Source organism: Hymenobacter ginkgonis (assembly GCF_009755225.1).
GTDB lineage: Bacteria > Bacteroidota > Bacteroidia > Cytophagales > Hymenobacteraceae > Hymenobacter > Hymenobacter ginkgonis.
In genome coordinates this window covers 400,463-457,217 of the sequence record NZ_WQKZ01000003.1, presented here as the reverse complement: position 1 = coordinate 457,217, position 56,755 = coordinate 400,463, and the positions used below count along the sequence as shown (strand labels likewise).

At 60.4% G+C, this 56,755-nt stretch carries 52 protein-coding genes and 1 pseudogene (2 of these 53 cut by a window edge); 25 read left to right on the top strand and 28 right to left on the bottom strand.

Annotation, left to right across the window (positions count from 1 at the left end):
* The 5 genes from GO988_RS13400 to GO988_RS13380 form a co-directional block, all read left to right on the top strand.
* On the top strand, positions 1–841 hold the 3' portion of the coding sequence (locus tag GO988_RS13400) for a bifunctional UDP-3-O-[3-hydroxymyristoyl] N-acetylglucosamine deacetylase/3-hydroxyacyl-ACP dehydratase (protein WP_157566254.1). Its footprint begins 557 nt before the window's first position; only the last 841 of its 1,398 coding nucleotides appear in the window; its start codon lies off the left edge, out of view; the stop codon is at positions 839–841.
* A gap of 116 nt (positions 842–957) precedes the next feature.
* A complete protein-coding gene (lpxA, locus tag GO988_RS13395) occupies positions 958–1,761 on the top strand; it encodes an acyl-ACP--UDP-N-acetylglucosamine O-acyltransferase (RefSeq protein WP_157566252.1) in 804 nt (267 codons plus the stop codon).
* Positions 1,751–2,374, top strand: coding sequence for an ABC transporter ATP-binding protein (locus tag GO988_RS13390; protein ID WP_317164866.1), 624 nt, complete (start codon positions 1,751–1,753; stop codon positions 2,372–2,374). Before lpxA ends, GO988_RS13390 begins: the two co-directional genes overlap by 11 nt.
* A gap of 66 nt (positions 2,375–2,440) precedes the next feature.
* Positions 2,441–3,010 carry a Uma2 family endonuclease gene (locus tag GO988_RS13385; RefSeq protein WP_157566248.1) on the top strand — a complete coding sequence of 190 codons (570 nt, stop codon included), beginning with the start codon at positions 2,441–2,443 and terminating at the stop codon, positions 3,008–3,010.
* Positions 3,011–3,131: 121 nt separating this feature from the next.
* Positions 3,132–3,488, top strand: a complete 357-nt coding sequence (locus GO988_RS13380; RefSeq protein ID WP_157566246.1) for a hypothetical protein — start codon at positions 3,132–3,134, stop codon at positions 3,486–3,488.
* Between the two features lie 86 nt (positions 3,489–3,574).
* On the opposite strand, the gene GO988_RS13375 is transcribed toward GO988_RS13380, so the two are convergent.
* The gene (locus GO988_RS13375) at positions 3,575–4,390 is read right to left on the bottom strand and encodes a DUF4197 domain-containing protein (RefSeq protein WP_157566244.1); all 816 of its coding nucleotides are present in this window, start codon (positions 4,388–4,390) and stop codon (positions 3,575–3,577) included.
* A 118-nt stretch (positions 4,391–4,508) separates the two neighbouring features.
* Between GO988_RS13375 and GO988_RS13370 the strand changes: the two genes are divergently transcribed.
* Positions 4,509–5,774, top strand: a complete 1,266-nt coding sequence (locus GO988_RS13370; RefSeq protein WP_157566242.1) for a competence/damage-inducible protein A — start codon at positions 4,509–4,511, stop codon at positions 5,772–5,774.
* Positions 5,775–5,899: 125 nt separating this feature from the next.
* Here the strand turns inward: GO988_RS13370 and pckA are convergent, their stop codons facing one another.
* The 3 genes from pckA to GO988_RS13355 form a co-directional block, all read right to left on the bottom strand.
* The gene (pckA, locus tag GO988_RS13365) at positions 5,900–7,528 is read right to left on the bottom strand and encodes a phosphoenolpyruvate carboxykinase (ATP) (RefSeq protein WP_157566240.1); all 1,629 of its coding nucleotides are present in this window, start codon (positions 7,526–7,528) and stop codon (positions 5,900–5,902) included.
* A 419-nt stretch (positions 7,529–7,947) separates the two neighbouring features.
* Entirely contained in the window at positions 7,948–8,229 is a 282-nt protein-coding gene (locus GO988_RS13360) for a barstar family protein (protein ID WP_157566238.1), read from the bottom strand.
* Between the two features lie 57 nt (positions 8,230–8,286).
* Entirely contained in the window at positions 8,287–10,098 is a 1,812-nt protein-coding gene (locus tag GO988_RS13355) for an ABC transporter ATP-binding protein (RefSeq protein WP_157566236.1), read from the bottom strand.
* Between the two features lie 256 nt (positions 10,099–10,354).
* On the opposite strand from GO988_RS13355, the gene GO988_RS13350 reads away from it, so the two are divergent.
* On the top strand, positions 10,355–10,639 hold the full coding sequence (locus tag GO988_RS13350; RefSeq protein WP_157566233.1) for a hypothetical protein: 285 nt from the start codon (positions 10,355–10,357) through the stop codon (positions 10,637–10,639).
* Positions 10,640–10,720: 81 nt separating this feature from the next.
* On the opposite strand, the gene GO988_RS13345 is transcribed toward GO988_RS13350, so the two are convergent.
* From GO988_RS13345 to GO988_RS13330, 4 genes are all read right to left on the bottom strand, one after another.
* Entirely contained in the window at positions 10,721–11,173 is a 453-nt protein-coding gene (locus tag GO988_RS13345; RefSeq protein ID WP_157566231.1) for a hypothetical protein, read from the bottom strand.
* 81 nt (positions 11,174–11,254) lie between these two features.
* Positions 11,255–11,617, bottom strand: coding sequence for a hypothetical protein (locus GO988_RS13340; protein WP_157566229.1), 363 nt, complete (start codon positions 11,615–11,617; stop codon positions 11,255–11,257).
* Positions 11,618–11,820: 203 nt separating this feature from the next.
* Complete coding sequence (locus GO988_RS13335) at positions 11,821–13,326, bottom strand: hypothetical protein (protein ID WP_157566227.1); 1,506 nt, start codon at positions 13,324–13,326, stop codon at positions 11,821–11,823.
* Positions 13,327–13,619: 293 nt separating this feature from the next.
* A complete protein-coding gene (locus GO988_RS13330; protein ID WP_157566225.1) occupies positions 13,620–13,943 on the bottom strand; it encodes a hypothetical protein in 324 nt (107 codons plus the stop codon).
* A 332-nt stretch (positions 13,944–14,275) separates the two neighbouring features.
* Between GO988_RS13330 and GO988_RS13325 the strand changes: the two genes are divergently transcribed.
* A complete protein-coding gene (locus GO988_RS13325) occupies positions 14,276–15,778 on the top strand; it encodes a dihydrolipoamide acetyltransferase family protein (protein WP_157566223.1) in 1,503 nt (500 codons plus the stop codon).
* 107 nt (positions 15,779–15,885) lie between these two features.
* Entirely contained in the window at positions 15,886–16,101 is a 216-nt protein-coding gene (locus tag GO988_RS13320; RefSeq protein ID WP_157566221.1) for a hypothetical protein, read from the top strand.
* Between the two features lie 19 nt (positions 16,102–16,120).
* Here GO988_RS13320 and GO988_RS13315 read toward each other — a convergent pair whose 3' ends face one another.
* Both GO988_RS13315 and GO988_RS13310 read right to left on the bottom strand, forming a co-directional pair.
* Positions 16,121–18,187: a S9 family peptidase gene (locus GO988_RS13315; protein ID WP_232341512.1), complete on the bottom strand. Its 2,067-nt coding sequence runs from the start codon at positions 18,185–18,187 to the stop codon at positions 16,121–16,123.
* A 280-nt stretch (positions 18,188–18,467) separates the two neighbouring features.
* Positions 18,468–21,098: a valine--tRNA ligase gene (locus GO988_RS13310; protein WP_157566217.1), complete on the bottom strand. Its 2,631-nt coding sequence runs from the start codon at positions 21,096–21,098 to the stop codon at positions 18,468–18,470.
* Between the two features lie 151 nt (positions 21,099–21,249).
* Between GO988_RS13310 and GO988_RS24210 the strand changes: the two are divergent.
* Both GO988_RS24210 and aat read left to right on the top strand, forming a co-directional pair.
* Positions 21,250–22,113: pseudogene (locus tag GO988_RS24210) on the top strand (NmrA family NAD(P)-binding protein).
* A gap of 87 nt (positions 22,114–22,200) precedes the next feature.
* On the top strand, positions 22,201–22,854 hold the full coding sequence (aat, locus tag GO988_RS13300) for a leucyl/phenylalanyl-tRNA--protein transferase (protein ID WP_157566208.1): 654 nt from the start codon (positions 22,201–22,203) through the stop codon (positions 22,852–22,854).
* Positions 22,855–22,953: 99 nt separating this feature from the next.
* Here the strand turns inward: aat and GO988_RS13295 are convergent, their stop codons facing one another.
* On the bottom strand, positions 22,954–23,307 hold the full coding sequence (locus GO988_RS13295; protein WP_157566206.1) for a 4Fe-4S binding protein: 354 nt from the start codon (positions 23,305–23,307) through the stop codon (positions 22,954–22,956).
* Between the two features lie 133 nt (positions 23,308–23,440).
* Here GO988_RS13295 and GO988_RS13290 point away from each other — a divergent pair, with 133 nt between their 5' ends.
* Both GO988_RS13290 and GO988_RS13285 read left to right on the top strand, forming a co-directional pair.
* Positions 23,441–24,457 (top strand): acyl-CoA reductase, encoded by a 1,017-nt coding sequence (locus GO988_RS13290; RefSeq protein ID WP_157566204.1) that lies wholly within the window; start codon positions 23,441–23,443, stop codon positions 24,455–24,457.
* Between the two features lie 92 nt (positions 24,458–24,549).
* Complete coding sequence (locus GO988_RS13285) at positions 24,550–24,858, top strand: hypothetical protein (protein ID WP_157566195.1); 309 nt, start codon at positions 24,550–24,552, stop codon at positions 24,856–24,858.
* A 188-nt stretch (positions 24,859–25,046) separates the two neighbouring features.
* On the opposite strand, the gene GO988_RS13280 is transcribed toward GO988_RS13285, so the two are convergent.
* From GO988_RS13280 to GO988_RS13255, 6 genes are all read right to left on the bottom strand, one after another.
* Complete coding sequence (locus GO988_RS13280) at positions 25,047–25,916, bottom strand: nucleoside phosphorylase (RefSeq protein WP_157566193.1); 870 nt, start codon at positions 25,914–25,916, stop codon at positions 25,047–25,049.
* 87 nt (positions 25,917–26,003) lie between these two features.
* Positions 26,004–26,945 (bottom strand): oxygen-dependent tRNA uridine(34) hydroxylase TrhO, encoded by a 942-nt coding sequence (gene trhO, locus GO988_RS13275; RefSeq protein ID WP_157566180.1) that lies wholly within the window; start codon positions 26,943–26,945, stop codon positions 26,004–26,006.
* Positions 26,946–27,040: 95 nt separating this feature from the next.
* The gene (locus GO988_RS13270) at positions 27,041–27,673 is read right to left on the bottom strand and encodes an LbetaH domain-containing protein (protein ID WP_157566178.1); all 633 of its coding nucleotides are present in this window, start codon (positions 27,671–27,673) and stop codon (positions 27,041–27,043) included.
* Between the two features lie 65 nt (positions 27,674–27,738).
* On the bottom strand, positions 27,739–29,055 hold the full coding sequence (locus GO988_RS13265) for a hypothetical protein (RefSeq protein WP_157566176.1): 1,317 nt from the start codon (positions 29,053–29,055) through the stop codon (positions 27,739–27,741).
* A complete protein-coding gene (locus GO988_RS13260; RefSeq protein WP_157566174.1) occupies positions 29,052–30,359 on the bottom strand; it encodes a DUF2851 family protein in 1,308 nt (435 codons plus the stop codon). The genes GO988_RS13265 and GO988_RS13260 overlap by 4 nt, the downstream gene beginning before the upstream one ends.
* A 133-nt stretch (positions 30,360–30,492) precedes the next feature.
* The gene (locus tag GO988_RS13255; protein WP_157566172.1) at positions 30,493–31,137 is read right to left on the bottom strand and encodes a LolA family protein; all 645 of its coding nucleotides are present in this window, start codon (positions 31,135–31,137) and stop codon (positions 30,493–30,495) included.
* A 440-nt stretch (positions 31,138–31,577) separates the two neighbouring features.
* On the opposite strand from GO988_RS13255, the gene GO988_RS13250 reads away from it, so the two are divergent.
* Entirely contained in the window at positions 31,578–32,537 is a 960-nt protein-coding gene (locus GO988_RS13250; RefSeq protein WP_157566170.1) for a glycosyltransferase family 8 protein, read from the top strand.
* Between the two features lie 120 nt (positions 32,538–32,657).
* Here GO988_RS13250 and GO988_RS13245 read toward each other — a convergent pair whose 3' ends face one another.
* From GO988_RS13245 to xerD, 4 genes are all read right to left on the bottom strand, one after another.
* Complete coding sequence (locus GO988_RS13245; protein WP_157566168.1) at positions 32,658–35,597, bottom strand: FtsK/SpoIIIE family DNA translocase; 2,940 nt, start codon at positions 35,595–35,597, stop codon at positions 32,658–32,660.
* Positions 35,598–35,822: 225 nt separating this feature from the next.
* A complete protein-coding gene (locus GO988_RS13240; RefSeq protein ID WP_157566167.1) occupies positions 35,823–37,547 on the bottom strand; it encodes a DUF6044 family protein in 1,725 nt (574 codons plus the stop codon).
* A 110-nt stretch (positions 37,548–37,657) separates the two neighbouring features.
* Positions 37,658–38,935: a tetratricopeptide repeat protein gene (locus GO988_RS13235; protein ID WP_157566165.1), complete on the bottom strand. Its 1,278-nt coding sequence runs from the start codon at positions 38,933–38,935 to the stop codon at positions 37,658–37,660.
* Positions 38,936–38,977: 42 nt separating this feature from the next.
* On the bottom strand, positions 38,978–39,877 hold the full coding sequence (xerD, locus tag GO988_RS13230; RefSeq protein ID WP_317164865.1) for a site-specific tyrosine recombinase XerD: 900 nt from the start codon (positions 39,875–39,877) through the stop codon (positions 38,978–38,980).
* Between the two features lie 92 nt (positions 39,878–39,969).
* On the opposite strand from xerD, the gene GO988_RS13225 reads away from it, so the two are divergent.
* The 6 genes from GO988_RS13225 to GO988_RS13200 all read left to right on the top strand — a co-directional run bounded on the left by GO988_RS13225 (position 39,970) and on the right by GO988_RS13200 (position 46,228).
* Positions 39,970–40,449 carry a type II 3-dehydroquinate dehydratase gene (locus GO988_RS13225; protein ID WP_157566163.1) on the top strand — a complete coding sequence of 160 codons (480 nt, stop codon included), beginning with the start codon at positions 39,970–39,972 and terminating at the stop codon, positions 40,447–40,449.
* 103 nt (positions 40,450–40,552) lie between these two features.
* Positions 40,553–42,733, top strand: a complete 2,181-nt coding sequence (locus tag GO988_RS13220; protein WP_157566162.1) for a T9SS type A sorting domain-containing protein — start codon at positions 40,553–40,555, stop codon at positions 42,731–42,733.
* Between the two features lie 59 nt (positions 42,734–42,792).
* Positions 42,793–43,881 (top strand): aminotransferase class V-fold PLP-dependent enzyme, encoded by a 1,089-nt coding sequence (locus GO988_RS13215; protein WP_157566161.1) that lies wholly within the window; start codon positions 42,793–42,795, stop codon positions 43,879–43,881.
* A complete protein-coding gene (locus GO988_RS13210) occupies positions 43,878–44,333 on the top strand; it encodes a ribonuclease H family protein (protein ID WP_157566160.1) in 456 nt (151 codons plus the stop codon). Before GO988_RS13215 ends, GO988_RS13210 begins: the two co-directional genes overlap by 4 nt.
* Positions 44,334–44,349: 16 nt before the next feature.
* Positions 44,350–45,492 (top strand): acyltransferase family protein, encoded by a 1,143-nt coding sequence (locus GO988_RS13205; RefSeq protein WP_157566159.1) that lies wholly within the window; start codon positions 44,350–44,352, stop codon positions 45,490–45,492.
* Positions 45,485–46,228 (top strand): tRNA1(Val) (adenine(37)-N6)-methyltransferase, encoded by a 744-nt coding sequence (locus GO988_RS13200; RefSeq protein ID WP_198172716.1) that lies wholly within the window; start codon positions 45,485–45,487, stop codon positions 46,226–46,228. Before GO988_RS13205 ends, GO988_RS13200 begins: the two co-directional genes overlap by 8 nt.
* Before the next feature lie 197 nt (positions 46,229–46,425).
* Here the strand turns inward: GO988_RS13200 and GO988_RS13195 are convergent, their stop codons facing one another.
* The 4 genes from GO988_RS13195 to GO988_RS13180 form a co-directional block, all read right to left on the bottom strand.
* Positions 46,426–48,072 (bottom strand): AMP-binding protein, encoded by a 1,647-nt coding sequence (locus GO988_RS13195; protein ID WP_157566157.1) that lies wholly within the window; start codon positions 48,070–48,072, stop codon positions 46,426–46,428.
* Positions 48,073–48,150: 78 nt separating this feature from the next.
* Positions 48,151–48,846: an ABC transporter ATP-binding protein gene (locus GO988_RS13190; protein ID WP_157566156.1), complete on the bottom strand. Its 696-nt coding sequence runs from the start codon at positions 48,844–48,846 to the stop codon at positions 48,151–48,153.
* Between the two features lie 47 nt (positions 48,847–48,893).
* Positions 48,894–49,865, bottom strand: a complete 972-nt coding sequence (locus tag GO988_RS13185) for a hypothetical protein (RefSeq protein ID WP_157566155.1) — start codon at positions 49,863–49,865, stop codon at positions 48,894–48,896.
* A gap of 18 nt (positions 49,866–49,883) precedes the next feature.
* Complete coding sequence (locus GO988_RS13180; RefSeq protein WP_157566154.1) at positions 49,884–51,242, bottom strand: saccharopine dehydrogenase C-terminal domain-containing protein; 1,359 nt, start codon at positions 51,240–51,242, stop codon at positions 49,884–49,886.
* 142 nt (positions 51,243–51,384) lie between these two features.
* Between GO988_RS13180 and GO988_RS13175 the strand changes: the two genes are divergently transcribed.
* On the top strand, positions 51,385–51,903 hold the full coding sequence (locus GO988_RS13175; RefSeq protein ID WP_157566153.1) for a cytidine deaminase: 519 nt from the start codon (positions 51,385–51,387) through the stop codon (positions 51,901–51,903).
* A gap of 97 nt (positions 51,904–52,000) precedes the next feature.
* Entirely contained in the window at positions 52,001–52,381 is a 381-nt protein-coding gene (locus GO988_RS13170) for a DUF423 domain-containing protein (RefSeq protein WP_157566152.1), read from the top strand.
* An 89-nt stretch (positions 52,382–52,470) separates the two neighbouring features.
* Here GO988_RS13170 and GO988_RS13165 read toward each other — a convergent pair whose 3' ends face one another.
* The 3 genes from GO988_RS13165 to GO988_RS13155 form a co-directional block, all read right to left on the bottom strand.
* Positions 52,471–52,899, bottom strand: a complete 429-nt coding sequence (locus tag GO988_RS13165) for a DUF1573 domain-containing protein (protein ID WP_157566151.1) — start codon at positions 52,897–52,899, stop codon at positions 52,471–52,473.
* A gap of 182 nt (positions 52,900–53,081) precedes the next feature.
* A complete protein-coding gene (locus tag GO988_RS13160; protein WP_317164864.1) occupies positions 53,082–54,515 on the bottom strand; it encodes an ATP-dependent DNA helicase in 1,434 nt (477 codons plus the stop codon).
* 149 nt (positions 54,516–54,664) lie between these two features.
* On the bottom strand, positions 54,665–55,114 hold the full coding sequence (locus tag GO988_RS13155) for a PaaI family thioesterase (RefSeq protein ID WP_157566150.1): 450 nt from the start codon (positions 55,112–55,114) through the stop codon (positions 54,665–54,667).
* A gap of 45 nt (positions 55,115–55,159) precedes the next feature.
* Here GO988_RS13155 and GO988_RS13150 point away from each other — a divergent pair, with 45 nt between their 5' ends.
* The 3 genes from GO988_RS13150 to coaD all read left to right on the top strand — a co-directional run.
* The gene (locus GO988_RS13150; RefSeq protein ID WP_198172714.1) at positions 55,160–55,651 is read left to right on the top strand and encodes an NUDIX domain-containing protein; all 492 of its coding nucleotides are present in this window, start codon (positions 55,160–55,162) and stop codon (positions 55,649–55,651) included.
* Between the two features lie 88 nt (positions 55,652–55,739).
* Positions 55,740–56,621, top strand: coding sequence for a DUF3822 family protein (locus GO988_RS13145; protein ID WP_198172712.1), 882 nt, complete (start codon positions 55,740–55,742; stop codon positions 56,619–56,621).
* 37 nt (positions 56,622–56,658) lie between these two features.
* Positions 56,659–56,755, top strand: the 5' portion of a protein-coding gene (gene coaD / locus GO988_RS13140; protein ID WP_317164863.1) for a pantetheine-phosphate adenylyltransferase. The gene runs 374 nt beyond the window's last position; the window shows 97 of its 471 coding nt (coding positions 1–97); its start codon is at positions 56,659–56,661; the stop codon falls past the right edge of the window.

Genomic DNA, 56,755 nt, shown 5'->3' with positions numbered 1-56,755 from the left:
TTCGTCGCGCACTTTCTGCTTCTTGCACGAGTTAGAATACCTCTACAAGTCAAACCTCATCAAGGGGGGCGATTTGAGCAACGCCATCGTGGTCGTTGACCGCGCCGTGAGCGAAGACGAGCTCGACGAACTCGCCGCCATGCTGGGCAAGCCCAAGGTGTCGGTAAAAAAGGAAGGCATCCTCAACAACGTGGACCTGCGCCACAAAAACGAGCCCGCCCGTCACAAGCTGCTCGACCTCGTGGGCGACCTCGCCCTGGTAGGCCGCCCGCTGAAAGGCCAGATTCTGGCCGCTCGCCCCGGCCACGCGGCCAACGTAGCCTTCGCCAAGCGCATCAAAAAGCGCATGCTCGAAGACCGCACCAGCGCGGTGCCAGTGTACGACCCCGCCCGCGAGCCGGTGATGGACATTAACCGCATTATGCAGGTGCTGCCGCATCGCTACCCCTTCCTGCTGCTCGACAAGGTCATTCACCTTGACTCGCAGATGGTGACGGCGGTGAAAAATATCACCATGAACGAGCCCTTTTTCCAGGGTCATTTTCCGGGTAATCCTGTGATGCCCGGCGTGTTGCAGATTGAGGCCATGGCCCAGACTGGCGGCATTTTGGTGATGAATACCGTACCCGACCCCGAGAACTATTGGCAGTATTTTTTGGGTATTGAGAATGCGCGCTTCCGCAAAAAGGTACTGCCCGGCGACACCGTTATTTTTCATTGCCAGCTCACGGCCCCTATCAAGCGCGGCATTGCCAAAATGAAAGGCCAGGCCTTTGTGAATGGCAAAGTGGTGTGCGACGCCGAGATGAGCGCCGCCATCGTGCGCAAGGATAACGTTTAGTTTAATTATGAAGCTATTGAATTATGGGCTATAAGCTGGCGTTTACCCTCCCAAATTGCTTGGCTTATACCCACTTAATTCTTAACTCATAATTTATAATCCATCAATTCCCAAAAATGATTTCTCCGCTCGCCTATATCCACCCCGCTGCCCGGCTTGCGCCGGGGGTTACCGTCGAACCGTTCACTACCATTGCCGGCGACGTGGAGATTGGCGAAAATACTTGGATTGGTCCCAACGTGACCATTATGGATGGGGCGCGCATTGGCGCGCACTGCCAGATATTTCCGGGCGCCGTGGTATCGGCTATTCCGCAAGATTTGAAGTTTGCTGGTGAAGTAACCACGGCCCACGTGGGCGACTACACTGTGCTGCGCGAGTGCGTGACCGTGAATCGCGGCACCATCGACCGCGGGCGCACCGTGGTGGGCAGCCACTGCCTGCTACAGGCCTATGTACACATCGCCCACGATTGCCTAGTGGGCGACCACTGCGTTATCTCCAATGCTACCCAAATGGCGGGCCACGTGCAAGTGGGCGAATGGGCAATTATCGGCGGCACCACGGCCATTCACCAGTTTACTAAGATTGGCGCGCACTCCTTTATTGCGGGGGGCTCGCTGGTGCGCTCCGATGTGCCGCCTTTTGTGAAAGCCGCTCGCGAGCCGCTTACCTACGCTGGGGTTAACTCGGTGGGCATGAGCCGCCGCGGTTTTTCCGAAGCGCGCATCCACGAAATTCATGAGTTGTACCGGCTGCTTTATTTGAGCGGTATGGGCATGCAAGATGCCCTCACGCGCATCGAGGCCGAAGTGCCTTTTTCGGTGGAGCGTGATACGGTAGTGGAGTTTGTGCGCGGCGCCGAGCGCGGCATTATTAAAGGCCCCGGCCGCCGCAAAAGCGAAGAAAGTGCAGATTAAAGCCCACGGGCTGGGCCGTCGCTACGGTCGCCAATGGATTTTTAAAGGCCTGAGCCACGATTTTCGGCCCGGCACGGCCACGGCGGTGCTGGGCCCCAACGGCGCGGGCAAGAGCACCCTGCTCAGCATTTTAGCAGGCCAGCTCCTACCCACCGCTGGCGAGCTGACCTATACGCTGGGCGGCCAGCCGCTGCCCGTGGCCGAGGTGCCGCGCCAGCTCGCTTACTGCGCCCCCTATCTTGAACTGCCCGAAGACTTTACGCTGCTAGAACTGCTAGCCTTTCACACGCGCCTCAAACCGCTGCGGCCGGGCCTTACCCCCGCCGCGTTGGTTGAGCTCATGTACTTGCAAAAGGCGCGGCACCAGCCGGTGCGCGAGTTTTCGTCGGGCATGAAGCAGCGCCTCAAGCTAGGGCTGGCGCTGTACGCGGCAGCCCCGCTGCTGCTGCTCGACGAGCCCACCACCAACCTAGATGCCACCGGTGCGGCCTGGTATCTGGAGCACGTGGCGCGAGTGCGCGACGCGGGCCGGCTGGTTATCGTTTCCTCCAACGTGCCGGCCGAATATGCCTTTTGCGAGGCGCAAGTGCGGATTACGGACTTCCAGTCGTAGCCCGGGGGTAGGGAATGGAGTGGCGGGCAGCCGTATGTTTAACGAAATTATTCCACCTTTTACCCCATGCCTACCCCCCCTTCTAGCCCCGAAGAGGCCTACCTAGCTGCCGAGCGACGGGCGTCTCAACCCAGCGAATACGTGAATGGGGAAGTGCTGCCAATGCCGGCCATGAGCGAGGCGCACGCCATGCTGGCGGGCAATATCTGCACCAGCCTGGCCCAGCAGCTAAACGGCCGCCCCTGGAAAGTGCAGGGTAGCCACCGGCGCCTATACGTGCCCGACGGCCCGCTCTATACCTACCCCGACGCGGCGCTGGTGTGCGGCGAAGCGGAGTTTTGGCCCGATGGCCACCACGATAACCTGCTCAACCCCAGCCTACTAGTTAAGGTATTGCCCCACGCAATGCCCGCGCATTTTGCCCAGGTATTTGAGTCGTACTACCGCATTCCAACGGTGCAGCACGTGCTGCTGGTAACGGAGTACGCGGCCCGCGTGTCGCTAGGTTCGCGCAATGAAAACGGGCTGCTGAACGTGTATGGCTTTACCGGGCTGGACGACGTGATTTTGCTACCCGATTTGGGCATGGAACTGCCGCTGGCCGAAATTTACCAAAACGTAGCCCTGCGCGCCTGAGCCTGCGGCAGCTGGCCAATCAGAAAAAATGAAGGTCGAATAAAACCCATTTCGGCTCCGGCCGTATCTTCGCAGCTCCGTTAGAAACCTTATTTATTCACTTCCTGCTGCCCTTTTTGCCATGCGACAGTACGATAACCTGGACGACGACGCCCTCGAAGACGACGATAACCTAGACACTTTTGCACGCACCGGCGGGGCCAAAACCCGCGGCTCGGGCGAAGACCAGCTGTCGGCCAAATACGCCGACTACCTGATGTGGCGCGATACCGGCTCTTCGCACGATGAGGCACTGGACCTCGCTTCGATGACCGAAGACGAGTTTTCGACCGCCGAAGCGGCTGAAGACCCCGATGGCAGCATCGGCCTGAGCCCCTTGGAAGATGACGACCTCGACGCCGATGATGACGATGACGACTCCTTCGGCAGTGGTGGCTCGCGCGGCCGCAGCCGCGGCGACGACTACGACGATTTCTAAGCTAGCCTAGCTAGAGAAGCTTAAAAACAGGAACGTCCGGCTACCCTTAGGGTTGGCCGGACGTTCCTGTTTTAGTGCCCTACCCCTTACTTGCTGCCGAACACACGCTTCAGAATAGCGGTTGACTGGGCGGCCGGGTTCTGGCGAATTTTGGCTTCCTGCTGGGCCAGCAGCACAAACAGGCCATCTACGGTTTGGGCCGTTACGTAGTCGGTGAGGTTGGTTTTGGCGGGCGTCATGAGCGGAATTTTATTGTAGCGCTCGATGAGCTTGCTGTAGGCTGCATTGGCGCCTACTTGGTCGAGGCTCTGCACGATGCTCGGGCGCAGGGCCGCATTGAGGGCCGCCTCCGAATTCTTGCGCAGCAGCACGGTAGCGGCATCTTTGCTACCGCTCGTTACGAGCGTGAGGGCATCGGTGAGGGTAAGCTGCTGCACGGCATTGAGAAAAATATCCTTGGCGGCGGGCGCGGCGGCTTCGGCGGCGCGGTTGAGCAAGTTGGTTACTTGCTCTACGGCCTGCTTGCCCAGCGGCAGCGAGCCAAGGGTAGTAGCCACGAGCTGCGCATCGGGCGGAAACGGGATGCGGATATCGTCGTTGAGGTTAAACCCATCGGGTTCCGAAGCAAAGGCAACGGCTTTGGTAACGCCGGTGGTGAGGGCTTCGCGCAGGCCCGTACTCGCCTCGGCCTCGGTGAGGGGCGCTACGGGCGCAGCAACCGGCGCGGGGGTAGTTGCCGCCGCTTTGGTAGTGGTGGTAGCTTTTTTAGCGGGGGTAGCCTTGGCGGGGGTAGCCGCTTTTTTTACCACGGTAGTCTTTTTAGTAGTCGTGGCTTTTTTGGTAGTTTGGGCCAGGGCTGGCACAGCACCGAGCAACGCCAGCGCTAGTAATACATTTTTCATAAACTAAATAAGAGGAAATAGGTGGGGCCCAAAAACCAGACGGCTCGTATAGCTGTCCTGCAAGCACCCGTTGCAAAGGTCCTTCTTAAAACCCTGCCAAACTATCCCTACCCCCTCGATGGACGTTGAAATCATGACAATCGGCGACGAGCTGCTCTACGGGCAGGTCGTGGATACCAATTCGGCTTTTATGGGCCAGCAGCTGGGCCGCCTGGGCCTGCGTGTGCGCCAGATTACGAGCGTGAGCGACCGCGCCGACGAGATAGTGGCGGCCCTGGACCTGGCTCGCCAGCGCGCTAAAGTTATCTTGATGACTGGCGGCCTCGGCCCCACCAAAGACGACCTCACCAAGCACGTGCTGGCCCGCTATTTTGGCCGCGAACTGGTGCTACACGAGCCCACGCTGCGCCACGTAGAGCAGATTTTCCAGCGCTTCAACCGGCCCATGCTCGACGTAAACCGCCAGCAGGCGCTGGTGCCGGCTGGCTGCGAAGTACTATTCAATGCCGTAGGCACCGCGCCCGGCATGTGGCTAGAGGACCAGGGCACGGTGTTCATCAGTATGCCCGGTGTGCCCTTCGAAATGAAAAAGCTGATGACCGATGAGGTGCTGCCCAAGCTGCAAAGCAAGTTTCAGCTCGCCCCCATCGAGCACGTGGTGGTGATGACGGCTGGGCTGGGCGAGTCGTTTTTGGCCGAAAAAATTAAGGACTGGGAAAACGCCCTACCCCCTACTATTAAGCTGGCCTACCTGCCTAGCTTGGGCAGCGTGCGCCTGCGCCTCACTGGCACCGCCGACGGCCAGCCCGACCTGCGCGCCCGCATGCTGGCCCTCCTACCCCCCCTGCGCGAGCGCATCGGCGACTACATTTTTGCCGAAGAAGACTCGCCGCTTGAAGTGGTAATCGGCCAGCTGCTTAAAGCCAAAAACTGGCAGCTCGGCACCGCCGAGAGCTGCACTGGCGGCGCGGTGGCGGCCCGCATCACCAGCGTACCCGGCAGCTCGGCTTATTTTCGGGGCAGCGTGGTAGCCTACGATAACGACCTTAAGGAGAGCCTATTGGGCGTAAACGCCGAAACCCTGGCCCAGCACGGCGCCGTGAGCGAAGCCACCGTGCGCGAAATGGCCGAAGGCGCCCGTGCGCGCCTGGGCTGCGATGTAGCGCTGGCCACCAGCGGCATTGCCGGCCCCGGCGGCGGCACCCCGCTTAAGCCAGTGGGCACCATTTGCATTGCCTGCGCTACCCCCAGCGGCACCGTGAGCCGCCAGATTAACATCGACCGCGGCCGCCAAACCAACATCGAGTACACGACCCAGGCCGTGCTTATCCTGCTGTGGCAGCAATTGGCCGGCCACCGCGAGGCAGCGCTACTGAAGGTATAAAACTGATTATCAGACGAAAAGGGGACGTCCTGCTGACGACCGAAAGCATCTCTACCCCATCGTTATATGAAGCGGTGGAGATGCTTTCGGTCGTCAGCAGGACGTCCCCTTTTCGTCAAAGATTTCTAGGCAACTACTGGTTCGGAAACAGCCATGGGAGCACCGGCGAGTATCTCGGGGCTGGCAGCGGCCGCGTACTTCTCGAAGTTGGCGACAAATTTATTAGCCAGCGCATTAGCGGCTTGGTCGTAGGCGGTTTTGACGGCCCAAGTGCGGCGCGGGTCCAGCAAATCGGTGGGCACACCGGGCACGGCACCGGGTACTTCCACCCCAAATACTGGGTGCGGGCGAAACTTTACCCCGTCGAGTTGGCCCGTGAGCGCGGCCGTAATTAAAGTGCGGGTATGGCTGAGGCGCATGCGGCGGCCGGTGCCGTAGCCGCCGCCCGTCCAGCCGGTGTTCACGAGCCACACGTTCACCGCGTGCTCGTCCATTTTTTGGCCTAGCATTTCGGCGTAGCGTGTAGGATGCAGGGGTAGGAACACCGCCCCGAAGCAAGCCGAAAACGTAGCCTGCGGCTCCACAATGCCCATTTCGGTGCCTGCTACCTTAGCCGTGTAGCCCGACAGGAAGTGGTACATGGCGTGGCTTTTGTCGAGGCGGCTAATGGGGGGTAGCACGCCCGTGGCATCAGCCGTGAGGAAGAAAATGTGCGTCGGCACCGGCCCCACGCTCGGCACCGCGATGTTGGGGATGTACGTGATGGGATAGGCGGTGCGCGTGTTTTCAGTCACCGATTTATTGGCGTAGTCCACGGTGCGCGTGCCCGGCACAAAGCGCGTATTCTCTACGATGGCGCCGAAGCGGATAGCCTGCCAGATTTCGGGCTCCTTCTCCTCCAAAAGGTCGATTACCTTGGCGTAGCAGCCGCCCTCGAAGTTGAAAATGCCGCCCTGACCCGGTAGCCAGCCGTGCTCATCGTCGCCCACCAGGTGGCGGTTAGGGTCGGTCGAGAGGGTTGTTTTGCCCGTACCCGAGAGGCCGAAAAAGATGGCCGCATCGCCATGCGAGCCAATGTTGGCCGAGCAATGCATGGGCAGCGTATCCTGCGCGTGGGGCAACAGGAAGTTGAGTACACCAAAAATACCCTTTTTCATCTCGCCCGCGTAGGCCGTGCCGCCAATTAGCAGCAGCTTTTTGCTGAAGTTGATAACGGCGAAATTTGATTGGCGGGTGCCATCTACGGCTGGGTCAGCCTCGAAGCCAGGAGCGCAAATGATGCTAAAGTCAGCTAGCCAACTCGTATCAACGCCGGCTTCCGGCCGCAGAAAGAGATTGTGGCAGAATAAGTTATGCCAAGCCAGCTCGTTTACCACGCGCAGCTTGAGTTGCGAAGCCGGGTGGGCACCGGCGTAGGCTTCGCGCACGTACAGCTCCTTGTCTTCGAGGTAAGCCACCATTTTCTGGTGCAATTGGTCGAACTGGTCGGCCGCGAAAGGAATATTAATGTCGCCCCACCACACGCTGTCTTGGGTAATGACATCGCGCACGATAAATCGGTCTTTGGGCGAGCGGCCCGTGAAGCGGCCGGTATCGGCCATCAGCGCGCCCGTGTCGGTGAGCGTACCCTCGCCGCGGCACACGGCTGCCTCTACCAATTCGGCAGGGGTAGGGTTTAGGTGCGCGTGGGCCACGCGGGCAAATCCTAGCGGTTGCAGACGATTTAGAACAGCAGTGTTAGCGGTTACGGACATAGAGGTGGGGTAGGGTGGAAAATGCCAAGCGCCTGCGTAGCACTTCGCACCAGTATTACAACACGCCACAAAACTACGCTTGCGAATTTTATTATTTAGCGAATTTTCGCTAAAAGCTTTGTTTTCACTTCAGCCAAGCAACTAGGGCCAAGTCAGAATGCTTCTTTACGCGCTCCAAACGCCATTTTATTATGCAAAAAAATTTGTCGGTAAGGGCATAAGGCAGCTTAGGCCATACTACTTCCACACAATAGCTAGCGCTGGATTGGCGCTAGTTTCGCTTGATGGCCATATGGCAACTGGAGGGCCCCTAACAAGTGGTTGAGTATTCCATCTTGGCAATTCGGTATAAAGCCAAAACCCCGGCCGCTAAGGCAACCAGGGTTTTGAGGGGGCTAGCAGCCAAAGTCCGGCCTTCGTTAGGCAGCGAGGTGAATTTGCTTAGTAGGAATTTGCTCGTGATAATCCTGAATAATCTGCTGTAAAATCTGCATATCCTTTGGGCAAGCGCGTGCGAAGCCTTGCCAGTGCACTAAGATTACTTCATCGGGCATCTCTACAACTGCGATGATAGCATCCCAAAAAGCGTCCCAACTGACTCCATACCAAGTTGGAAAGCCAAGGTGTTGCTTAAATGCTTCATGAATTGCAACCTTACTCTCGACCCCAGCCAAATCAATTAATACGCTACGTTTCAGCATTTTGCGTGTTGAACTACGCTGACTTAATAAGCATAGGTGTTTAACCCCAAAAAGTAGCTAGAGCGCCGTATCCAGCACCTCATCGCCGTCATCGGCCATTGCTTTGGCCAGTTTCTCAATGTTCAAGCTGCGGGCCGAGGCGTCAAAAATCTCGCGGTAGGTGCCGCGCTTTTCGTACAATTCTAGGTGAGTGCCGCTTTCCACCATTTCGCCTTTTTTCATCACGTAGATGCAGTCGGAATCCACGATTTGGGCGAGGCTGTGGGAAATGATGACCACCGTGCGGCCCTGCTTGATGGCATCGAGGCTGTTTTTGATTTGCTCAGTGGCGATGGCGTCGAGGCTAGCGGTGGGCTCGTCGAGGAAGATGATGGGTGGATTTTTAAGGAAAAGCCGGGCAATGGCAATACGCTGCTGCTGGCCGCCCGAGAGCTGCTGTGCATCGCTTTGGTAGCCCTTGGGCAGGTCCAGAATCTGGTCGTGGAGGTAGGCTTGGCGGGCAGCGGCTTCAATCTCAGCCTGGGTAGCGTTGAAATTGCCGTAGCGGATATTCTCCTCAATCGTGCCCTTAAAAATGTGGTTTTTCTGGAGCACCAGGCCAATTTGCTGGCGCAGGGCGGGCGTATCGTACTCGCTGAGTGGCTGGCCATCGAGGTAAACGCCGCCGTTGTCGGGGCGGTAGAATTCGCAGAGCAGGTTAATAATCGTGCTTTTGCCGGCCCCCGAAAGGCCAACCAGCGCGGTGGTTTTGCCGGCCTCGATGGTCATGCTTACGTCGTGCAGCGCGGCGGTACCGCTGGGGTAGGTGAAGTTGACGTGGCGCAGCTCAAAGCGCCCATACAGGTGGGCGGGGCGCAGCGGGCCGGGGCGCTCGGTCTGGTCGTCGGCGTCGAGGATGGCGAAAAAGCCCTCGGCGTAGGTCAGGGCTTCGTTCATTTCGTCGTAGATGCGGTGCAGCTGCCGAATGGGCGCCGACACGTTGTTGAACAGCAGCACATGGAACATGATGGCCCCAATGCTCATTTGGCCCGCCAGTACGAGGTAAGCGGTGAGCACAATGATAGCCACTACCCCAATCTGCTCGAAAAACGATTTGAGGCCATCGTAGCGAAAGTTGGTTTTGCGAGTTTGCAGCTGCGCAGCTTCTAGTTTATCCTGCACAGCCAATTGCTTTTCGCCCTCGTACGCTTCGCGCACAAAGCTCTTAATCACCACGATGCTATCAATAATACTGATGAGGCCGTGGTTTTTTTCCTCGCGCAGGCTGCGCAGGTTGCGGCGAGTACCGTTGAGGCGGTCGGCCTGCCGGTAGCTTAGCCAAAAGTAGACGGGTAGGATGGACGTGGCCACCAGCCCTACCCACTTATTGGCCACAAACATGACGACCAGCGCCACAAGGGCGTTGGCAAAAAGCGGCAGAATATCAATAAAGAAGTTTTGAACCAACTTCATCAGGCTTTCCACGCCGCGGTCGATGCGGGTTTGGAGCTTGCCGGTTTGGTTGCCGGCCTCGGTGAAAAAGCCCAGCTCATAACCCAGAATCTTGGTTACGGCCGACTCGGCGAGCGCCCCCGACACGCTGATGCGGATTTTTTCGCCGTAGTATTTCTGGCCAAACGTGATGCCCGTATTGAGTAATTCTTTGCCCAGCAGCAGCACGCTTACCCACACCAGCATGCGCCAGCCCTGCGCCAAGCCCAGGCCTTGGTTGAGCAGACCCTGCACCGTGTCGACGGTGTAGCGCAACACGAAGGGATTGACCTGCGCGGCCAGCGAGCCCACCAGGGTGAGCAGCAGCGTACTAATGACGAGCCGGCGGTAGGGCTGCACAAAGGGCAGCAGGCGTTGGATGATTTGCCAAAGGCTCATGGGCAGCGGAAACGAAGTAGCGATAAAGGGTAGACGGGCAGGATAGGCAGGAGGTTATTTTTTGAAGGAAAGCGACTAGCCCCTACTCCTTATTTTTAGTCGATTAAGCACCTGCGCCGGTCGAGGCTGGCGGGGGCCGCGTCGAATTAGGCGCAGGCCGATGTACTAATTCGTGCCCGAAGGCAGTTTAGGGGGCAGTAGCAACGTGTTACTCGCGGCTGCGGCTGCGCGCATTCATTCTTACTACCCCCTTTTTATGCTACGAGCTACCTTCCTGTTTTTGTGCCTGCTGGGGCTAGCTGCCTCGGTGGCCGATGCGACCCCGGCCGCCGCCCAGCGCAAGCCCTACGCCCTGCGCAACAGCCGCCTCACGCGCGGCAACTTTGTGCCGGTATATAAAACTTACCGCAACCACAGCCACCAGGATAGACCGCTTTTCAGCTTCCTGCACTTTGGCGGCCAGCACTCGGCCACGGCGCGGCACCGCGGCGGCCGGCCCGCCAGCCACTCATCGCGCCGCCACACCACGGGCATTTTTTAGGCTTTGTTTTCACAGAAAAGCGCAAAAAGCCCCGGCCACTTGGCCGGGGCTTTTTCATTTAACCTAGGGCGTAAGCAAGACCTAGCTGTCGGCTTTGGCTTTGATTTTCACCTTGCCGTTTTTGGCCTTCACTTTGCCATCCTGCATTTCTTCGGCAGCGCCACGGCCCCGCTCACGGCGGTTGGCCATCATAGTAGTGTACTTGGTAAATTGGTCGGAGGTAAGCACTTGCTTGAGCTGGTCGTCGTACTTAGCCCGGTTGGCCTGCATCTGCTCGCGCAGCTGGCTGCGGTCGGTGCCGGCCTGCATTTGGCCGCGCATGGCCATCATTTCCTGGTCGCGGCTTAGCATAATTTGCTGCACTTTGGCCGACTGCTCGGTGCTCAAGCCCAGCTGCTTGGTGAGGCCTTCGGTCTGGCGGGCGGCCATGGCCTCGGGGGTAGGGCGGCTACCATCTTGCGGCGGGCCGGCCTGGGCCGAAGCAGCAGTGGCAGAAAGGGCAAGCGCCAACAAGGGCAACAGAAACTTTTTCATGGGTTTTTTAACAGAAAATAAGGAGTAAAAAAGCGCCGGGCCGGCCACGCTGGCGGTTAGACGCCGGCCCGGCGGGTAGGTTTAGCGGCGGTAGCTGGCTTCCCAACGGGCGCGCTCCTGGGGCGTTACGCGGTGGTTCTGGGCGTAGCCGTAGTTGTGGCCCTGCTCCCAGTTGCGGCGCTCGTCGCGGGTCACTTTGTGGTCGCGGTCAAAGCCGTAGTTTTTGCTGCGGTCAAACTTGTCGTCGTTGCGACGGTCGTTGCGGTGGGCAGCCTCCCAGCGGGCTTGTTCCTGGGGCGTTACGCGGTGGTTTTTAGCGTAGCCATAATTGTCATCGCGGCGGCCGGGGCCTTGGTTGAAGCTACCAGGGGCGGGCGCAGCAAATACGCTGGTGGCCGTGAGCAGCGCCGTAGCGGCGAGGGTAGTAAAGAGGGACGTTTTCATGGCGCTAAAAAGCAAATTGGTTACCGAGCCAGTAGCGGCGGGGTAACTAGCCCTTTGCAAACGCCCGGCCGTAAACGTGGCCCATGCGCCAACTTTCGCGCCTACCCCCCGCAAACCCCGACCAACGCCCGCATCACGTCGATTGAACTTCCCGCGCAAGCCGCTCGGTACTAGGCTTCGGAGGTGGGCCAGCCTGTGGATGGCTATTGGGTAGGCAGCCCCGGCTGCCGGCGCACCCCTTGCAGGCCAAAGTAGCGGGCTATTTCGAGGTTGTCGGCGTAGGCAGGCAGTATTTCTACACTGTACTCGATGCGCCGGCCCGGCACGGCCAGCGGCACCAGCACCCCCGGCACCACGGGCAGGCGCAGGGGCGGCACCGAAACCAAGAGCCGCCCCTGCGCCCGCGCCTGCCGCAATAGGGCATAGCGCGCCTGCATCTGCTGGTCGTAGCTGGGCGCCGCAAGCAGCCATTCCTGCCAGGCGCGGCCGGTTTTACCGGCCCCTAGCAGGCCAAGCAGCCCTACTGCCAGCAGTTGCACCGCTCGGCTGCCACGCCGGCGCAGCGCAACTGGCTGCCACCACGTACCCAGCCACAGCGCCAAGGCGGCCGTTGATACTAGTAAGAGGCAGACCAGCAGATTGCTTGCCCGGCTCAGTACGGGGTCTACCCAAAAGGTTTTCATAAACGCTACCCCTACTGTGTTAAGCAAAGCATAGCCGCTGGCTACTACCAGCACATCGGCGCGGCTGGGCGGGGTAGCTGGCGCGGGGCGTAGCAGTACGCCCAGCCACCATAAGCTGACGGCTAGCCCCAGCGCGCTGGCCAGCACCAGCGGCTGGCTCACTCCTACGAGCACTGCCCAGCCGGTGCGTGGTAGCAGCAGTAGCCAGCGATGCGCCTGCGGATAAGCATCGGTGAGGGCCGCCCGGTGCCAGTTGCCGGGCGCGGCCACCGCCACAGCTCCGCACACTAGCGCCAGCCTGACCCAAATCAGCCATAGCCGCCACGCGGCCGGTTGGTGGCGGCGCACCCACCAGCCTAGTCCCGCCAGCCCCACAAAGCAGGCTAGCAGCACGAGCTCGCTGCTGCTGATGGCGGCCGCCAGGCACACAGCGGCCCCAGTGGCCCACCAGCGGCGCGCGTGCCCCGCCGGCAAGAGCACGGCCCGGAGCGCCGCTGCCCCAAACCCCAAGCCGAATGCCCAGGCCAATTGGTACACAAAGGAAGCCGCGTACCAATACAAAAACGAAAAGGGCTCGGGCAGCGCATTTAGCTCCAGCGCCAGCACTAGCAGCGCTACGCCCCACGCCGCGCCGCGGCGGCTGGGCTGAGGCGGGGCACTACTCGGCGCCGGCTGGCCCAACACGGCTAGCAGCGCCCCAAAAAATTGCTGCAACGCCAGCAAATGCCCCAGCAAGGCGCTCGCTAGTACCAGCCGCAGGCCACTTAGCCGCGCGGCCAATGGCCACCAGGTTAGGGCATTAAGGGTAGTAGATAAAAATACAGCGGTGTACCGACCCGACCAGTTTTGGTAGGTGTGGACTTGGCTGGCCCAATAGCCTAGCTCGGCCGTGCCATTGGCATTAACGTAGTCGTCGAAGTACGGATGCGCAAACTGCGTCAGCGCCAGCAGCGGCAGCACGGCCACTACCAGCACCCCCACTACCCCCAGCAGGGCCCAGCGCGGAAGAAAAGAACGTATATGCACTACTTGAACAGCGCGGTTTTAGGGCGGGCCTCGGCTAGCTGCACCCGGAAAGCTTTGCCTAAGGCCTTGCAAAAATAGTAGCCCACGGTTGGCCAGGCCATCATGTCGCTGGCTTCCCTACCCTTTAGCAAGCTAGCGGCCGCTGGTTGCTTCCTGCCGGAGCTTGTGCAGTTTTGCCAGTGCAGGGCTGGGCACCGCAACCTTGCCCCTTTATTATTTTAAGCAGAATTCCCCAAAACCCCGACCATCCGGCCGAAGATTTTGAGGAATTTTATCCGTTAACGCTTTACTACCTAGCGGCGGTAGCTATCCTCCCAACGGGCGCGCTCCTGGGGGCTGACGCGGTGGTTTTGGGCGTAGCCATAGTTGTGGCCGGCTTCCCAGCGGCGGCGCTCGTCGCGGGTGACGCGGTGGTCGCGCTCAAACCCAAAGTTTTGGTTGCGGTCAAAATGGTCGTCGCGGCGGTCGTTGCGGTGCGCGGCATCCCAGCGGGCTTGCTCGCGGGGCGAGAGGCGGCGGTCTTGGTTAAAATCGGGGCCGTGTTGCAACGGAGCAGCTTGCACCGAAGCAGTAGCGAACAAAGCAGTGGCGAGGGCAGCGAAGAGGAAGGTTTTCATGACGAAGAAAGTTAAATCTTGAAGGTGAGGTAGTTGGAGCGCCACCGGCCTATGCATCGGTAGGGGGCTGCTTATCCCTTTGCAAACCACCGGCCGCAAACCGGCCCTACCCCCCGCTTTTGCTCGCACGCCCCCCAAATCCCGACCGACGCCCCAATTGTGCCGATGAAGAGCAAGTAGCAGTGCCCGGCACCGGTGCAGTTTTGGTGGCGTGGCGATAGTCTTTGCGCACTGAGCGAAGGTTAGGTGCGGGGGCGTTTTCGCTTCTGCCTACCTTTGCGCCACAATTCTCCCGCCCACCCCCTCCTTTTTTTAAGACCCCCTGCCCCTTTATGGCCCGAGTGGAAATGACGATGCCCAAGATGGGCGAATCCATCATGGAAGGCACCGTGCTGAAATGGCTCAAACAAGTTGGTGATGCCATTGAGCAAGACGAGTCGGTGCTGGAAGTAGCCACCGATAAGGTAGATACCGAAGTACCAGCCCTTTACGCCGGCACGCTGGCCGAAATCCTAGTGCAGGAAGGCCAGGTGGTGGCCGTGGGTGCGCCCATCGCCATCGTCGAAACGGATGCCGCTGCGGCCCCTACCCCACCCAATACCGACGAGCTGGAAGAAGCTAGCGCCCAGCCCGCGGTGGCCGAGCGCGACGCCCCCACCAGCCCTACCCCCGCCGAAGTGCCGTATCTGCCCACGCCCGACGACCCGCAGGCGGCGCAGCAGGCCACAGCCGCCGAGTTTCCGGTGCTGGCCGGCCGCTTTTATTCGCCTTTGGTGCTTAGCATTGCCCGCGAAGAAGGGGTAGGCATGACCGACCTCGAGCGCCTACCTGGCACCGGCCAGGATGGCCGCGTTACCAAAAAAGATATTCTGGACTATGTAGCTGCTGGCAAGCAGCCGCTGGCCCCTACTGCCCAGCCGGCGCCGGCGCCGGCTGGGCAGCCAGCCGCGGCGCCGGCTGGCACTGCGGCTCCATTTAGCCTTAAGGCGGCCCGCGCCACTCAGGCTGCCAAAGCGGCTTGGACCGAGCCTGCAGGCAATGCTAACGGCCAGACGGCCAGCGCGCCAGCCCCAGCTCCTGCGCCTACCCCCGCCCCTAGCGCCAAGCCCATGCCTTCGGTATCGGGCAGCCAAGAGTTGGTGGAGATGGACCGTATGCGCAAGATGATTGCCCAGCGCATGGTGGATTCGAAGCGCATTTCGCCGCACGTGACGAGCTTCGTGGAAGCCGACGTGACGGAGCTGGTGAATTGGCGCAACAAGCATAAGGATGCCTACAAGAAGCGCGAGGGCGAAAACCTCACCTTCACGCCGATTTTCATTCAGGCCGTGGCGCGCGCCATCCAGGATTATCCGCTGATAAACGTGTCGGTAGATGGCGATTACATCATCAAGAAAAAAGAAATCAACATTGGTGTGGCGGTCGCGCTGCCCTCGGGCAACCTCATCGTGCCGGTCATTCACAATGCCGACCAGCTCAACCTCAACGGCTTGAGCAAGAAGATGAACGACTTGGCCAACCGTGCCCGCCAAAACAAACTCAAGCCCGAAGACCTGGCCGGCGGCACCTACACGCTCAGCAACGTGGGCTCGTTTGGCAACGTCATGGGCACGCCCATTATCATGCAGCCGCAGGTGGCCATCATGGCCGTGGGTGCCATCAAGAAGAAGCCCGCCGTGATTGAAACGCCACAGGGCGACCTCATCGGTATTCGGCAGTTTATGTTCTTGAGCCACAGCTACGACCACCGTGTGGTTGATGGCTCGCTCGGCGGCATGTTTGTGCGCAAAGTGGCTGATTACCTGGAACAGTTTGACCCAAACACGACGGTTTAGCTCTCTACGGAACCGCTTAACAACAACCAAAACAGAACGTCATGCTGCGCTTTGCTCAGCATGACGTTCTGTTTTGGTGCGGCTAAATTTTTTGTTACCAATTTATTATGAAAAATATTGCCTTCATTGGGGCGCTGGTCATTTCCATTGGCCTCATCATCTTCCTCTACCAGCGCCTCACGGCCACCGAAGCGGCGCTACGCGTAGCCGAGCAGCATTTTGCCGACTGCCAGCAGGTGACGTTTCAGCTCCAAAACCAGTTGAGCGCCGACGAAAAAAGCGCGGAGGCTAAGTCAGCCACCGCGCCTTCTGCCAAGCACTAATTCAGCGGCCTACCCCCGCCTACATTGCCGACTTCTGCCCTAGCAGCAGAAATAGGAAAGCGTACTGCCGTGCCACGTCGTGCAGCGCCTTGAAGCGGCCCGAGGCGCCGCCGTGGCCGGCTTCCATATCGGTGTGCATCAGCAGCAGGTGGTTGTCGGTTTTGGTGGCGCGCAGCTTAGCTACCCACTTGGCGGGCTCGAAGTACTGCACCTGCGAATCGTGCAGACCGGTGAGCACCAGCATGTTGGGGTATTTCTGAGCTTTCACGTTGTCGTAGGGCGAGTACGAGAGCATGTAGTCGTAGTACTTCTTCTCGGCGGGGTTGCCCCACTGGTCGTATTCGCCGGTGGTGAGCGGAATACTGGCGTCCGACATGGTCGTGACCACATCCACAAAAGGCACGGCCGCGATAACGCCCTTGTAGAGGTCGGGGCGCATGTTCACGACGGCGCCCATGAGCAGGCCGCCGGCGCTGCCACCCAGGGCAAATAGCTTGGCGGGCGTGGTGTACTTCTCTTTGATGAGGTATTGCGAGCAGTCAATAAAGTCGTTGAAGGAATTGACTTTATGCAGCATGCGACCATCCTCAAACCATTGCCGGCCCAACTCCTGCCCGCCCCGGATGCCGCAGAGCACGTAGGCAAAGCCGCGGTTGAGCAAGCTCAGGCGCGCCGCCGAAAACGTGGGGTCCATCGAGAGGCCGTACGAGCCGTAGGCGTATTGCAGCACGGGCGCGGTGCCGTCTTTCTTAAAGCCCTTTTTGTAGACAATAGCCACTGGAATCAGCTTGCCATCGCGGGCCTTCACAAACGTGCGCTCCGTCACGTAATCGACTTTGTTGAAGCCCCCTAGCACCGGTTGCTCCTTCAGCAAGGCCAGCTTGTGGGTGGCCATGTTGTAGTCGTAGGTGGTAGAGGGAGTAGTAAACGAGGTATAGGTGAAGCGCAGCAGCGGAGTATCGAACTCGGGGTTGGCGCCGATAAAAGTGGTATAGGCCAGCTCGCGGAAATCGACGGTGTGGCCCACTTCGTCCTTAAAATTGATGACGCGCAGCTGGCGTAGGCCTTCTTCGCGCTCATTCAGCACGAGGTAGTCCTTGAATAATTCCATCTGCTCGATGAACACGTCGTCGCGCTGCGGCACCACGTCTTCCCACTGGCCCTTGCCGGTATTGGTAACCGGCGAAGCCATGATGCGGAAGTTTGGCGCCTCCCAGTTGGTGCGGATGTAGAACTGCCCATTGGCATCCTGCACCTCATACAGGTGGTCGGCCTCGCGGGGCAAAAACACCTTAAACTGCCCGGTCGGCTTGCTGGCATCGAGGTAGCGATACTCTGACGAGAGCGAACTGTGCAGCGTGATGCCCACGTAGCGGCGCGACTTGCTGCGCTCGATGTTGACGCCAAATGTGTTATCCTTTTCCTCATACACCAGCACGTCCTGGGCCGGGTCGGTGCCCAGCGTGTGGCGATACACTTGGTAGGGCAGGAGCGTCGTTACGTCTTTTTTGGCGTAGAAAACCGTTTTATTATCGGCCGCCCACACCGCCGAACCGGCCGTATTGGCGATTTTTTCGGGGTAGGCCTGGCCGGTTTTCAGGTTTTTAAAGCGCAGTGTATAGAGGCGGCGGCTCACTGTGTCGGTGCCAAAAGCCAGCACCTCGTTGTTGTCGCTGACCTCGTAGCCGCCCACGGCAAAGTATGATTTGCCCTGGCCCATTTGGTTGCCATTGAGCATAATTTCCTCAGGCGCTTGCAGGTTGCCGGCTTTGCGGCAGTAGAGCGGGTACTCGCCGCCCAACTCGTAGCGGGTGTAGTAGTAGTAGCCATTGTCGCGAAACGGCACTGACTCATCTTGCTCCTTAATGCGGCCTTTCATCTCGTTGAAAAGCTTCTCTTCCAATCCTTTAACGGGTGCCATCTTCTCGTCGAAGTACGCATTTTCCTGCTTCAGGTAGTCGAGCACCTGAGGGTTTTCGCGCTCATTGAGCCAATAGTAGTTGTCGGTACGCGTGCCGTGGGGCGAAACAAGCTGCTTGGGCTTGATGGCGGCCGTAGGGGGGGTAGGCATAGTAGTAGAAGCCATGGACTGCGATTGGGCCTGAGCAGCCAGGGCACTAAGGGCGCCCAAACAGCTAAGCCAGAAAGTAGATAGTGTTTTCATAAGAACAAAAAAATGCTTGCACTCCCAAATAAACGGCTAAAATGGCGACTCCTCTAAGTAAGGTTCGCGGCCCCTACCCTGCTTTTTGCTTAGCAAGCGTTGGCGCACAAGCCCTTAATGCCTAAAAGCGAAGAACGCTGGACCCGGCCGATAGCTATCGGACGGGCCCAGCGTTCGAGTGGGTTACATGGTATTATGGCCGCTACAGCGCTTTCAGGGCCTGCTCTAGCGCGGCAATTTTTGATTCGGCATCGGCCAGCTTCTGGCGCTCGCGCTCCAGCACGTCGGGCTTGGCGTTGGCTACAAACTTCTCGTTGCTCAGCTTTTTATTCACCGAGTCGCGGAAACCGATGGCGTACTCCAACTCCTTTTCGACGCGGGCGCGCTCAGTGGCCGCATCTACCTGCATAGCCAGCGGCACGAAAAATTCGCTACCCCCCTGCACGAAGCTCACGGCGCTAGCCGGCGCCTCCTCCACAAACGACAAGTCGCTGAGGTTAGCCAGCTTGCGCACGAGGGGCGCGTAAGCGAGGATAGCTGCCTGGTCATCGGCCTTCACAGCCAGCTCCAGCTGCTTGGTGGGGCCGAGGTTCTTCTGGTTGCGCACGTTACGCACGCCAGCCACGATGGCGAGGGCCTTGTCCATGCCAGCTAGCACCTCCGCGCCGTCGGCGGGGGTAGCCACCTTGGGCCAATGCGCCACGCACACGTAGTCTTTAGGGCCACGTTCGGCCAGTTCGTGCCACAGCTCTTCGGTGATGAAGGGCATGAACGGGTGTAGCAGTTTGAGCAGCGTTTCGAGGAAGCCCACGGTAGCGCGCAGCGTCTCCGCATCAATGGGATGCTGGTAAACTGGCTTCACCATTTCGAGGTAGTACGAGCAGAAATCGTCCCACACCAATTTATACACCGTCAGCAGCGCGTCGCTCATCCGAAACTTGTCGAAGTGCTCGTCGAGCACCGCCACTGTTTCGGCCAGCTTGGCTTCAAACCAACTAACGGCCTGCGCGTTAGCGAAGGGCAAGGTATTATCCACCTCCCAGCCTTTCACGAGGCGGAAGGCGTTCCAGAGCTTGTTGTTGAAGTTGCGGCCCTGGTCAATCAGCTTCTGGTCATAGAACAAGTCGTTGCCGGCGGGCGACGAAAACAGCATCCCCGTCCGCACCGCATCTGCGCCAAAGTCGCGGATGAGGTCGAGCGGGTCGGGCGAGTTGCCGAGCTGCTTGCTCATCTTCCTACCCTGCGCATCGCGCACGATACCCGTCAGGTACACGTTTTTAAACGGCACTTCCTTCCGGTATTCCAGGCCGGCCATAATCATGCGGGCTACCCAGAAAAATAGAATTTCGGGGGCCGTAACGAGGTCGTTAGTCGGGTAGAAATAGTTGATGTCGGCGTTGTCGGGGTCGTCGAAGCCATCGAACACCGAGATGGGCCACAGCCACGACGAAAACCAGGTATCGAGCACGTCCTCGTCCTGGCGCAGGTCACTGGCTTGCAAGTCGTTGTTGCCGCTTTGGGCGCGGGCCAGCTCCACGGCTTCGGCCTCATTCTGGGCCACTACAAACGAGCCATCGGGCAGGTAGTAGGCCGGAATGCGCTGGCCCCACCACAGCTGGCGCGAAATGCACCAGTCGCGCACGTTCTCCATCCACACCCGGTACATGTTCTTGAACTTGGGCGGGTGCAGCTTGATGGTGTCGTTTTCCACCACTTCGAGCGCGGGCTTAGCGAGGTGCTCCATTTTCAGGAACCACTGCAAGCTCAGTTTGGGCTCAATCACAGCCCCGGTGCGCTCCGAGGTCTGCACGATGCTGGCGTACTCCTCGATTTTATCGAGCAGGCCGGCTTCCTGCAAATCCTTCACAATGTTGCGGCGGGCCGCAAATCGGTCCTGGCCCACGTACAGCTCCGCTTTCTCGTTCAGCGTACCGTTATCGTTCAGAATATCAATAACCGGCAGGTTGTGTTTCAAACCCAGCTCATAGTCGTTGAGGTCGTGGGCGGGCGTCACTTTCAGCGCGCCCGTGCCGAAATCTACCGTCACATATTCATCCTGAATAACCGGGATTTCGCGACCTAGGAGCGGGATGCGCACGCGCTGCCCGGCCAGGTCCTGGTAGCGCGGGTCGGTGGGGTTCACCGCCACGGCCACGTCGGCCATCACGGTTTCGGGGCGCGAGGTAGCTACCGTGAGGAAGCGGCCGGGCTGACCCACCACTTCGTACTTGAGGTGGTACATCTTGGCCTGGGTATCCTTCGGAATTACTTCTTCATCGGAGATGGCGGTGCCGCCCAGCGGGTCCCAGTTTACCATACGCACGCCGCGGTAAATCAGGCCTTTGCGGTACAAGTCCACAAACACGCGCAGCACAGCCTCGGTTAGCTTGGGCTCCATTGTGAAGCGCGTGCGGCTCCAGTCGCACGACGCGCCGAGCTGCTTCAGCTGCTCCAGGATGATGCCACCGTACTTCTCCTTCCAGGCCCAGGCATGGGTTAGGAAGTCTTCGCGGCTCAGGTCGTGCTTATTGATGCCCTGCTCCTTGAGCATAGCCACCACTTTGGCCTCGGTGGCGATGCTGGCGTGGTCGGTGCCGGGCACCCAGCAGGCTTCTTTGCCCTGCATCCGGGCGCGGCGCACGAGCACGTCCTGAATCGTATTGTTGAGCATGTGGCCCATGTGCAGCACGCCCGTCACGTTGGGCGGCGGAATGACTACCGTATAGGGCTGCTTACGGGGGTTGGGTTTGGCTTGGAAAAAGCCCTGCTCTTGCCAGCGCTGGTACCATTTGGCTTCAACGTCGGCGGGCGAATAAGTTTTGGCGAGGGACATGTGGTCGGGGGTCTGCTACTAAGTAGCAAAAGTACGGCGGGCGGGGTTGGCGATAGTATTGGGTTTTTATCTACTACTGATGCGATTTTGAGGGTAAAACAGGATGATAGCTGATTCGTAAATAGCTTGTCGAATCCATGTTTTTCTGCTCATGCATATCATTTTAGGTGCTACCGGGCACGTTGGTTCAGCCGTTGCCCAAACCTTGCTCGACTGGGGCGAGCCCGTCACAGTAGTCGTGCACGACCCGGCAAAAACGGCCGATTGGCGCCAGCACGGGGCGCAAGTGGCCGTAGCCGATGTAGATGATACCGAAGCATTGCGCCGCGTGTTTCGGCAAGGCCGTCGGCTGTTTCTGCTCAACCCACCGGCTGCGCCGACTACCGATACGGCAGTGGAAGAACGCCGCCGTGTGGCCGCCATCGTGGCGGCACTGGATGGGTAGGGCCTAGAAAAAGTTGTTGCCGAATCTACTTATGGGGCACAACCGGGCGACCGGATAGGCGACCTTGGGGTGCTTTATGAACTAGAGCAAAAGCTGGCTGCGCAGCCTATCCCTGCCAGTGTTATTCGGGCGGCTTATTACATGAGTAATTGGGACTCCGCCTTGCAAACCGCCCTACAGGAAGGCAAAGTCCACACGTTGTACCCCGTAGACTTTAAGCTGCCGATGGTGGCACCCCAGGACCTGGGGCACGTGGCAGCTCGCCTATTGACAGAGCCCGTCGAACGCACAGGGCTACACTATGTCGAGGGCCCAGCGCACTACTCATCGGCCGAAGTGGCCGCCGCATTTGCGACAGCCCTACAGCGGCCCGTAGAAGCAGTAGCCACTCCGCGCGCCCAGTGGCCACAGGCGTTGCAAAAGGCAGGTTTCTCGGAGAAAGCGGCTGAGTCAATGGCAACTATGACAGCTATAACGCTCGATAGCCATGCCCCACAACCCGCATCACCCGAGCGAGGCACCATTTCACTGACGGACTATATCCAGGCATTGGTGCAGAAAAACCACTAGTACCAACTAGTTTGGCGGAGGAACTCGCAAACCATGTGCTGTTAACTAGCTTAGCTGGGTACATCACACGTTGCGCGCAAGTAATTAATGCCCCTCATCTTCCCTACCCCCACCGCCGCGCGCGACGACCTCGACGGCCTACTGCTGCTCGGCGGCCAGCCCACCGTCGAAAACCTGCTGGCGGCGTATGCGCAGGGCATTTTTCCGTGGCCGGTACCGGGGTGGCCGCTGGCCTGGTTTTGCCCGCCGCGGCGCGGCATTTTGCGGCTGGCTAGCCTGCACGTGGGCCGCAGCTTGGCGCGGGCACAGCGGCAGTCGCCGTGGCGCATCAGCTTCGACGAGGCTTTTGGGCAGGTAATGCGGGCGTGCCAAACTCAGCCGCGCCCCGGCCAGGATGGCACCTGGATAACGCCGCAGCTGGTGCGCGGCTACGAGGCGCTGCACGCCGCCGGCCACGCCCACAGCGTGGAAGTTTGGGAAGGCGACGAGCTAGTGGGCGGCCTCTACGGCGTGGCCGTGCGGGGCGTATTTGCGGGCGAAAGCATGTTTCACCACCGGCCCAACGCCTCGAAACTAGCGGTACTGGCGCTGGCTGAGCGTTTGCAAGCACGAGGAAGCACTTTTTTTGACATTCAGCAGCTTACACCACACATGGCAGCGCTGGGCGCCGAAGAGGTGTCGCGGGAAGCGTTTCTGGCGATGTTAGCGGCCGAGCAGGGGGTAAGGCGGCAGCTATTTTAAGAATTAATAAAATAGAACGTCATGCCTCGGCAAACTCGGCATGACGTTCTATTATTAGTGTTCAGTAAAACACAGACTTAAAAAGTCCGCTTTACTGGATTACGCGGCCGTTTTGTGTAGCCACTGCTGCTTCTGGGTCAGGCGTTCGCGGGTTTCGCGATGGTCGGGGTCATCCACGCAGCAATCGACGGGGCACACGGCGGCGCACTGTGGCTCCTCGTGGAAGCCTACGCACTCGGTGCACTTATCAGTTACGATGTAGTAATACTCGTTCGACACTGGCTTTTGAGGGTCAGTACCACCAATATGCTTACCGTCAAGCGTTTCCACTTCCTTCAGCTTGGTGCCATCGGCCCAGCGCCATTGCGCGCCGCCTTCGTAAATGGCCGTGTTGGGGCATTCTGGTTCGCAGGCACCACAGTTGATGCACTCGTCGGTTATCATGATGGCCATTGCCGTCGTCTCCTTTGCTAATGAGTAATTTTGCTAGTCAAGCTGCCCGGCTGTACGTAAAAACGCTGGACCAGGCTGGTTTGAACCCTCAAAAGTACGGCTCATTCCGGCTCTCTCCCACTCCTACCCCCCTATGCTCCACCACGCTTCCCGCCTTGCCGCCTTCGCGGCCCTGGGCCGCCGCCTCGCTGCGCTCACCGAAACCGAGCTCGAAGACCTAGCTGCCCGCGCCCGCAACCGCAACGCATGGTTCGACCTGCCCAACGTGCGTTCGGCCATCACGGGCATTGCCCATCTGCTGGCCGAGCCGCAGCTCAGCCGCTGGGCCGGGCGCTACCCCGCCGAGCCTCCTACCCCCCGCCAGGTAGGGGTAGTGATGGCCGGCAACATTCCGCTCGTGGGCTTCCACGATATGCTGTGCGTGCTGCTCAGCGGCCACACGCTGCTGGCCAAACCCAGCAAGGACGATACCGTGCTCATGCTCTGGATTGCTAAGGAGCTGACTGACATTGAGCCCGCTTTTGCTGAGCGCCTTCAGTTTGTGGAGCGCCTCAATGCGGCCGACGCCTTCATTGCCACCGGCTCGGATAATACGGCCCGCTACTTCGAATTTTATTTCAAAAGCCGGCCCCACCTCATCCGGCGCAACCGCACGAGCCTGGCCATTCTTACGGGCCGCGAAACGCCCGAGGAGTTGGCCAGCTTTGGCGCCGACATCTTCCAATATTACGGCCTGGGCTGCCGCAACGTGAGCAAGCTCTACGTGCCCGAAGGCTACAATTTTGTGCCCCTGCTCGACGCCTTGCAGCCCTGGCAGCACGTGCTCAACCACCACAAATACCAGAACAATTACGACTACAACAAGAGTATTTTGCTGGTGAATGCCGTGCCGCACTTCGATTCGGGCTTCCTGCTTCTGACCGAGCAAACGGCGCTGGTATCGCCCATTTCGGTACTGCACTACAGCACATACCAGCAAGAAATCGACCTGCTCGACCAGCTTACCGACGTGGCGGCCCAAACGCAGTGCCTAGTGTCGGCGGGTGGGCGCTACCCCGGCTCTTTCCCCTTTGGCCGCGCCCAAAGCCCCGATGTGAGCGACTATGCCGACGGCATCGATACAATGGAATTTTTAGCTGCCGAACTGTAAACCGCACTGGCCCGAAATTGGTATTATTCACGCTGCTGCTACTTGCACAGCGCCTATTCCTGCCTCTTCTCTAACCTTCTGCCCACTCGCTAATGTACACGCCAGTAACCGACCAGCCTATCGAAACCATTGAAAAGGAAGCGATTCCTACCTTGCAGTTTGCCCACGACGACGTGCTGGCCCACGACCAACCCGCCCGCGACCGCCGCCGCAACGATGCCGAACGCGCCTGCCGCCTCGGCAACGCTTACCACGGCAAGCTAGATATCTTTTTTCAAAACGCGGAAGGCAAAATCCTCCGCGTGCAAACCGCCGTTTGGGGCTCCCACCAAGAGTATCTCACCCTCAAATCGGGCATTATGCTACCCCTGCGCGCCGTGCTAGGGTTCGACTTCTACTAGACCACGGATTAGCGAGGATTTTAGCGGCTTTCCCGCATGCTGTAGGCGGCGCTACGTAGCGTTAATCTAGCAAGCCGTAACAGCAAGGGCTACCCAAATGGGTAGCCCTTGCTGTTGCTGATGGTCGAACCTTCGCGCCGCCTACAACATGCGGGAAAGCCGCTAAAATCCCTCGTTAATTCGCAGTCTTAGAGGAGGGCTAGCGTGCGGGCAATCAGGCGGTCAACGATGTCGCCAGCGTCTTTGGCAAACTCGCCCGTGGCACGATTAGCCACAATGGCATTGAGGCTCAGCACCTCGTGGCCCAGCAGCTGGCCCAAGGCGTAGTAGCCAGCGGTTTCCATCTCGAAATTACTGAGGCGAAAATCACCCTCGGGGCTTTGGTGCCGGAAGCTTTGCAGGCGCTGCATGTAGTCGGGCTGGCGCAGGTCGAGGCGCAGTACGCGGCCCTGCGGACCGTAAAAACCGGGGCAGGTAACAGTATTTCCGATGAGTAGGTCGCTGGCCAATTGCTCGCGCAGGATGTCGGAGCCGCGCACTACGTAGGGGGCAAATGGCAGGCCCAGCGTCTGCTGCAAATCCTGGGCTACCTGCGTTTCCAAGCCAGTTTCCATGAGCGGATAAAACTGCATCAGCGAGTCGAGGCCCACGGCGTGCTGGGTGGCCAGCAGCGAGCCTACCGGCACATCGGCCTGGAGGCTGCCGCTGGTGCCCAGCCGAATAATACGCAGGCTGAGGCGCTCGGCCACGGGCCGCACAGTGCGCGACAAGAAGTCGATGTTTACCAGCGCATCGAGCTCATTCAGCACAATATCAATGTTATCGGTGCCCATACCAGTGCTTAGCACGGTCAGGCGCTTACCCCGGTAATAGCCCACGTGCGTCACAAACTCGCGGTGCGTACCCTCAAATTCTATCGAGTCGAAGTGCCGGCTTACCTGGGCCACCCGCGCCGGGTCGCCCACGGTGAGGATGGTATCCGAGATGTGGTCGGGCAGCAAATGGAGGTGGTAAATGCTGCCGTCGGCATTGAGGATGAGTTCGGATTCGGGAATCATAGCGGGGTGGCAAGCAGTGGCTCACCAGAAAAATGGCAGACGAAAAAATGGCTTAAGCCCTGAACAACCGGCAAGCGAAAGCTTCCCTCACGCCCGGTACGAAGCCAGGCCCTGCGCAGGGGTATAGTGGTTGCTGAGCTTGGGGTAAGTGCCGGTGCCATCGTAGGGGCGCTTGTCGGGGTGCTCGGCACAGGCCTCGGAGCAGGCGCCTTCGAGCAGGCTGCCGCAGCTTTCGCACAGGGGTAGGTGCGCGTTGCAGTGCGGATTGGCGCAGTTGATGAGCCGCGCGGAAGGCTGCTGGCAATGGTGGCAGCGCGAAATCACCGTCGGGTTCACGCTGTTTACGTCCACGGCTACGCGGTTATCAAACACATAGCATTGGCCATCAAAGTCTTCGCCGCCGGCCTCTATCCCGTACTTAATAATGCCGCCGTGCAGCTGGTACACATTTTCGAAACCCTGCTCTAGCAGAAAAGCAGTGGCTTTTTCGCACTTGACACCGCCGGTGCAGTAAGTCAGAATTTTCTTATCCTGAAATTCGCGCAAGCGCTCGACACGCTCGGGGAAGTCGCGAAAATTCTCGATGTCCAGCGTCACGGCGTTTTTGAAGCGGCCGAGGTTGTACTCATAATCGGAGCGCACATCGACTACCACCACATCGTCGCGGTCTTTCAAAGCCTTAAATTCTAGCGGGCTTAGGTGCTGACCGGTTTTTTCGTGCGGCCGTACGTGGTGCAGGCTGCTGTGCACGATTTCTGACTTCACGCGCACGTGCAGCTTCTGAAAGGTGTGCGCCGGCACCTCATCCACCTTGAATTCGAGGGCAGCAAAGCGCGGGTCGGCCTGCACGGCGGCCATGTAGGCAGCGCAGTTTTCGCGCGTGCCCGACACAGTGCCGTTCAGCCCCTCGGCGGCCACGATAATGCGGCCGCGCAAATCCAAGTCGAGGCACAGCCGGTGGTGCTCCTCGCGAAACTGCTCGGGGCTGGCCAGCGGGGTATAGCAGTAGTAAAGAAGGACTTGATACATGATTAATGGTTAATTATCGGTGGTTAATAAGTAAGGGACAGTTACCTGTGCTGAACAACATTACCTCTTAAATATTAACCACCAATCATTAAAAATTACACTTTTACCGCCGGGTTGCCAAAAACGGTTTGGCCAGCGGGCACGTCGGCTACAACTACCGAGCCAGCGCCCACGCGGGCTTTGTCGCCCACTTTCACACCGGCTACGAGTACCGCACCGGCCCCAACGAAAGCCCCTGCGCCCACACTAGCCCCTACCCCCACCTGCGCGCCGCTGCCCACTTGGGCATAGTCGCCCACCGTGGCCCGGCCTTCAATAACGGTGTTGGGGCCTATTAAAATACCTTCGCCGAGCTTGGCCGTGGCGGCTACCACCGCGTTGGGGCCCACGTAGTTGCCGTGGCCCAACTCAGCGTGCGTCGACACACTGGCGCGCTGGTGAATGCAGTTGACGGGTACCACTTGGTACTCATCATGCAGCATTTTGGTGAGGCTGCGGCGGCTGGCGGCGTCTTCGGTAGCTACAAAAACTTCGCACTTCTTGCCGAGCAGCTTCAGCAGCTCGCCATCGTCGGTGTTGCCCATCACGGGCACGTCGAGCAGTTCGGTGCTGTGCAGTTTGGGGTCGTCGTCGAGGATGCAGTAGACCACCACATCGTTGGATAAAAAGGCATCCAGGGCGGCCGTGCCCACAGCCTGAGCGCCGAGAATAATAACAGGGTTTTCCATAAGCAAGCAAAGGTACGACGGGGAAGAATGAGGAATTTGGAATTAAGAGCGCAAGACGTAGCCTTTCAAAAACCTCTTTTCCTTTCCGCTAGCTTCTTCATTAACCAGTGGGCGTAATTGTTTTGCAGCAGCAGCAGCAATAGCCACGGCAACAACGCCGCGCGGTAGCGATGCATAGTGCCCAAATTGGGCGTGCTGAGGCCAATAAAAGACGCAGTAAGCAGAAAATAAGCCATCAGCAGCAGCACCAGCACCACCGGCAGGTGGCCCGGCCGGCCCCGCACCACGGCCACCACCGCCAGCCCTAGCAGCCCTAGCAGCCCCAGGTTTTCGAGCCCTACCCCGATGTAGAACAGCGAGCGCGACTCGCCGACCCAGGGCCGCGTGAGCACCTGCGCTACCGCCAGCGGCGCGTGCGCCAGCAGGCTGGGCCCCGTGGGAGCCAGGCCCGGGTAGTCGAGGTGGGGCCGCCCAACCGAAGCCGCGCTGCCGAAAGTATACTGCTCGTATAGTTGCTCTTTATAAAACTTGGTTTCGTTGGGAAACAAGCGTATTACTAGCCCGCTGCCTACCCCTGCTACCAAGAGCAAGGCGATAATTTGCCGGCGACTACTAGTCGCGCCGAGCCACCCACGCTGCGTAGCCCCGCGCAGCCCCGCCAAGACTGCCAGCACACCCAGCAAGGGCAAGGCAAAGAAGAAGCGCATGCGGTAGGCCAGCCAAGCTAACAGCAGGCTCAGGAGTAGGTATGCCAGCCGGTTTAACCAGGTTTTGGCGCCGGTAGCAGCGGGCGGGCAATAGAGCAGGCGCAGCACCAAGGCTACGAGGGCCGTTTCGCAGCCAACGAGCATGGTTTCCTTGCCGAGGCCAGCCGTCCACCACACCACAGAGGGCCACAGCAGCAGGGCTACTACGGCGGCGGCTGGCGGTGTAGCCGGAAATACCTGGGCCCAGGTGCGCGCCAGCAGCCAGCAGCCTATAAAACAAAATAGACTCAGGTATAGCGCATTAAGAAAGACAATTCCTAACGAGGCAAAGTTGAGAATACCTAGGATTTTGATAAAAAACAAGGTATTCGACAGGTCGTACTTGGAGAGCACCTGCCCACTGCCAGACCGTATTTGCTGGCCTTGCCAGAGCACCCAGGCGCTAGCCGGATGGGCCCAGGCGTCCACCGCTAAGCCTTTGCTCCAGAAGACCATAAAGTTGGCGTCGGGGCTCGGCCGGCTGCCCACAATTGCCGTGAGCAGCAGCCGCCAGCCCAGCGCGGGCAATAGCCAGCGCCGCAGGCTTGGTGCCGCCCGGCGGTGCTCGCGCCGGAGCCACCACACCAGCCCCAGCGCCAGCAACATATTCAGCAGCAAGGCAACTATCAGCCTCATGGCCTACCCCCCTTGTTGCCCCCCACCAGCCGCGCCCCAATGGCGCAGTGCAGGCAGCGCCGGGGCGCGCAGTAGCCTTTGTGCAGAGCCAGCAATCCTTGCGAATCGGCCGCCGTGCGGTGCTCAAATCCCAGGTCTTGATAAACGTCGGTGTATTGGTTGTGCTCAGCGGGTAGTTCGCCAAGCAAGGCCACACTGCTCTCGACCAGCGCCGGCTCGCCCACGTGGCGAGCATAGGCCACGCGCAGCGGCACTACTACGTTGGTAATGAGCAAGTCAATACTGCTTTTGCCCAAAGCTGGCACCTTGCCGAGCCGGCCGGGCCGAAAGTGCGTGCGCCAGTAGTCGGGGGCAGTCGCGCCGGCAAAGAATTCGGTGAGGGCCGCCACGTTTTGGGCCGTTAGCAGGGCATTGAACAGCGACGGGCGGCGGTGCAGTAGCCCCACCAACTGCCCCAGCCGCACCGCCGGAAAGTTGGCAGGTCGAAGCCGTAGATAATTCCACTCGTGGGCGGCCAGGGCAGCAGCGCCCAGCCCGTACTTGTGCTGCAAAAACTCGTGCTCCTGCCGCCGGTCGCGGAGGTAGTCGTCGGCGGTCGTTTCCTCATTTTCCACCAGCATACCCGCTTGGCCAAATAGCAGCGCCTCGAGTTGGCGCTGGTCGTGGCGGTGGCGGCGCACCACAGATAGCGGCACGGCCTTGGCGAGGCGCGCCAATGGCTCGCTGTTTTTTTGAAAGCCAAACGCCGCGGCCAAGGCATTGTAAGCAGTAGCTTCCCAGTCTTGGCCGAGGTGGCGATGCAGCTCGGCCAAGGCATCAGCTTTGTACTCTACGCGCTCCAGCAGCACCCGCTCGGTCATCAGGATGCGCACTAGCTGCGGCACCTGGCTCAGCAGCGGAGCGCAGGGTAGGGCGGCCGCGGGCGGCGCTTGCATCAGCGCCTCGTAGCGGCCCAGCAGGTCGGGGGCCAGGCGCGCCGCCAGGGGTAGGGCCGCAATTAGGCTGCCGTTGGTGCGGTGCACCTCGGCGTCGTGCTGGTACACCACGTGCAGTACCACCTGGTCATATTTAGCATCGACTTGGTGCTGGTGCCGCTGCCAGTCGGAGGCGCGCAGGTGAATTTCTACGGCCCCGTTCCACTCTACTTCGCCTAGGCGCAGCCGGGCATTCAGAAAATCAGGGCCCGCATCCGCGTTGCGCTGGCCGGGGCGCAACACCTGAATTTCTTCGCCACCCGTGGTTCGTAGGTCAGCTTTGTCGAAGTACTGATGCTGCCAGACGTAGTGGAGAAAATCTTCACGCATGGCAACAAATGTAAAAGTGAATACGCCAGGATAAAAAGAATGTCAGGTTGCGCTAGCGGCTGCTTACCAAAGCAGCCGCTAGCGCAACCTGACATTCTTTTGCATTCTACTTTTCGAATACGTGCTGGTTTTTTTACCGCAGGTCTACCACCTTCACACCGGGGTGCTGGGCTTTATCGAAAGCAAACGAAGTAGCCGTTACGGGCACGTTGGCTTTGAAGTTCTTGAGCGTGAAGGTGGTACGCGTTCCGTTTTTCTTGAAAGTTTTCACACTGTGGATGGCTTTATCGGCCGTGCCCACCACAATCTGCACTTTGAAAACGTCATTCTTCCGGTCTTCCGGCGACAATTCGATAAGGTCGGAGGCTACCCCCGCGTCCTTCAGCGACTTCACATAGGTATACTTATAGCCCTTTTTATACATTGTATACATCTGGGCTGGCGACATGTCCTGGTTAGTCGGGTCAGACTCGGAGATGTTTACCTCGTTCTCGTTTTTGAGGTAGGTCCAAGTGGTTTTGCCATCGTTGATGACTTCTTGGCCACTGGCTTTGAGGTGGTATTTCTGGCCGCTTACCGTCACATCGCCGGTGATATTTTGCTTAAGCTTGGCAGCGGGGTTTTCCAGCGTTTGCGTAAAGCTTGCTTGAAACGACTTGAGTGCCGTGTATTTAGCGCTTACCGCGTCGAGGATTTTGCCGGCTTTAGGGTCTTGCTGGGCAGCGGCGGGTAGGGCCAACGTGGCGGCCAGCGCCAACAGAGAAAAATGCTTGGTCATGGGGGTGTAGAAAACCCGGCTGGTTGGGGCCGGGTGGACTTGATACGCAAAAGTCTATGCAAAAGGTCGGCCAAAGTCATGGCGTCTGGGCCAGGTACAGGCTTCAATTGCCCACTACCTCGGCCCGTGCAACTAGAGGTAGCCCGCATCGAGCTGAGCCTAGTGGCTTTTTTAGTTTGTCGGGCAACCCCAGATTTACTATTCTTTTTTATGCCAGCTTATCGCTTGTATTTAAGCTGCACAATAAACCTTACCTATTCTTAGAATCATTTACCAATACTGGAAGGGCTATTACTAAACAATAAAAAAACTCCACTATTAACCAATCCAACCTTATCTCATTTAGTTATTTTTTCATTAAAACTTCATATCAACTAAGAATGATTTCCTATATTTAAAATGTAAAACTGGTTTCCCACTCCTTTATAAGCGCAGCAGCTATGCATCATACGGATTCCACTACCAAGCATTTAGCTGCAGCGTTCGACCATAATTACCTAACCCCCTTTTATGTATTATTAACTTCAATCTTTGCGAATAACAGCGGAGTTAATTTTCATATTCACGCTATTGCCAGCGGCGTAAGCACGCAGGATAGGGAAGAGATACAAAGGTTTGTTAAGCAGCATGGTGCTGCAATCTCCTTTTATGTCCTAAACCCCGAGGCAGTAGCCGGGCTTGTTCTTCCCAAGCACCTTTACTTTACCGAAGCTGCTTATTACCGCTTGTTCTTTCCCGCCCTAGTGCCTGATTCGGTGGAGAAGCTCCTGTATTTAGACACTGATATCGTGGTAGTAGGTAGTCTGGCAGCCTTATACGACACCCCGCTGCATGGCTATCCGGTGGGCGCCGTTGCAGAGGTAAGGGCTACTAAGAATCGCCCAGACTTAGGCATTTACGAGATAGGAACCTATTTCAATTCCGGTGTCATGCTACTCAATATTCCAGAGTGGAGAAGACAACGCATCACCGAGAAAGCGCTTCAGTTTATTCGCGATTTTCCGGAGAAAATAATTTGGGTAGACCAAGACGCACTTAACGTAGTCTTAGCAAATAACTACGTTAAATTAGATGAGCGCCACAATGTAATTCCCTTTGACATTCCTAGGTATTTGCTCAGGGCACAACATCAACAGTTTCTCCAAGATAAGACCTTGATACATTATACGCTAAAGCAACATAAACCGTGGCTGATAACTTGCCAGAATAAATTTAGGTATTTATACCATCAGTATTTAGCACAATCACCGCGGTCCCACGAGAAGGGGTATAAGAATACTCAGCTTACGCTGCATACTGTTAAAACCCTTATATGGGTAAGGACTTTTGAATTCCTCTTAACTATCCCGAAGATGGACAGTATTCTTACCCTGTTACTAGGTAAGGGAAAGGGTGTATAGCTAGCAGTTGCTAAGGGGTAGATGAGGGGTATTACAGTTCCGCCTGCCGAAGATGCTATTGGGCAGCATCCTCGGCAGGCGGTGGCGTGGGGCCAGTTTGTGCTGGCTTTACCTAGCAGGTTACTTTGGCAGCGTGGCGAGCAGTTGCTCAAGCTGGTACTCATCGGGGATGAGCACGGCGCGGGCTTTGCTGCCTTCGAAGGGGCCTACTACCCCCGCCCGCTCTAGCTGGTCGACGAGGCGGCCGGCGCGGTTGTAGCCGAGCTTGAGCTTGCGCTGAATGAGGGAGGTAGAGCCCTGCTGGTGCAGCACAATGCAGCGTGCTGCCTCCTCAAACATCGAATCGCGCTCGCCTTCGTCAAAGTCTTCGCTGCTCACGTCGCCTTCGGCACCCGCTACTTCGGGCAGCAAGTAGGCGTCGGGGTAGCCCTGCTGCTCGCCGATGTAGTCGCAGAGGCGGTCTACCTCGGGCGTGTCGATGAAGGCGCACTGTACCCGAATCAGATCCGAGCCGGCCGAGAACAGCATGTCGCCCTGGCCAATAAGCTGGTCGGCGCCGCCCGTGTCCAAAATGGTGCGCGAGTCAATTTTGCTGGTCACTTTAAAGGAAATCCGGCACGGAAAGTTGGCCTTAATGATACCCGTTATCACGTTCACCGAGGGGCGCTGAGTAGCCACAATAAGGTGAATACCAATGGCGCGGGCCAGCTGCGCGAGGCGCGCAATGGGCGTTTCCACTTCCTTGCCGGCCGTCATCATCAAGTCGGCCAACTCGTCGATTACCAGCACAATGAAGGGTAGGAAGCGGTGGCCCTTCTTGGGGTTTAGCCGCCGCTCCACGAACTTGAGGTTGTACTCCTTGAGGTTGCGGCACCCGGCTTCCTTCAGCAAGTCGTAGCGCCGGTCCATCTCCATGCACAGCGAGTTAAGGGTGTTCACCACCTTTTTAGTGTCGGTGATGATGGCCTCCTCCGTGTCGGGCAATTTGGCCAGGAAGTGGCGCTCAATCTTGTTGAAGATGCTGAGTTCTACCTTTTTAGGGTCCACAAGCACAAACTTGAGCTGGGCTGGGTGGCGCTTGTAGAGCAGCGAGGCCAGTATCACGTTCAGGCCCACCGACTTGCCCTGGCCGGTGGCACCGGCCATCAGCAAGTGCGGCATTTTGGCCAGGTCGGCTACAAATACTTCGTTGGTAATGGTGCGGCCGAAGGCAACGGGCAAGTCCATTTCGGAGCGGGCAAACTTTTCCGACCCCAGTACCGAGCGGATGCTCACCATTTCCTTCTTCGTATTTGGCACCTCGATACCAATGGTGCCTTTGCCCGGAATGGGCGCGATGATGCGAATACCTAATGCCGCGAGGCTCAAGGCGATGTCATCTTCCAGGCTCTTGATTTTGGAGATGCGAATGCCTGCTTCGGGCACAATCTCATAGAGCGTAACCGTGGGCCCGATGGTGGCCTTGATGCTGGCAATGGCGATGTTGTAGTGCCCCAGCGTCTCCACAATGCGGTCCTTGTTGGCTTCGAGTTCCTCCTTGGTTACTTGCGCTTTCGCCACGCCGTAGTCATTGAGGAGCTCCAGCGTCGGGAACTGGTAGCGCGACAAATCCAGCGTCGGATCGTAGTTGACGTCGGGCATCACGTCGGCGTCCTCGTCCTCATCGGCCACGGCCGCGATGTCGGCCCCAGCGCTAGGGTCGAGGTCGTCGCGATTAGGCACCGTAATTTCCAAAGGCTTGATAGGCGCAATTTCGAGCTTGGTAGGCAGCACCAACGGGCCATCGGCTAGGTCGGCCAGCGAGAGGGGGGTAGGGATGCTGGCCGCCACTGGCGCCACTACTTCGGGCTCCGTTTCGGGCAGCTCGAACGAGAAAGTAGGCCCGGCCGGCACCGCCGCTACTACCGCTAGCGGCACCGCTGCGGCAGCCGTAACGGCCGTAGCCACCGGCAGGCTTGCCACTGCACCACCCAAAAAGGGCGCTGGCTCGATTTCTACTTCGGGCTCGGGCTCGGCCGGCTGCGTCACTTCTAGGCTGGTAGTGAGCGGCACCGGCGCCTTAAGGGTGCTGGCGCGGGGCGCGGGTTCAAACTCGGGCTCGCGGGCAGGCTCCGGCTCCGCTTCGGGCTCGGGCTCAGCGGCGCGAGGGGGGGTAGGCTTAGCAGGGCGTGGGGCAGCCACCGCCACCGGGGCGGCAGCAAGGGTTTCTTCCTCCGCCTCATCTTCGTCGCTTTCGCCCAGGCCTAGGTTGAGGCTGGTGACGTTGAAGAAGAACACCACGAACATTATCAGGCCAAAAGCCAGCAGCAATACCGTGCCCCACCCGATGAGCGAGCTCAGCCACAGCGCTAGCTCGTAGCCGGCACTGCCGCTTAGCCAGTCGAGGCGATGGGCCTGGGCGGGGTCGGTACCGGGCTGGGCCAGCTGCACCACCACGTAGCCAAGCAACACACTGGTCCAGAGCATAGTAAACAGCGCCAGCGCCAGCACATAGCTCACCGAGCCGGCGGCCCGCCGAAACACGATTTTATACCCCAGAAAGAAGATAATCGGAATGAGCGCGTAGGCCGACAGGCCAAAGCCCCGGTAAATGAGCTTTTCGGCCAGCCAGGCCCCGAGCAGGCCCAGCCAGTTACCCGACTCTTGCCCGGCTTCCTTCACGGGCAGGGTGCCCAGGGCGGCCACTACGCTTTGGTCGGCGCGCCCGCTGAGCAGGAACGATGTGAAGGCAATGGTGAGGTAGAGCGAGCCCAGCAGCAGCCCAAACCCCAGCAGCAAATGAAAGCGGCGGTCTTTGAGAATGGCTACAAGCTGCGCCACCCCGGGCAATGGGCCGCGTGGTGGGCGGGGGCCGGCCGGCCGGGCCGGTGCGGCCGCAGCCTTGGCCCGGGTGGGCGCGGCCGCTGCGGGGCGGGCGGGAGCCGCTGCCCCCGCCGCCGGGGCGGCCGAGCGCGGTGTATTGCCCCGCACGGGTGGCCGGGCAGGACTGGGTTCGGGCGGGGCCGGCCGATTGGTGGCAGCCGGGCCACTCGCTGGATTTTTATAGTTATTGGAGGCCATGCGCGGGCAAGCAGAAAGGTCAAATCTACGCCAGCGGGCGCGGTTTAGGGCAGGGTAGGCGGCAAGGCGCAAGCCCTAGCCACGAGGAGCTGCGGGCATTTTTGGCAGGTATGCCGGGTGTTTCGCCGCAGATAGCGGTGCGCGGGGCCCCTACCCCACCGGGCTGGTCGCTGGTGGGTGGTTTAGTACCTCAAGTTAAGGAAAATACGCGGCAGTAGCCGGGGCTTACTTAGGTGCCACTGCTTCGTAGAGGTGCAGCTGCCAGTAGGCCTGCGAGTCGCTGAATACACTAAGTAGCTGCAAGCCGCTTTCTTCGGGGTGCGCCAGCTGCACCGCCGAGAGCACGTAGCGTCCGCCCAGCCGCCGAAACGCGGCCGCATCGAAGGCAAAGTGCTGCACCGTGCGCGGTGGCTGCTGGCCAATGAGGTAGTTGCGCCCCAGCTCGGCCGACATCAGGTAGCAGCGGTTGCCCCAGGCATCGAAGTAGGTGGCCAGGGCTGGGCTTTTGGCCAGTTCGCCGGCAATGAGCGGGCGAAAGGCGTGTTTGTAGGGCAGCGGGTAGCTATTCTGATTGCTGTCGAGGGTATAAAAATCGTTGAGCTGCGCCACGGCGGGCGGCAGCCCCAGGCTCGCCACGCGGTAGGCGGGCGGCAGTTGGCCCGTGCGCTGGTAAATGGCCGCCTTCACTTGGCCAAACAGCCCGGGCGCGGTAAACGCCGCGTAGCTGGGCGCATTGGCTTTCGGCACTCCGGCCAAGATGCGCAGGTTGGCCACGTACTCCGCGTTGAGCGGCAGCGCCACCACAAATTGCAGCCCCACCAGCGCATAGGCCAGCCGCCAGGCGCCTGGCGTGGCCGGCAGCTCGCGCAGGGCCAGTACTAATACCATAAACCAAGTCAGCGACATCAGGAAGTGGAAGCGGTTGAGGGTGAAGGCGTGCAGCAGCGGCAACTGCTTTTGGTAGAGCATAGCCAACTGCGGCGCAAACCCACAAAAGAGCGATACCCCCGCCAGCCCCGCCAGCACCAGCCCCACCCGGCGGCGCAGCAGCTGCCGGCGCGCTGGGGCCAGTTGCCGCAGCACCAAGGCCACCGCCAGTAGCACTACCCCTCTAAAAAATGGGCTAGCGTGGTATTGCCCCAGCCAGAAAAACCGGAGCGCTTCCTTTAGCCCTACCCCCACCCCGTGCGGCAAGAGGCGCACAAAATCAAACTCTTCGCGGTGCGATACAAACTGCTTGGCCACCAGCAGCGAGTAAAACAACGGCCATTCTACTACCACGTACAAGGCCAGCAGCAGCGCTAGGCCCGCCGCGCCACGCACGGTGCGGCCCACCGCGGCCCTACCCCCCTGCACTAGGTCGAAGGCCAGCAAACTGCCCCATACCACGGCGATAAACGGCCCCACGTACACAAAAATCGACCACAGCGGAAACGCCGCGCACACTAGCCAGTCGTGCCAGCGGCCGGGGCCGCGGCGTAGGTTTAGGGCGGCGCGCAGCAGCGCCGGCTGCCCCAGCACCGTGAGGCCGTAGATGCTGTAAAGCGGCAGCGTGGCCCAGGCCAGCGCCACGGCCGCCGCCAGCCCGCGCTGCTCGGGGCGAGCTAGGCCGTAGCGGCGCAGCAGCCAGTACATGGCCAGCAGCCCTACCCCCCGCACCAGCACCTGGTGCACCAAGTAGGCGGCCAGCGGGTCGTGCACTACGCTAAAAAGCAGCACCGTTACGCTCAGGCCGGGGCGCAGGGCGTTGCGCGGAATGCCGTTCATCACCTGGGGCAGCACCACCTCGGCGCCGTAGGCAAAGGCCAGGTGCAGCTTGGTGAGCAAATACACGAGGCTGATTTCGGTATCGAGGTTGTCGTGGATGAGCACGTAGCCGTGGCGGCCCAGCAGCAGCACCGGCACAAGAAAAATCAGGAGCCCGAGCAGGGCGAGGCGAAGCGGTTTCAACGAAGCAGTAAAACGTGGGCACCGCAAAGTAAACGGCTGCTTGCTGGGCGCGGCCAGGGCACGGCTTTCACTGGGCCGAGGTCATAAACCCCACAAATAGCGCCGGCACCCTACTGCGGGTGCGTGCGCAGCCAGGTGCGCGCTTCCTTGTACTCCGCCTCGCCGCTGTCGCTTTGCTCCAGCACGGCGCTATAGTAGCGGCGGGCCGTGGGGGCATCGCGCTCGTTCACGGCCAGGCGGGCTAGCCGCGTTTCGGCAAAAATATAGTAGCCCCGTTTGGTCATGCCGGCCTGCTCGGAGTACACCACGCAGCGCTGATAGTAGTCTTTGGCCTTGGCTGGGTCGTGGTAGCGCTGCTCCATCAAATACCCCAGCATGTAGGCCGCCGCCCGGCCGATGTACGCCTCGTAGCCCACCTGGCCTACCCCATACTTTTGGAGTACCGAGCGGCAGGCTTGTTCCGTTTCTTTCAGCCTTCCCTGCCGAAAACACAGCTTGGCGTATTCCAATTCAAAATAAGAATTATCCGGGAAATCTGCATTCAGCTGGCGCGTCAGTTCAAAGGCCGCTTCGGCCTGGTTTTCGCGGGCGCTACTGAGAATATTTACCAAAAAGAACTTCGCCTCCGTACCCGTATAAAAGGCGGTTTGGCTGACTTCGCGCAGCTGCGCGAGGCCGCGCTCGCGGCTGCCCTTCGGGAAGAAAAACAGGATGGGGCGCAGCCACGTGTACTCAGCCCCTATCCACACCGAATAATAGTTAAAGAGTCCCTGCCCAAACAAAAATTCTGAACTTAGCCCATTGGCTTCCTGGCTCTTCTGCAAGAAATTAAGGGCTCGGCGGCTGGCCACCGTAGCCTTGCGCCAATCGTGGCGCTCAGCATGCAAGCGAGCCTGCATGCCATAGGCCCCGGCCAGAAAAAAACAGGCCTCGTAGTTGTGCTCATCGGCCTTGTAAAGCGCGGCCGCCTTGGTAATGGCCGTGTCAGTATAAGCCAGAAACACTTTGTCGTACCGGTTGTCGGCCACGTTGTTAGGCATCATCTTCCACCACGTGCTCAGGCTCAGCAGGAAGTAAGCCATGGGGTGCTGCGGGTAGCGGCGGCGCAGCGAGCGAAACTGTTTATCGGCCTTGTTGAACTTGAAATCGTAGAGGTTGTGCACCGCGCCGCTAAGCTCCTCCTCAATATCCTTATCCAGCAGTAGCCAGCCCGAAATGTCCACCGTTTGGGGCGCCACCTGTATGCTGTCGAGGGCAATTTCGCGCAGGGGGGGTAGGGCCGGCATTGGGTCGGCGGGCGTGTGCTGCCCCAGGGCGGGGCCGCTTAGCAGCCCCACCAGCAGGCCAGCAATTACCCACCAACGCTGGAAGTTATGCGCGCATTTCATGCCAAACGAAAATTATACTTTTCCGCTAAGGTACGCGAAATATTAGCTGCGCGGATGAAACTCCGTTATTACCTGGCGCAAGTAGTCGCGGTCGAGGTGCGTATATATCTCGGTGGTCGTGATGGAGATATGGCCCAGCATCTCCTGCACGGCCCGCAAATCGGCCCCGCCCTCTAGCAGGTGGGTAGCAAAGGAGTGCCGCAAAGTGTGCGGGCTGATGGTTTGGCGCAGGCCGGCCAGTTCGGCCAGCTTCTTGATGGTGGTGAACACCGTGATGCGCGAAAGCTGCCGCCCGCGGTGGCTCAAAAACACGATATCCTCGGCGCCGGGCTGCACCACTTGGTGTTGGCGCACGCCACCTAAATAGAAGTGAATGTGCTTGATGGCCTCGCGCCCGATGGGCACCAGCCGCTCCTTATTGCCCTTGCCCAGCACCCGCATAAACCCCTGCTCGAAGTAGAGGTTCGACAGTTTCAAATCGCACAACTCGCTCACGCGCAGGCCCGACGAGTACAGCACCTCTAGCAGGGCGCGGCTGCGCAGGCCTTCGTTGGTGCTCAGGTCGATGGCAGCGAGCAGGCGTTCCACATCGGGGTAAGACAGCGTATCGGGCAGGTGGCGGCCGGCCTTGGGCGATTCCAGCGTGTCGGTGGGGTCGATTTTGAGCAGGTCTTCCATGATGAGAAACTCGTAGAACGCCTTGATGCCCGAGAGTGTGCGCGCCTGCGACGTACTCGACAGCCCTAATCCGCCGAGCGTGGCCAAGAAGTCGCGCAGCAGCCGCGTGGTTACTTGCATAGGGCTGGCCTTCAGGCTTTCGAGCTCCAGCCACTGGTGCAGCTTGCGCACGTCGCGCACGTAGGCCTCTACCGAGTTGGGCGAGAGCGACTTTTCGAGACGGAGATACCCATCAAATTGCTTAATTGCTTGCGACCAGGTCACTTTTCGGAAGGGAATAGGAATGGACAAAGAACGTCATGCTTCGACAAGCTCAGCATGACGTTCTTTGTTAAAAACCTTTTATAGCTCCCACTTTGAACATCCTTATTCTCAACGGCCCTAACCTCAACTTGCTGGGCCGCCGCGAACCGCACATCTACGGGCACCGCTCATTCGACGATTTTTTGCCTGAGCTGCAAACCACGTTTCCTGACCTCGTACTCACCTCCTTCCAGAGCAACCACGAGGGCGCGCTGCTCGACCGCCTGCACGCGGCCGCCGGCTGGGGCGAGGCCGGCTCGGAGGGCGCCAGCCAGGGCGTGGTGCTAAACGCGGGCGGCTTTACGCACACCAGCGTGGCCTTAGGCGATGCCGTGGCGGCCGTGGCCGGGGCGGGCCTGCCCGTCATCGAAGTGCACCTGAGCAACCTAGCGGGGCGCGAAGACTTTCGACACGTCAGCTACATCGGCAAGCACTGCGTGGGCAGCATTGCGGGCTTTGGACTCGAAAGCTACCGGCTGGCGCTGCATTATTTGTTAGGCCAGCGGCCCAAGCCGGTGGGCTTCCGGCGCTAAAGGGGGGTAGGCCGCGGCGCGCTAATTCGCGAGGGACTGGAGTAGAACGACGGGAAAGAACGTAATTTTGCTTGGTGTATTTATTCACCTTGGCTTTATTTTGATGGTCCTATCTCTACGTTTACTTTACCCGTGGCGCCACGCTTTGCTGGCGGGCATCCTGCTAGCGCCGCTGGGGCTGCGCGCCCAATCTTCGACCTGCATGCTAGTGCCGGTGGCCCTTGGCCAGCGCGTGCAAGCGGCTCCGCTGGTGGTAGAAGCCCGCGTGGCTAGCCAGCAGACCGAGCAAACGGCCGGTGGTGGGCACATCAGCACGCGCAGCCAACTCGAGGTATTTAAGGTTTTTAAGGGCCAACTACCGGCCGGGGCGTTGCGCGTGCGCACGGCCGGCGGCACACTAGGCTTGCAGCGCGAGGAAAGTACTGGCACCCTGCACCTAACGGCTGGCCAGCAGGGCGTTTTCTTTCTGGTGGCCGACCCCGAAGCGCCCGGCGAGTGGCAGGCCTATGCCGGGCCGCAGGGCTTTATTGCCTATGACCTGGCCGATTTGTCGGCCGGCGACCCATTTGTGCACTACCCCACTATCGGCGCCGATGTGCAGCGCCAAGTGGCCGCCCTAGCGGGCGCAGCTTACCAGGAGGTGCAAGCCAACCCGGCATTGGCACAGGCTACCCAGCGCCGTGCCCAAGTGCTGAAAGCGCGCCAGTCGGGCACGCTGGGCACCTTGGCTACGCCGGTTATCAGTGGCTTTTCGCCCGCGGCCCTTATTGCGGGGGCCAGCACGGCTACTACCAGCTCGCTGCTCACTATCAACGGCTCGGGCTTTGGCAATGCGCAAGGCGCTGGCTACGTGCAGTTTCGCAATGCTAATAGCCCCGGGCCGGATAGCAACCCCACTTACCTCCAGCCGCTGCCCAGCGACTATGTAGCCTGGAGCGACAACCAAATTCAGGTGCGGGTGCCTTCGTATAGCACCACGGGCACCCCGGCCGGCACGGGCTTCGTGCGGGTGGTGGATGCTACGGGCGTTATTGCTACAAGCGCTAATGTGCTGACGGTTACGTACGCGCTCAGTAATCTGGCTTCCCAGGCCAGCAGCACGGCACCCATCTTGCCCTACCGCCCCAACTTGATAAGCCCTGATGGCTCGGGCGGCTATACGCTGCGCTACGCACCCAGCTTTCGGGCGGTGCCAGCAGCCCAGGTAGCCTTCGAGACGGCGCTGCAAAGCTGGCAATGCCGCACGGCCATGAACCGCACCATCGGTGCCGCCACGGATATTGATGTGGCCGCCCGCGACAATGTAAACGTAGTGCGCTTCGTGACGGCGGCCAGCACGGGTACCAACGTCTTGCCAGCGGGCGTGCTCGGCGTCACCACTTCTTACTTCGGCGGCTGTCAGTATTCAGACGGTAGCATTGAGTGGGTCGTGGCTGAAACCGACTACTCGTATGCCTTGGCCAGCAGCCCCTACCCCGGCTACACCTGGAATTTTACTCCTAACGCCCCCGCTTTCACCGAGTTTGACTTTCAGAGCGTGGCCCTGCACGAGCAAGGCCACGGCGAGCAGCTGACGCACATCATCGACCCGACGGCGGTCATGAATTATTCTATCAGCAATGGGCAGGCTAAGCGCACGCTCAGCGCCAGCGCCGACATTGCCGGCGGCAACGATGTAATAAGCTACAGCGCGGGCTATCCGTGGTGCGGCCTACCCCCCTTTGTGGCCAGCACCAGCGGTTGCGCGCTGCCCGTCGAGCTCACGGCCTTCTCGGCGCGCTACCAGCCGGGCCAGGGCACGCAGCTGAGCTGGGCCACCGCCTCGGAGCTGCACAGTTTGGCTTTTATAGTGGAGAGCCAGGATGACCCGGCCGCGCCGTGGCAAGACGTGGCCCGCGTGGCCGCGGCCGGCAGCAGCCCTACCCCCCGCCAGTACGCCCACCTCGATGCGCGCCCGCTGGCCGGCACCCGTTACTACCGCCTGCGTCAGCTCGACCAGGATGGCACCACCGCCTACTCGCCGGTGGTGAGCGTGGCCGCCGAAGCCACTGCCTTGGCCGCCTACCCCAACCCCGCCGCGGGCACCGTGCAGCTGGTGGGCCCGGCCACTAGCGCTGCCCAAGTGCGCCTGTTTGATGCCACGGGCCGCTGCGTGCGCCAGGCGGCCCTACCCCTCGGGCAAGGCAGCTTGGCGCTGTCGCTGGCTGGGGTGCCGGCCGGCCTCTACGTGGTGGAGTGGCGGGGCGGCCCTACCCCCCTGCGCACCCGCTTAGTGGTGAATTGAGCAGCTAAATGATAAGTGAGGGGCAGCCAACAGCTATTTGGCGCCCCTACCTTTGCCCCATGGCAACCCTCCCGACTTATACTTTCAACCCCGGCCCCTCGGCCGTGTACCCCGAAGTGCGCCAGTACCTGGCCGATGCCTTCGAGGAAGGCTGGCTGTCGGCACCGCACCGCTCCGAGCGTTTCACGACGCTGGTGCGCCACTGCCTCGACCAAGCCCGCCTTAAGCTCAACATTCCGCAAGACTATACCATTCTGTTCACTTCGTCGGCTACCGAGTGCTGGGAAATCCTAACCCAGAGCCTGACGCCGCGCCGCTCATTTCACCTCTACAACGGGGCGTTTGGGCAGAAGTGGTTTGACTATGCCCGCGCCCTGCGCCCCGGCTGCACGGGCCTAAAATTCGACATCAACGACGTACCCGACCCGGCTACCCTGCCCTTCAACCCCGAGGAGACGGACCTGGTCTGCATCACCCAAAACGAAACCAGCACCGCCACCCAACTGCGCGACCCATTCATCCTGAGCTTGTTCAACCGCCTGGGGCCGGCGCTGCTGGCCGTAGATGCTACCTCGTCTTTGGGCGGTGTGCAGCTCAAGTTTATCAAGGCTGATATCTGGTACGGCTCGGTGCAGAAGTGCCTGGGCCTACCCGCCGGCCTGGGGCTACTCGTGCTGTCGCCCCGCGCGGTGGCCCGCGCCCGCGAAATCGGCGACAATGCGCACTACAACAGCCTCAACAGCATGGTGAAGCAGATGCTGAACCACCAAACCACCCACACGCCCAACGTGCTGGGCATCTACCTGCTGAGCCGCGTGTTGCAGGCCCGCGAGGGCATCAAAGTCATTCAGCCTCACCTCAACGAGCGCGCTCAGAAGCTCTACGACTACTTCGAGCAGGTGCAGCCGCTGGGCTTGCGCCCGCTCATCGACAACCCCGATGCCCGCTCCACCACGGTTATCGGCCTGCAAGGCCCGGCGGCCCTCATCGAGGACGTGAAGCGCCGCGCCCGCGACGAAGCCGGCCTGCAAATTGGGGGCGGCTACGGCGACCTCAAGGCCACGAGCCTGCGCATCGCCAACTTTCCGGCCGTGCCCGACGCTGCTTTTGAGGCGCTGGTGCAGTTTTTTGAGAGCATCCGCGTATGATAACCTTGTTCACCGATGGCTCGTCGCGGGGCAACCCCGGCCCCGGCGGCTACGGCACCATTTTGCGCTACGGGCCGCACGAGAAGGAAATTTCGCAGGGCTTCCGCCGCACCACCAACAACCGCATGGAGCTGCTGGCCGTGATTGTGGGCCTGGAGGCCGTGACGCGCCCCGAGATTCCGGTGCTGGTCGTGTCCGATTCCAAGTACGTGGTCGATGCGGTGGAGAAGCGCTGGGTATTTGGCTGGGCTAACAAGCCCGACTTCGGCAAGAAGGCCAATGAAGACCTCTGGCGCCGGTTTTTGCGCGTTTACAAAGACCGCAAGGTGTCTTTCAAGTGGATAAAAGGCCACGCCGGCCACCCCGAAAACGAGCGCTGCGACGTGCTGGCCGTGCAAAGCGCGCTGGGCAAAGGGCTGCTGGTAGACGAGGGCTACGAGGCGCTGGGCTAGGTTGCACTCCGCTCATATGAAGCCAGTTACCAACGCACCAGCGGCCTACTACCCGGCGCTCACGGGCTTGCGGGCGCTGGCGGCGTTGGCGGTGTACTGCTTTCATCAGCGCGATTCGCCCCTGCTTGGCTCCTCGGCCCTGGATGCGGTTATCCGGTCCGGGCTGAGCGAGTTGCACATCGGGGTATCGGTATTTTTCACGCTGAGCGGGTTTCTGATTACCAAGCGCTACGCCAAGCAGCAATTTAGCCGCGCGGCCTGGGGCCAATACGTGTGGCACCGGGCGGCGCGCATTTTGCCCGTGTATGTGCTGCTGCTCACGGCCACTTTTGCCGTGCAAGGTCCCGGCGGCAACTCATTGGGTAACTGGCTGGGCCTGTACGTCGTCAACGTAACGCTGGTGAAAGGCTTGGTGGAGCGCTGGTTTCTCGGCTTCATTCCGCAGGCCTGGTCGCTTACGGTAGAGGAAGGGTTTTACTTGCTGGCCCCGCTGGTGTTTTGGCTGGGCTGGCGCTACCGGCCCGCGCGCGCCTGGCCGCTGCTGGCGGCGGGCTTGGGCGTGCTGGGCCTAGCTACCTACTCGGCGCTGCCCGCGCTGGGCACGCGGCTGTTTGTGCTGCAAGCCACCATTTTTGGGCGCCTGCCGGAGTTTTTGGTGGGCGCGGCTTTTGCCTGGGCGCCGCCGCGCACAGGCCGGGGGCGAGCCACAGCTGGGGGCGTGGCAGCTATGTTGGCTGTCCTAGGGTTTATGCTTATTGCGCAGCAGTTTAGCAACAAGGTCAGCCTTAATTCCTACCCCGGCGTGCTGCTGAATAACTGGTTGCTACCCGTGGCCACGGGCCTCCTACTGCACGGGCTAGCTACCGAACGCACGCGCCTGGGCCGCGCGCTAAGCACGCCGCCGGCGCAGCAGCTAGGGCGCGCTTCGTATTGCTTCTACTTGCTGCATATGGGCTTGCTACCCGCTATCCTGGAGCCTTGGCTGGGGCGCTGGCTATCCGTGGGTGGGGCAGCAGCGGCATTGCTGGGGCTGCTGGGGCTGGCGGCCCTGGCCCTGCATCACTACTTCGAGCAGCCGGCGTATCGCTGGCTACTGGCGCGGTTTGCCGGGGGGCGGCCCGCTGCTTCCTCCACCGCTATTTCTGTGCCCCGTGGCTAACGACTTTTTCCAGTTTCAGCAATTTCGCATCGACCAAAGCGCTTGCGCCCAAAAGGTGAGCACCGATGCCTGCCTGCTGGGCGCGGCAGCCGACCTCACGGCGGCTACCCACATCCTAGATATCGGCACGGGCACCGGCCTGCTGGCGCTGATGGCTGCCCAGCGCGCGCCCCAGGCCACCATTGAAGCCCTTGAAATAGACCCCGCCGCCGCCGCCCAGGCAGCCGCCAATGTGGCGGCCAGCCCCTGGGCCAGCCGCATCCGGGTGTACCCGCTGAGCCTGGCCGCGTATGCGGCCGCCCTACCCCTCTCTTCAGCGGGCACCGACCGGCCTTTTAGCCACATCATCTGCAACCCGCCGTTTTTTCGGCGCAGCCTGGCCCCGCCCGATGCGGCGCGGGCGACGGCCCGCCACGAGGGGGTAGGCTCGCTCACGTTTGACGATTTAGTGACTTTTGCTGCGGCGCGGCTGCGGCCCGGCGGCACGCTTACCGTGCTCCTACCCCCTCCCGAAATGCAGCGCTTCGAGCAAATCGTACTGGCCGCTGGCCTGCCGGCGCAAGCGCGGCTGGTGGTGCGCCACCGACCAGGGGGGCGCGTCACGCGGTGCATTACTCAATTTGGGGGGGTAGGGCCGCTGGCGGCGCACGAGCGCAGCTTGGTTATTCAGGACGCTGCCGGGGGCTACTCGGCCGAATTTCGGGCGCTGCTGGCTGGGTTTTATTTGGCGCTGTAGGGCAGGCTTGGTGGGTCTGTGCCGGGTATCGGGCGGGCGCGGACTATTACCAAGAGCGTGTTTGAAATCTAAGAGCACGTCCTGCTGAGCTTGTCGAAACAGCTCTGCCGTGTCGCCTGCCATCGTCCAGCGCTGCGGCAGAGCTACTTCGACAAGCTCGGCATAATGTTTCAGAAGTGGTTTTATCAGCTCAACTTCTACGCCGTCTTCACAGCCGCGGCGGCTTCTAAGCCCAGCTCTTTTACGGCTTGCTCGCGCATCACCATCTTCTGTACCTTGCCGGTGACGGTCATCGGGAAGCTATCGACAAACTTCCAGTACGCCGGGATTTTAGTGGTCGAAATACGGTTTTTGCAGAAGCTGGCCAGCTCGGGGCCAGTGGCGGAGTGACCTTCTTTGAGCTTCACCCAGGCCATTACTTCTTCGCCGTAGCGCAGGCTGGGCACTCCAATTACCTGCACGTCGGCCACGGCGGGGTGCGTATATAGAAACTCCTCTACCTCCCGCGGATACACGTTGTCGCCGCCGCGCACCACCAAGTCCTTGATACGGCCCACGATGTTGAGGTAGCCCTCGGTGTCGATGGTGGCTAAGTCGCCGGTGTGCAGCCAGCGCGCCGCGCCGATGGTGGCGGCCGTGGCGGCGGGGTTGTTCCAGTAGCCCAGCATCACGGAGTAGCCGCGCACGCACAGCTCGCCGGGCGTGCCGCGGGGCACCAAGTGGCCAGTGGCGGCATCAATCACTTTTACTTCGAGGTGCGGGTGCACATGGCCTACGGTGCTCACGCGCTTGGCCAGCGGGTCATCCACGTAGCTCTGGGCCGATACGGGCGAAGTCTCGGTCATGCCGTAGCAAATGGTGACTTCGCGCATGTTGAGCACCGTTTGCACCTTCTTCATCACCTCCTCGGGGCAGGGCGAGCCGGCCATGACGCCGGTGCGCAGCCGCGAAAAATCGTACTGCCCCACACCGGGCAGCTCTAGCTCGGCAATAAACATGGTGGGCACGCCGTAGAGCGAGGTACAGCGCTCATCCTGCACTACTTGCAGGGTAGCGGCGGGGTCAAATGCCTCGGCCGGCACCACCATGCACGCCCCGTGCGAGCTGCACGCCAAGTTGCCAATCACCATGCCAAAGCAGTGGTAGAACGGCACCGGAATGCACACCCGGTCGGCCTCGGTGTAGCGCAGCGTTTCGCCAATGAAGTAGCCGTTGTTCAAGATGTTATGGTGCGAGAGCGTAGCCCCTTTGGGGAAGCCCGTGGTGCCGCTGGTGTACTGAATATTGATAGGGTCATCAAACTGCAAACCGGCCTCGCGCTCGGCCAGGTCCTCGTCGGCCACAGGCACGCCGGCCGCCAAAAACGCCTCCCAATCAGCCCCCAGTACTACCACCGTTTCCAGGGCCGGGCACTGCGCCCGCACACTGGCGAGCAGCGCCTGGTAGTTGGTTTGACGAAAGCTGGGCGCCAGCAGCAGCACCCGGCAGCCCGACTGGTTGAGGGCGTATTTCAGTTCCTCGGCCCGGTAGGCGGGGTTGATGTTGACCAGCACCGCCCCGGCCCGCGCCGAGCCAAACTGCGTAATCACCCACTCGTACCGATTGGGCGCCCAGATGCCCACGCGGTCGCCGGCCGCTACGCCCAGCGCCAAGAGCGCCTTGGCCAGTTGCCCGGCCTGCTGCCACAGCTCGTTGTAGGTGGCCCGGTAGCTTTGGTGGGCCACTACCAGCGCCTCGCGCGAGCCAAAACGGGCTACGGTGCGGCGCAAGTTTTCGCCAATAGTTTCGCCCAGCAGCGGCGTTGTGCCAGGGCCGCTTAGGTAAGACAAGGTGGGTGGGAGCATGGAAGGGCAGCGAAGATAGCGCGGCGAAGATAGCGCCTACCCCCCGGCGCCAAAGTGAAGCCCGCTCGCTAGCCGCCGCTACAAAAGCGCGCCCAGCTGCGCGAGTTTTTCGCCGTGCAGCGCGGCCAGCAAGTCTGCCTCCAAAGTGCCGAATTCGGCGGCTTGGTAGTGGCGCTGCACCTGCCCACCCACCAGCACGGTAGCCTCGCCGGCTACTTCCAGGAGGGCACTCAGGATGTGCGAAGTGAGCAGCAACCCCGTGCCGCGGTCGCGCAGGCGCTTCAGTATTTCCTTGAGCAGCAAGTTGGCTTCGAGGTCAAGGCCATTGAAAGGCTCGTCGAGGATGAGGTAGGCAAAGTCTTGCACCAACACGGCCAGCAGGGCTAGCTTTTTCTTCATCCCGGCCGAATATTCGTCGGCATACTGGTCGAGGGGCAGCTCCAGCAGTTGGTTCCAGGGGCGCAGGTCGGGCACCGCCCTACCCCGCGCTTGCAGGCAAAACTCGACGTACTCGCGCCCCGTGAGGCGGGGGTAGAAGTACGGCTCGTAGGGCACTAGGCCGGCTATTTCACGCACCGGGCGGCCGGTAGCTGCCTCACGCACGGTACCCGTAAAACCACTTTCGAGCCCGTACAAACAGTTGATGAGCGTGGTTTTGCCTGCCCCGTTTGCCCCCACCAAGGCGTGGATGGTGCCAGGGCGCACCCCCAGGCTCACGCCGCGCAGCACGTGGTGGCGCCCGTAGGCTTTGTGCAAGTCGATAACTTCTAACATGTGGGAAGAGAAAGTCGATTGAATGGAGGCGGTTAGCTAGGTCCTCCCTACCCCTGCTTTGGCTCGCCAGCTTGCTGGCCCAGCACCGCTCGCAAGCGGCGGTGGCTTTGCCAGATTAGCCCGCCCACCACCACTACCAGCAGCGGGGGGTAGGCCGGATGCCCAACCAAGAGCAGCACTACCACCAGCACCAGCGCTTGTATCGTTTTGATGTGCACGGCATTTGGGTAGAAGGCATACTTAGCTAAGATGGTCAGCGCTACCAGGCCCAGCCAATACAAGCCCAAGCCCAAGGCCAGCGGCCAGCTACCCAGCAGCGCCAAAAAGGGCGCCACCGTGAGCGCCGCGTAGGCCAGCCCTAGCCCCAAGCGCCGCCGAATAAATTGGCCCGGCTGCCGGGCCGCCACGGCCAGCATGGTACTCGGCTCGGGCGCGCCGTAGCAGGCCATCACCACCAGCAGCCAGACTACCAGCGTCAGTACCGGGCCCAAGGCGTTGGCGCGCGGCCAGGCCGCACCCCCTAGCAGCAAGGGCCACAGCAGTAAAGCTTTAGCTGCCCGCATGCCGCTTACCCACTCAAAGGCTTCGCTGCGAAAGAGGCTGCGCCCGCGGTGCTGGGTAGCACGGCCTTCGCGAGTGGGCGGCGCCCACGCCACCAGCGGAGCCAGCAGCAGGAGCAGGATAGCCGGCCCCGCCGCATGCAAAGCCAGCAACAGCAGCGCCACCGGTAGCCCGTACCCCGCGTACTCGACTGCCAGCCAGCGCCGAAAGCCCGGCGCAGTAGTAGCCAGAAACTGCCAGTCGGCCCGCTGCCGGTGGGCCGTTAGCAGCAGGCTCGCTACCACTAGCGGCGCGGCCCAGCGCCCCACCGGGTGCCCAGCCGCGACTACTAGCGCCTGCATAGTGGCCAGCGCAAGCAGGGGTAGCAGCAGCACCAGCCGCAGCCAGCCTATTTCGCGGGCTAGCCGGGCCAGCGCCCGCAGGCGCAAGCGCAGGTAGGCGGCTACCGGCGCAGCCATGGCCGAGCGGTGGGTAGGCTACTGGCGTTCATCCGTTTCCTGAAAAGCCAAGCCGTATTCGGCGGCCAGCTCGGCCAAAATGGGTTCGTACAGCTCGGCAGTAGTAGGAATGACTACCCCGCGGCCAGCTACTTCGCCGCGCAACACGCGCCGCACGGCCATCCCCAGGGGTAGGCCCACCGTTTGGGCCATGGCGGTGTGGGTAGCGTCGGTGCCCGTCACGACCAGCGAAGCGGTGCGGCGATGCACTTCGCCATGCAATTCATACTCAAACTGATGCTGCATCACTACCTGGTCGCGGTCGTGGGGGCCGAGTTGCCATTTATCGAGCAGTAAGTGCTCTAGCAGTTGGGCGGCCGTGGCGTTGGCCAGGCCCACCGGCCGCTCCGTGAATAGCCCCAGCCAGGCCAGGCGCTCCAGTTCGGGGCCGTGCGGGTCGAGCTGGAACTGGCGAGCCAGCTCGGCGGCCCCGTTTTCGGGGGCAGCGGGGGTAGGCAGGCGGCTAGCTACCAGCGCTTGCCAAGGCTGAATGGCCGAGTTGCCCAGCAGCGTACTATCATCGGTGAGGCCCAGCGCCACCAGCACCTGCCAGGCGGCGCAGTAACCGGGGCGGCGCAGGGTGCCGCGCAGCATCGTCTGAATGTCGGCCAGGCCGTAGGCTTCGCGATAACTGAGCGAATCGCGGTTGGCGTAGCCCTCAAAATGGCCGTGGCCGGGCACCGCCACCACCTCGGCCCGGGCAAAAAGCTGGGGGTAGGGAATGAACTTCAACTCGCCATTTTCGAGGTATTTAGCATCGCCACCCTGGCCGGCTAGCACCACGTTGCGCGGGTTCCAGCTAAACTTGTAGCGCCACGGATTGCTCCCCTCCGACTCGGGTGCCACCAGCCCGCCGCAGTACGAACGGAAACTGGTAAGGCGCCCGCCCGCCGCCCGCAGCTTATCAATAGTCTGCATCGCCGACATATGGTCGAGGCCGGGGTCGAGGCCGCATTCCATCAAGAAAACCAAGCCTGCGGCGGCGGCCTCGGTGTGCAGTGCCTGCACCTCGGGGCCCACGTAGCTGGCCGTGGCCAGGTGCCGGCGGTGCTGCAAGCACGCCTGCGCCACCACCGGGTGAAACGCGGCCGGCAGCATCGACACTACCAAGTCGGCTTGGCTCACTAGTTCGTCGAGCCGGGCGGCATTGTGCACGTCGAAGGGCACGGCGCGGGCGTACTCGGAGTGCGCGGCCAGCACCGGCACTAAGTGAGCCGGCTGCGTATCGGCCACCGTCAGAAACCATTTTTCGGCCGGCGCGTGGCGCAATAAATACTGAATGAGCGCCGAGGCCGAGCGCCCCGCCCCCAGCAGCAGCAAGCGAATAGATACCGTCATAGGAGGCAAAAGTACGTTTTTTGGCTACTGCGGAGGAGCAGCGGCTGGTTTACGCTGATTGGCTTATACTTATTCAGCTATTTTCAGCGCTACTGGCCCGAAAGCCCTTATCTTGCAGCCCCATTTTTCATTGCCTCCCCGCATGGCCGTTGCTACCCCCGTTTCTTCCACCCGCCGCCAGCTTAGCCTGCACTACGACGAGCTAACGACCGACCAGCTTAGCCCCGCCGAGCGCCAGGTTTGGGACGCTGCCCGCGCCGCCACGGCGCATTCCTACGCGCCGTACTCGCACTTCCACGTGGGGGCCGCGCTGCTGCTGGCCGATGGCACCACCGTGCAGGGCACCAACCAAGAAAACGCCGCCTACCCTTCGGGCTTATGCGCCGAGCGCACGGCGCTGTTTGGGCTGGCGGGCAGCCGCCCTACCCCCCCACCGCGCATCATCGGCATGTCGGTAGCGGGGCGCCCGGCCGAGGGCAACTTTACGGCGGCGCTGCCCTGCGGCGCTTGCCGCCAGGTGATGCTGGAATCGGAAATGCGCCAGGGCCAGCCCATTTGGCTGCTGCTGCCTGGCCCAAGTGGCACGGTGCTGCGCTTCGAACGGCTCTCCGATTTACTACCCTTCCATTTTTCGCCCGGCGACTTACCGCCGCGGCTATAATACCTTTTTCTTTATCATACATAAAGAACGCAGCGGCTTTTGCCGAAGGCACGTAGCGGTTCAATCTCTACATTTTCATTCAGCTAGTACTCCACTCATGTCTCCCCGTCTTATTCTTCAGCTGGCCGCGCTGCTTGGTGGCCTCACCGTAGCCATTGGCGCTTTTGGGGCGCACGGCTTGCGGGCCATGCTCGAAGCCAGTGGCCGCTTCGACACCTTTGAAACGGCCGTGCGCTACCAGTTTTACCACACGCTGGCGCTGCTGGCCATCGGCGTGCTGGCGGTGGCCCGGCCCGACCTGCGCGGCGCGCTCGACACGACGGCGGTGCTGTGGCTGGGCGGCATTGTCATCTTCAGCGGCTCGCTTTATTTGCTGTGTTTCACCGGCATTACCAAGCTGGGAGCCGTGGCCCCCATCGGCGGCTTACTGCTGATAGGCGGCTGGATACGCCTGCTGCTGGCCGTGAGCAAGCTCTAGTTTTTGCCCGGCCCTACCCCCCTCCAAACTAAAAAGGGGCGCCGACCACCCAGTGGTCGGCGCCCCTTTTTTAAGGCGCTACTTACAGCTTATTTCGAGGCCGTAGCGGCTTCTTTCACTTCGCCCACGAGCGAAACGGTGGTGCTGCCACCGGCCGAGTTCGAGTCGATGGTCAAGACTTTGGTCTGCATGCCCATTTTGCCAGCCGAGTTGAATTTGGCCGAAATGGTGCCGGTTTTGCCGGGCTGCACGGGCTCCTTCGTCCAGGCGGGGGTAGTGCAACCGCAGCTTACGCCGATGTTAGAAATCACCAGCGGCTGGGTGCCCGTGTTCTTGAATTTGAAGGTATGGTCCACGATATCACCCTGCTTAATGGAGCCGAAGTCGTACTTCACTTCCATAAACTCAATCTGGGGGCCGGCCGGCTTGGCGGTGGCTTTGGCAGGCTTTGCAGCCTGGGCGTGGGCGGCGGTGCCCGCAAACGTGAGGCCCAGGGCCAGCAACAGCATCTTCGTCATGGTAGTAGAAAAAATGGGTTTGTAGAGGTTAGCAAATTTAAGGGCTCAGCCAGGCTTCGCAAATCTGCGGCCAAACTAACACCTGCGCCAGTGGCTTCAATGAAGCTGCCCGCTGCGATGCAAACTGCCAAGCAAGGCATTGAATTCCGTAAAGCTCCGAAATTTCGGCAAAAACCTGTGGGTTATTCTTCCGTCACTTCGTTGGTGGCAATTAGCCGCTGCTGAAAATTAAGTAGAAAAAGCCGTTCCGACGCCCGCGTGATGGCCGTGTAGAGCCAGCGCGCAAACTCGCCGCCCACTGGCTCGTCAGGCTTGATAAAGCCGTGGTCTACAAACACGGCCTGCCACTGGCCGCCCTGGGCTTTGTGGCAGGTGAGGGCGTAGGCAAATTTTATCTGCAAAGCATTAAGGTACGGGTCCTTACGCATTTCAGCGTTGCGCTCGCCTTTTTTGGTGAGGTGGCTGTAGTCGGCCGTGATGGCCTGGTAGAGCGCCTCATTTTGGTCGCGGGGTAGGGCCGGGCTTTCGGTGTGCAGCGTGTCGAGCAGCAGCTTTACTTCCAGCTCGGGCTCGTCGGGGTAATCGACCAGGCGCACCCGCGCCTGGGCAAACCGGCAGCCAAACACCTCTTCGCGCCGGATTATCTTGGTGATTTCTAAGAAGTCACCGTTGGCCAGGAAGCCAATTTCTGAATCCTTGGGCAGCCAGAAATAGTTGTTGCGCACCACCATGATGTAGTCGCCGGCCTCAATTTCCTCCTCGGCATCAAACAAGGTGCGCCGGATGAGCTGGTTATATTGGTTGGCGTTGCGGTTCGAGCGGCAGATAATGGTTGTGTTTTCGTGGCCAAAATTGCGGTAGGCCCAACGCAGGCCGTCCTCCAACTTGTCGCCACCCATCTTAAAAATATCACCAAAGCCCTTGGTGTGCAGCTTAATATCGGGCAGCTCCTCGCGCAGTTCCTCCCGCAGCTCGGTAGCATTCACCAAGATGCCCGACGACTCGGCCTGGCGCATCACCTGGCGCAGCTCTACCCCATCGACGCGGGCCCGGAAGCGGTGCGCCAGCAGTTCGGGGTCGAGGGCCGGGCTTAGGAGTTGGCCTACCGGCGGCAGCTGCGCCGTGTCGCCGATGAGCAGCAGGCGGTTGGTGCTTTTTTCAAATACGAAGCCCATCAAATCGTCGAGCAAGCCGTTCTCACCGAACGCTTTTTCATCCGAAATCATGGACGCTTCGTCCACGATGTAGAGCATTTCCTCGGCTCGGTTGGGCTGCCGCTGGAAGCTGAGGCGCTCGGTAGGCGCGCCGCTGGTTTGGCGGTATATTTTCTTGTGAATGGTGCTGGCCGGCACGCCGGCATAGGCGCTCATCACCTTGGCGGCGCGGCCGGTGGGCGCCATAAGGGTGTATTTGCGCTGCAAGCGGCCCAGCCACTGCACAATGGCATTTACGACCGTGGTTTTGCCGGTGCCGGCGTAGCCGCGCAGCACAAATACCTTGCGGCCCGGCAGTTGGTCGCGCAAGAAGGCATCGAGCTGCACAAATAGCTCGGCCTGGTCTTCGGTCGGTTCAAAGGGAAAATAATCGCGGACGGACGGAAATCGGGTAGTTAGCACGCTAGATAAGGAATTGTCATACCAAGGCGAAGCATTCTTTCAGGCCTGCACTTCTTAGGAGATTAATAAGGCAACAACCATGAGCCGAAGAAGATGCTTCACGAGCTCAGCCTGACAGCGTTTTGTTGGGTTAGGTGAGCTTGACTCACTTATTCTATTACCGCCATGGTAGCTGAGGCCTTCGCAATTAGCTTGTCATCGCACCACACTTCAGCTTCGCAGAAATGCAGGCGGCGGCCGGCTTTCAGCACCCAGCCGATGGCTTTAATTTGGGTGCCGATGCCGGGGTTTAAGTAGCTTACTTTCAGGTCGGAAGTCACGACCCCTACCCCCTCGGGCACGAGCGTGAAGGCGGCAAAGCCAGCCACTAAATCGGCCATGGTGGCCACCAGGCCGCCGTGGGCAAAGCCACGCTGCTGCTGGTGCTGCTGACCCAGCGTGAGTTGGGCCTCCACGCGGCCGGGCTCGATGCGGGTAAGGTCGGCCCCGATGAGGTGCATAAAGTATTGGCGCTCGAGCTTGCGCCGAATGCGGGTGGCGAGGTCGTGATGCGAAAGGCCGTTTTCAGCCGCAGGCAGGGGTTTATCCGTAGGGTTCATCGTTGCTTCAAAGATAGGCCTGGCGCGGGGGCCACTAGCGTACATATGGAACAGGATGACTTATTGCGCCCGTATGCCGGGCAAGTACGGGTGCGGGTGGGCGGACTGTTGGTTCGGAACGGGGCCATTTTGCTGGCCGCCCACCGGGGGCTGCTGCCCAACGGCGCGTCGTTTTGGTCGCCGCCGGGCGGCGGCTGGGCTTTTGGCGAAAACCTGAAAGCCGCATTGCAGCGCGAGTTTCGGGAGGAAACCGGGCTGGTGGTGCAAGTAGGCCGGCAACTGCATCTGCACGAGTTTCGGCGGGGCGAACTGCAGGCACTGGAAATCTTCTTCGAGGTAAAAACCACCGACGATAGCCCTACCCCCCTGCTAGGCCACGACCCCGAGCACGCGCCTGGCAACCAGCTACTGAGCGAGTTGGCCTGGCTTACGCCGCGCCAGCTGCTAGCCATTCCGCTGGCCCAGGTGCACCCCGTGCTGCGGGGCCTGCTGAGCACCGACGATGTTTTTGTGCCGCAAGTGCTGCTAGAGCAGTGAGCAGTGAGCAGTGAGCAGTGAGCAAAAATAACTCCGCACCAGTAGCTATTCGCTGCCCGCTGATAATTGCCCACTGTATCTTTACCCCGTGTCTGCTACGTCTACTTTTTCTGCACCCCCGACTGCTACCGTTAGCCTGCGCGACGATACGTTCGACCCCACCAACCCGGCCGCGTACCACCTTTATGCGCTGGCTAGCACGGGCCGCTTGCGCTTGGCTGTGCTCGAAGTAGTGCGCCAAAAGTTTGTGGTTTTTGAGGACTTGCCGCTGGCCCATCCGGCCGACTTGCCCGAGCTAGCCCGTACCCACGACTTGCTCGGCCACCCTGGCTGGACGCGGGTGCGCATAGCCTTGGCCGGCCGGGCTTTCACGCTGCTGCCCGCGCCGCTGTTTCGGCCCGGCGATGAGGCCCTGTACCTAGCGCCGCACTATGCCTTGGCGCCCACCGAGGAGGCCTTGGCCTACCCCCTGCCGCTGGCCGCACCCGCCACCGACGTGGTTAGCCTGTTTGCAGCCAACCAGGCACTTACGTCGTGGCTAGACGCGACCTATGGCCCGGCGGGCCGGCTGCTGCCCAGCTCCGCTGCCTTGCTAGCGGGCCTGCTTAACCAGCCGGGTTCGGCCATTACTACGCGCCAGCTCTACCTCAGCCTCGCCGACCAGGAGCTAACGGCTGTGGTGCTGGGCCCGCAGCTAGAGTTTTGCAACGTGTTTGCCATCAGCACGGCCGAGGATGTGGTGTATTTCACCATCTTGGTGATGCAGGAGCTAGGGCTTAACCCCGACCAGGATGCCGTCACCGTGTGGGGTGAGCTGACGGCCGACTCGCCTATTTTCACCTTGCTTGGCACGTACGTGCGGCAGGTGCGCTTTGGGGCGCGGCCCTTCGGCTTGCAGTATAGCTACCGCCTCAATGAACTGGCCGATTACCGCCACTTCGATTTGTTTAGCCTGGCTTTTTGCCAGTAAGCAATCCCTCTTTTGTGTAGTCAACTGCTCCTAATCAGTGAAAAAAATCGCGCTGTTTCCTGGCTCCTTCGACCCTTTTACCAACGGCCACCTCGACGTAGTGCGGCGCGGGGCCGACTTATTTGACGAGATAA

Bases quoted from the DNA above. Each gene is read 5' to 3' on its own strand.
- GO988_RS13380 (WP_157566246.1), top strand. From the start codon at position 3,132: ATGCGACAGTACGATAACCTGGACGACGACGCCCTCGAAGACGACGAT.
- GO988_RS13385 (WP_157566248.1), top strand. From the start codon at position 2,441: ATGCCTACCCCCCCTTCTAGCCCCGAAGAGGCCTACCTAGCTGCCGAG.
- GO988_RS13375 (WP_157566244.1), bottom strand. From the start codon at position 4,390: ATGAAAAATGTATTACTAGCGCTGGCGTTGCTCGGTGCTGTGCCAGCC.
- GO988_RS13340 (WP_157566229.1), bottom strand. From the start codon at position 11,617: ATGAAAACGTCCCTCTTTACTACCCTCGCCGCTACGGCGCTGCTCACG.
- GO988_RS13360 (WP_157566238.1), bottom strand. From the start codon at position 8,229: ATGCTGAAACGTAGCGTATTAATTGATTTGGCTGGGGTCGAGAGTAAG.
- GO988_RS13260 (WP_157566174.1), bottom strand. From the start codon at position 30,359: ATGCGTGAAGATTTTCTCCACTACGTCTGGCAGCATCAGTACTTCGAC.
- GO988_RS13330 (WP_157566225.1), bottom strand. From the start codon at position 13,943: ATGAAAACCTTCCTCTTCGCTGCCCTCGCCACTGCTTTGTTCGCTACT.
- GO988_RS13270 (WP_157566178.1), bottom strand. From the start codon at position 27,673: ATGGAAAACCCTGTTATTATTCTCGGCGCTCAGGCTGTGGGCACGGCC.
- GO988_RS13175 (WP_157566153.1), top strand. From the start codon at position 51,385: ATGGCCGTTGCTACCCCCGTTTCTTCCACCCGCCGCCAGCTTAGCCTG.
- GO988_RS13250 (WP_157566170.1), top strand. From the start codon at position 31,578: ATGCATCATACGGATTCCACTACCAAGCATTTAGCTGCAGCGTTCGAC.
- GO988_RS13325 (WP_157566223.1), top strand. From the start codon at position 14,276: ATGGCCCGAGTGGAAATGACGATGCCCAAGATGGGCGAATCCATCATG.
- GO988_RS13155 (WP_157566150.1), bottom strand. From the start codon at position 55,114: ATGAACCCTACGGATAAACCCCTGCCTGCGGCTGAAAACGGCCTTTCG.
- GO988_RS13320 (WP_157566221.1), top strand. From the start codon at position 15,886: ATGAAAAATATTGCCTTCATTGGGGCGCTGGTCATTTCCATTGGCCTC.
- GO988_RS13295 (WP_157566206.1), bottom strand. From the start codon at position 23,307: ATGGCCATCATGATAACCGACGAGTGCATCAACTGTGGTGCCTGCGAA.
- GO988_RS13185 (WP_157566155.1), bottom strand. From the start codon at position 49,865: ATGGCTGCGCCGGTAGCCGCCTACCTGCGCTTGCGCCTGCGGGCGCTG.
- pckA (WP_157566240.1), bottom strand. From the start codon at position 7,528: ATGTCCGTAACCGCTAACACTGCTGTTCTAAATCGTCTGCAACCGCTA.
- GO988_RS13255 (WP_157566172.1), bottom strand. From the start codon at position 31,137: ATGACCAAGCATTTTTCTCTGTTGGCGCTGGCCGCCACGTTGGCCCTA.
- GO988_RS13265 (WP_157566176.1), bottom strand. From the start codon at position 29,055: ATGAGGCTGATAGTTGCCTTGCTGCTGAATATGTTGCTGGCGCTGGGG.
- lpxA (WP_157566252.1), top strand. From the start codon at position 958: ATGATTTCTCCGCTCGCCTATATCCACCCCGCTGCCCGGCTTGCGCCG.
- GO988_RS13235 (WP_157566165.1), bottom strand. From the start codon at position 38,935: ATGAAATGCGCGCATAACTTCCAGCGTTGGTGGGTAATTGCTGGCCTG.
- GO988_RS13205 (WP_157566159.1), top strand. From the start codon at position 44,350: ATGAAGCCAGTTACCAACGCACCAGCGGCCTACTACCCGGCGCTCACG.
- GO988_RS13355 (WP_157566236.1), bottom strand. From the start codon at position 10,098: ATGAGCCTTTGGCAAATCATCCAACGCCTGCTGCCCTTTGTGCAGCCC.
- GO988_RS13290 (WP_157566204.1), top strand. From the start codon at position 23,441: ATGCTCCACCACGCTTCCCGCCTTGCCGCCTTCGCGGCCCTGGGCCGC.
- GO988_RS13180 (WP_157566154.1), bottom strand. From the start codon at position 51,242: ATGACGGTATCTATTCGCTTGCTGCTGCTGGGGGCGGGGCGCTCGGCC.
- GO988_RS13310 (WP_157566217.1), bottom strand. From the start codon at position 21,098: ATGTCCCTCGCCAAAACTTATTCGCCCGCCGACGTTGAAGCCAAATGG.
- GO988_RS13215 (WP_157566161.1), top strand. From the start codon at position 42,793: ATGGCAACCCTCCCGACTTATACTTTCAACCCCGGCCCCTCGGCCGTG.
- GO988_RS13150 (WP_198172714.1), top strand. From the start codon at position 55,160: ATGGAACAGGATGACTTATTGCGCCCGTATGCCGGGCAAGTACGGGTG.
- GO988_RS13315 (WP_232341512.1), bottom strand. From the start codon at position 18,187: ATGGCTTCTACTACTATGCCTACCCCCCCTACGGCCGCCATCAAGCCC.
- GO988_RS13280 (WP_157566193.1), bottom strand. From the start codon at position 25,916: ATGATTCCCGAATCCGAACTCATCCTCAATGCCGACGGCAGCATTTAC.
- GO988_RS13190 (WP_157566156.1), bottom strand. From the start codon at position 48,846: ATGTTAGAAGTTATCGACTTGCACAAAGCCTACGGGCGCCACCACGTG.
- GO988_RS13350 (WP_157566233.1), top strand. From the start codon at position 10,355: ATGCTACGAGCTACCTTCCTGTTTTTGTGCCTGCTGGGGCTAGCTGCC.
- aat (WP_157566208.1), top strand. From the start codon at position 22,201: ATGCCCCTCATCTTCCCTACCCCCACCGCCGCGCGCGACGACCTCGAC.
- GO988_RS13165 (WP_157566151.1), bottom strand. From the start codon at position 52,899: ATGACGAAGATGCTGTTGCTGGCCCTGGGCCTCACGTTTGCGGGCACC.
- GO988_RS13370 (WP_157566242.1), top strand. From the start codon at position 4,509: ATGGACGTTGAAATCATGACAATCGGCGACGAGCTGCTCTACGGGCAG.
- GO988_RS13345 (WP_157566231.1), bottom strand. From the start codon at position 11,173: ATGAAAAAGTTTCTGTTGCCCTTGTTGGCGCTTGCCCTTTCTGCCACT.
- GO988_RS13220 (WP_157566162.1), top strand. From the start codon at position 40,553: ATGGTCCTATCTCTACGTTTACTTTACCCGTGGCGCCACGCTTTGCTG.
- GO988_RS13210 (WP_157566160.1), top strand. From the start codon at position 43,878: ATGATAACCTTGTTCACCGATGGCTCGTCGCGGGGCAACCCCGGCCCC.
- trhO (WP_157566180.1), bottom strand. From the start codon at position 26,945: ATGTATCAAGTCCTTCTTTACTACTGCTATACCCCGCTGGCCAGCCCC.
- GO988_RS13195 (WP_157566157.1), bottom strand. From the start codon at position 48,072: ATGCTCCCACCCACCTTGTCTTACCTAAGCGGCCCTGGCACAACGCCG.
- GO988_RS13170 (WP_157566152.1), top strand. From the start codon at position 52,001: ATGTCTCCCCGTCTTATTCTTCAGCTGGCCGCGCTGCTTGGTGGCCTC.
- GO988_RS13285 (WP_157566195.1), top strand. From the start codon at position 24,550: ATGTACACGCCAGTAACCGACCAGCCTATCGAAACCATTGAAAAGGAA.
- GO988_RS13245 (WP_157566168.1), bottom strand. From the start codon at position 35,597: ATGGCCTCCAATAACTATAAAAATCCAGCGAGTGGCCCGGCTGCCACC.